Below are 57,671 nucleotides of genomic sequence, written 5' to 3'. Positions count from 1 at the left end.
GCTTAGGTTTGGCAATCAGTAAAGAACTCGTGGAACGCATGAACGGCAACATTGGTTTTGAAAGCGAAGCGGGGCGCGGTGCGGCGTTCTTTGCAGAATTCGCGCGCATAGATATAGATAAAGATTCAACGGGTGTCGTCTGCCAATGACGAAATAGATATTTAATAGCAAACAGATTTTTAATAGATAGAAAGGACACAAGTATGACTAGAAACCTCGATAAAATTTTGTACGTAGAGGATGACCCTGATATTCAGGCGATTGCGGTAATGGTGCTTGATGCAATTAGCGGATTTACGCTGCTCGCATGCTCGTCAGGAGCTGAGGCGGTGAGTAAAGCAGTTGCCTTTAATCCGGATTTGATTTTGCTCGATGTAATGATGCCCGGCATGGATGGCCCGGAAACCTTGCAAGCCCTGCGCAAGCTGCCGGAGTTCACGCACACTCCTGTTGTTTTTATGACAGCCAAAGTGCAGCCGCAAGAAGTTCAGGATTACCTTGCATTAGGCGCCGTAGGTGTAATTGCAAAGCCCTTTGATCCCATGACCTTGGCAGATCAGTTGCGCGAGATATGGGCTCGCATTCAAACAAATACCTAAGCTGAAAGTGCTTTGCTGTATTGGCTAACTATTAAAGGCCTGGCTCATGGATAAATGGTTTCAAAGTAAAAGTAGCGAACTGCTTACTGGCCTTTTGCTGTCTTTTTTGCTTGCGATCACATTCATTATTGCTTTGGCTATGCAGGGGCAGTCTTCGCGCTACGTACAATTAGCTTTTGATTCACAAGTCGAGCAATTGGTACAAAGCATTGAGCTGCGTATGCGCGATCATGAGCAGCTTTTATTGGGTGCTAAAGGTTTGTTTGATGCGAGCGATTCCGTTAGCCGAGAGGAATTTAACCGTTACTTAGCTCCGCTTGATTTAAAAAGAAATTATCCAGGCATTCAAATTGTTGGTTATACGCAGTGGATAAAACCGCAAGAGCTTGATCAGTTTACTCAGATGGTTCGCGCACAGGGTTTTCCGCAATTTAATGTTCGCCCCGCTGGTGAGCGCGATTATTACTCCGCAATTATCTACATGGAACCTTTCGCTGATCGAAATATGGCGGCGTTTGGTTTTGACATGTTTTCGGAATCTGTAAGGCGTCAGGCAATGAGTGCTGCGGTTATTGATAACCACACACGCTTGTCTGGCAAAGTGGTTCTTGTGCAAGAGAAGGCGGGCAACACCTATCCGGGAGCGTTGCTCTATTTGCCCGTATTCAAAAAGAATTTGCCCTTGGACACTGAAGCCCGGCGCTGGAGCGCGCTGCAAGGATTTGTGTACATAGGTTTTCGTATAGAAGATCTGATGAAAGGTATATTGCAACAAAATCGTTTGGATATGCGGTTCCGACTCTATGCGGGCAGTGTTAGTGCGGACCAACGCCTCTATGACTCCACACCAAGTGTAGAGCCTCGATTCACGCCGGCTTATAAAAATAGTCGACACATGGATTTATACGGTCAATCCTGGCTTTTGGAGAGCGTCAGCGACAAAGCATTTGAAACTGCGCGCACGTCCAATAGAGCCTTGATTGCGCTCTGCTTTGGTGTGGTAGTGAGCGTTTTGTTGTGTGCCATTTTTTACGTCATCGTAAACCAGCGTCAGCGTGCACTAGCCTTGGCGAGTGCTATTACCGCTGATATGCGCGTAAAAAATGTTGAGTTGAAACATAGTCAGGAACGTTTTGAACTTGCGTTGGAATCCTCTGCCATGGGTATTTGGAGTTTGCAATTTGCAGACAATGCCCTGCAATGGGATTCCTACATGTATGTTTTATTTGGTTTGTCTGGTGATAACACCAAGCTCACCTACGATCGCTTTTTTATGTGTGTTCACAGCGATGATCGCCAACGTGTATTTGAAGAAATTGCGCAGGCCATTGAAGGTAAAAAGGGCTACGACACCGAGTATCGTGTGGTTTGGCCGGATCACAGCATTCATTACGTGGCCTCGCGTGCAAAAATTATTTACGAGGCGAATGAAGCTGTCTCAATGATTGGTACCTGTTGGGATATTAGCGAGCGCAAACGCTTGGACAAAGTTAAAACTGAATTTGTATCCACAGTTAGCCATGAGTTGCGCACACCTTTAACGGCAATAACCGGTGCCTTGGGGCTGGCTGTGAGCGGTGCATTGTGCGTTTTACCTGACAACGCAAAACAGGTGTTGGATATCGCCTATAAAAATGCGCAGCGTTTAAAGTTATTGATTAACGATTTGCTGGATATGGATAAGTTGCTCGCTGGAAAACTCGAATTCCATTGCGAAGTTCAACTGATCATGCCGTTGATTGAGCGTGCGGTCACGGAGAACCGTGCTTACGCAGATCAAATGCAGGTTCGCTTTGTTATTGTGCCGACAGAATCTGATCCTCGTATCAATGTTGAAGATATTCGATTTTTACAAGTCATGGCCAATTTTTTATCCAACGCAGCAAAATTTTCTAAACCCGATTCTGATGTCTTGGTTAAGCTGGAGGTTATTGACCAATACGCGCGCGTGTCGGTAGTTGATACCGGCGTGGGTATGGATGATGAAAGTAAGAGCCATATGTTTGAAAAATTCTATCAGGCGGATTCGTCGGACACGCGTAAAAAAGGTGGCACAGGTTTGGGGTTGGCGATCACAAAAGAAATTGTGGAACGTATGAATGGCCGAATTGGTTTTTCGTCAGTCTTGGGTGAAGGAAGCACGTTTTACGCAGAATTTCCGATTGTGAATTGATCTAGCACTTATCACAATTTTTATTAAGTATTTAGGCCATCCACAATTCATCGAGATTGCGAAAACCCCAATCCTCGGGTGATTCGCGGCCAATAATTTTATCTTTACCAATCAGCATCGACAGATCCAGCGTTTCTTGCAGAATGGGTGTTTTCAATTTTGCGGAAAAAAATACTTTTACTTTAGGTGTGAGCAGCGAAGTCTCGCTCTGTTCGGTTACTACACCCAAGCGCCCACTCTCCAGTCGAACGAGTGAACCAGTCGGATAAATGCCTACTGTTTTAACAAATGCTTGGAAAACAGCCTCATCAAAATGACCTTTGCTCCACTCAGCCATTTTGCGAATAGATTCGGCGGGCGACCATCCTTTTTTGTAAGGACGATTCGATGTAATGGCATCATAGACATCGCACACGGCACCCATTTTGGCGAATAGACTAATAGTGTCTCCAGTGAGTCTGTGCGGGTAACCGCTACCATCCACTTTTTCGTGGTGATGTAAAACCACGTCCAACACCATTGGGCTTACCAGTGGATTGTCCATCAAAATATTTGCACCTATCTCCGGGTGAGATTTAATGGTGTTGAATTCTTCATCGGTCAACTTACCGGGTTTGTTTAAGATTTTGTTCGGAATTCCGATCTTGCCTAAATCGTGTAACAAACCGGCCAGCCCCGATTCGCGCACTAAATCTTCATCCAAATTTAATTGGCGAGCGAGTGCAATCATAAGTGCACATACGGCGACAGAATGCATGTAGGTATATTCATCGGCATTTTTTAATCGTGCAAGGCTGATGAGTGCGTGAGGTTGGCGTAGCACTGAATCTGATATTTCTTCTACAAGTTCTTTTGCTTGGGCCACTTCGACCGCTTTGCCCATGCGCGCATCATTGAACATGGAAATAACAGCGGCTTTTGATTTACTGCAAACCTTTTGGGCAAGGCGCACCTCCTCGTCCATGGTGGTTTTTTCGGTGCGCTTGGCGCGCATGGCCTCGCGCAACATTTGCTCGGTTTCGCGCTCAATATCAGACAGGGTTTTGCCCGGAACAATTTCGTCAGTGTCCAAGCCCTTGGTAGTGTTGATCCAAACTTCTTTAATACCGCTTTTTAACAAGCTGTTTAAATCTTCTTTGTCTTCCAACAAGAATTTGGTCTTGAAGAAGGGGTGTTCCATCCAAGAGCCGCAGAGTTCAGTAATGAACATTCCCATGCGGACATCTTTGACGGCAATACGTTTGAGCATTGAAACGGGCCTCGGGCACTCAGCAACTGATCAGATAATGGTTCGTTAGCTAAAAAATGAAATCTTATGGTGCAAGTATAGGTGAGCTTTGACGAGTCCTTAGAATATTTACCGATGTTTTCAGCGCCTGTTATCAAAACATGGGGTGTTGCTCGAACTGACGCGCATAAGCAAGAGCTTCATGCAGTGGCATGGGTTTGGCAAAATAAAACCCCTGTGCATCGCTGCAGCCGCAGTTGCGCAGAATTTCTGCTTCCACTTGGGATTCGATACCCTCTGCCGTAGTTTCCAGCATAAGTGCATCGGCAAGCTGAACAATGGCATTAATGATTGCCAGCGAGCCTGTATCTTTGGTCAGGGAGCTCACAAAGGAGCGGTCAATTTTAAGCTTGTTGAGAGGGAAGCTTCGCAGATAGGCGAGCGATGAGTAGCCCGTGCCGAAATCATCCAACGCAATTCGCACCCCCAATTTTCGTAGCGCGGCAAGTATATCTTGCGCGGCGAAATTGTCGTGAATGAGCAAAGACTCGGTGATTTCCAGTTCCAATCGTTCGGGTGCGAGTCGACTAATTCGCAATGCCCACCGAACTATGTCGACAATATTACTTTCGCGAAATTGCACAGCTGACAAGTTAACGGAAACGCGCCAGTTGTTGGGCCATTTAGCAGCGTATTTACAGGATTCCACGAGCACCCAAATACCTATGGGAATAATCAGATTGGATTCTTCTGCGAGTGGAATGAATTGTGCCGGTGAAATGAGCCCAAGCTCTGGGTGACGCCAGCGTATAAGTGCTTCAAAGCCGGAGATTTCTTGCGTTGTTAATTTTATTTGCGGTTGAAAAAGAATTTCGAACTGTCCGGTGATGGGTGTTTGAGGCCAAACAAGGTCTTCGCTGAAGGCTTTGTTCAGTAATTTATGGGTAGAGGCGTGTTCCTCAAGCGCCGCACGCATATCGTTGAGCAAATGTAATTTCTGTTGCGCAATTACTTCCATTCCCGGTTCGTAAAATTTATAAGTATTGCGTCCGGCGGACTTTGCGGCATAGAGTGCCATGTCGGCATTTTTTAATAAGGTTTCCGTGTCTTTGCCGTGTTGCGGCGCGAGCGCAATGCCAATGCTGCATCCAATTTTTAGGCTATTGCCATTTATGACGCAGGGCGCAATAAATGTGTTGAGTAACCGCTGCGCGAGCGTAGCGGCTTGTTCGGCCGAGTCTTCACCGTAACTGATGATCGCAAATTCATCGCCGCCCAATCGTGCCAAAATATCATGGCTGCGCACAGAGCTAAGTAAGCGCTGCGCAAACTCTTTGAGCACCAAATCGCCAACACCGTGGCCCAGTGAATCGTTTACATTTTTAAAGTTATCCAAATCCAAAAAAAGCAATACAAAGGATGGAAATTGATTTTGCTTTTTGAGTGCTTCTAACTGCATGTAAAAGTAATGTCTGTTGGCGAGGCTTGTCAGCGAATCTATATTGGCCAGACGCCGCATTTCCAATTCGGCGGCGTATTTATGGCTCACGTCCGAACCTACGCCTCGCCAGCCGACAAATTGTTCTTTGTGGTTAAACAACGGTTTTGCGGTTAATTGCCACCAGTGTCGCTCCCCGTGGATCAGGATAGGTAGCACCAACTCACGGAATGGGGTGTGCTCGCTCAAGTGCTGTTCTAGCTGTGCGATAGGGTTTTCATCACCAAATTCGTCGTGCGCGTATTTAGCGTCAAAAAGACTGGTGAATGTGGTGTTCGTAAGGCTCGCAAGATTGGTGCCCAGAAGTGCGACTAACTTTTTTGAAGGTGAGTGCAGTTGAGCTTTGCTATTAAGCTCCCATAACCAATCACTCGCGTGGGATTCAAAGTCGTGTAGCAGGAGGCTGATGAGCTGCTGTTGGTGTTCGGCAGCGGCTTCCGCCATTAAGCGCGCCCCAAAGGTTTTTGCTGAAGCGAACACAGCAAAGCAAATAATTGTTGCGTAGATAAGCAGCAGAATTGCCAAATCCCAGTGGGCCTCTATGCTATCTCGCCAAATGGCAATCATACATCCCAGCGCCATAGTACAAACGTAGCTGATGGCCGCTTGCGGCACTGTGGCCAGTGCGAATCCGCCAGCGCACATCATTCCGGTACAGATAGTTGTAAGCAACAACGTATTGTTCGCGTCTGCCTGGCTATCGAACGCGAGTATTGGAAGTACTCCCCAAATGGCCGCAAGCGCAGTGGCGTGATGTGTAGCGCGTTTAAGTGCTCGTTTAGAGACTTGGGTAGGAGCAGGACGGCGGCGTTGCAAAATCCACGCGCGCGTACCGAGCAATACAGCCACCACTAGGAAGATTGCCCATACCGCAACAGACCGAAAGGAATCTGTAGACCAGTAAATAACGAGCAAAATAACCATGTTCAGCGTATTGGCGAGCATGGTGAAAGGGGTTAAACGTAAAATCGCGCCAATTTGCTGGGCGCGAAATGTTGCTGCAACGGCAGGCTCAGCCTCATAAATACGGAGCTGAACCACCAATTTTCGAATGACATGGCGCCAATATTTAGCGAAATAGCTCATTAGATTTCACGCTGATTGTGCACAGGGCGCGCCGTTCAAGGTAAACGGGGGAACGTATTATTAGAGAGCCTTCACGAAACTGGTGCCAAGGCATAAAGCCCTAGCATTTGCTCAAATGTGCCACGTGCTTCCACTGTTACAAATTCAAAATACGTTCGCGCAAAAGTCTTTATCTATTTCAGACTAGTTCAGGCAGGGAGGGTGTCAAGCGGATGGGCGTTAGACCCACAATGGGTGTCAAAGTCAGGATTGCCCATCCTTGGGCTCGCGAAAAAACTATTTGGGTTGGTCAATGACCGGCTCAGGCTTCTTCTCAATATTGGTGGGCAAAGGAATATCGCGTCTCACGTTATCCAAGTATTTCTCTGACTTGTCTTCGCTCAACGGAGCTTTACCGGGCAAGTAGTCACCTTCGGTTTTGACTAGCTTGTCATTTTCAAAGTACACGGTGAACAAGTGTTTAACATATTCGCCCGTACGCCCAACTTTCACGCTGTAAAAATAATCCCAACGGTTGTCGTTAAAGGTATCGGGTAAAAGGGTGTTACCCAATACAAAGCGAACCTGACGTTTGCTCATGCCGAGCTTCAGCTGGTTAACCATATCGGCGGTTATAATGTGCCCCTGTTGAATGTTGAGTTTGTGCACGCTGGGGAAAAGGCTACAGCTCGTCAGCGATAATGCACAGAGAGTGACCAGTAAAATACGACTGGCTAATTTCATAAGAGGGCTTCCACTAAATTATTTGAACACGGATAATACCCGAACCACAGGAATACTGAGAAGGTTTTGGGGGAAAAATGGCAGACGAAAACCAAGAGTTGCGCAAAGTAGGCCTTAAGGTCACCCTCCCGCGGATCAAAATTTTGCAAATGCTGGAATCCGCTGAGCAACATCACATGAGCGCCGAGGATGTTTATAAATCCTTAATGGAGCAGGGCGATGATGTTGGCTTGGCAACGGTGTACCGTGTATTAACCCAATTTGAAACTGCAGGTTTGGTGGTAAGACACAACTTTGACGGCGGCCACTCAGTTTTTGAAGTTGCCCGTGGCGAGCATCACGACCACATGGTCGATATAGATAGCGGAACCGTCATAGAGTTCCACAATGATGAAATAGAAGCCTTACAGCGCCGAATCGCCCACGAACATGGTTATGAATTAACCGATCACAGCTTGGTTCTTTACGTTAAGCCGCTTAAGAAATCCTGATCAAAAAAAGCGCCTCACATGGAGGCGCTTTTCCTATCTACTTCAACTGCGCATTCACAAATTTCACCACTTCTTCTACCGCTTTGGTGCGCGTCGAACCCTTTTGAAGGTGATGGTCGTCCTCGTCCAGCTCCACTTTCTCAACTTGCTTGTTATTTTTCACTAAGGCTTTATACATATTTTCCGATTGCTCGGGCGAAACAATTTTGTCGTTAGCTGAGCTAATTAAAAGCGTATTCGCTTTAAATTGCTGCGCAAATTTTTCAGGTGATCTGCTCTCCAAATCCTTTTTATCGATCTCCCCATTGGCATTTGCCAATTGTTTTTCCCAATAAGCGGTTGCCTCACTCTTTTCTTTGTTGTTATAGCGATCTTAGGCCAGCATTTCATTCAAATCGCCAACACCATTAATGGACACTACGCATTTATATAAGTCTGGTGTAAATGCGCCACCTGCCAAGGCCGCATAGCCGCCGTAGCTTGCGCCGACGATGCACACTTTTGCAGGATCTATGTAACCTTTATCGGTAAAAAACTTCACGGTATCAGTAATATCGTCCTGCATTTTCCTGCCCCACTCGCCCAAGCCGGCGTTACTAAATTTTGCGCCGAAACCGGATGAACCGCGAAATTGTGGTTGAATGACCAAGTAACCTTGGCTGGCAAGTGCTTGCGCAAAATAGTCGAAACTGATTTCGTCGTAGGATGCCGGGCCACCGTGAGGATAAATAACAGCAGGCAATTTTTTAATCTCGGTCGACTTATCGCGCGGAATGGTAATGAGTGTCGGAATTTTCAATCCATCGCGCGCCGTCACCTTCACTTTCCCCAGAGGGTTAATATCAGCGGCTTGAATTTGTGGTCGACTCGCGGTTAAGAAAACGGGCGCTTGGTTTGGGCTTGAGAGGTAGTAATCGCCCGCATAGGCCGAACCTTGAACATTAAAAACAATATGTTTCCAATCAGGTGACCAATCGCTTAGGTATAGGGATTGCTCTGGAAATTGTGCTATTAAATCTTTCATTATTTGATCCACAGCAGCATCAAAGAATTTATAGCTGGGCGAGAAACCAGAGAAGCGAACACCTTGCACAACGCGATGCAAATCAACGAGTACTTCTTCTATGTCGGCATCCTCTCTACCCAAGACCGAGCCGGTGATAGCTCCGTCTGAAAGCTTCATTAAGCTATAAGTATCTCTGCCGGTATTTGCATCGCTTTCTACGAAAACAACAGATGCATAATCAGGTGTTAAGCCAACAAAATTCTTTTTACGAATAGTTGTTTTTTCGGTGAAGATTTCTGCCCATTTACCACCGTTAACTTTGGCGCGAATTTTGTGGAGGCTGTTGCGTTCATCGAATTCTTCAATGGCGATGGTTTCGCCTTCTTTATCCACAAAAAAATCTTTTACCCGTTGGCCGCCGCGTGTCCCGGGAATAACATTTTTTCGGGTTAAATCGACTTTGTAGAGATTGTATTCGGAGTCGGGAAAATGGTTATCAACTTGCGACCATGCAGGCATATAAGCAAAGTGACCATCGGGACTTAAACCCACTACACGTCCCAATCCAGTTTGTCCGGCTAAAATCAGGTCGCCGGGAATTAATAGTTGGCGAATTTTTTTGTCATTGAGATCCAAAACATAAGCGGTACTCAAATCAAAATAGCCGCGGAAACCATCCAAACGTCTAAATTCCGAAGCTATAAGCTCAAGCTTGTCGTCTGTGAAAAACTGGATGGTTTGTGGCTGAATTTTAGAAACATCGGCAACGAATACAGCTTTCTTTTCGCTGAGAGAATTTACGATGATGAGGTCTTTCCCATCGGCGACGCGGCGAAAAGCAATTAGATTTCCGTTGGGCGAAATGGCAACCATTTGCGTAACGGGAAGAGCTCCGTAATCGCTAGCGCTTGGGGCAGCAAAGGTAGTGGCACTTGTGGTGAATAAAAAAGAAATACAGATGAGGGCGCGCTTAATATCCATGTTCAAACTCCGTCTGGGTATTATTCTTGTTGTACAAGCAAGTGCTTGAGAAGCCCCTAGCAACTCCTTGCATGTTGAAAACGGGGTTAAGATGCCAGAGGGTTTTTCAAAAGAAAAGCCAGACTTGAGTTGCGTGGCTTCTTTTATCCATTTTTAGTGAAGCAGCTAACGGCTCTCCAATATCTCCCGCGCATGCGCCAAGGATTGCTCAGTCACTTTCGCGCCGCCAAGCATGCGGGCAATTTCATTGACTTTGTCTTCGCCCTCCAAAAGCACCAGCGTGGATTCAGCGCTGGTTTTGGTGGATTTTTTACTCACGAGTAAATGTTGGTGGCCTTTACTCGCAACTTGCGCGAGGTGGGTTACGCAAATCACTTGGCCTTTTTCACCGAGTTGCCGCAAGAGCTTGCCCACAACATCTGCAGTTGCGCCGCCGATGCCTACGTCCACTTCGTCGAACACTAATGTTGGTGTTGCGGATGTTTGCGCGGTGATGACTTGAATCGCCAAACTGATGCGCGATAACTCGCCGCCCGACGCAACTTTCGCGAGCGGTTTTGGCGCTTGGCCGGGGTTAGTACTGATTAAAAATTCCACCTCTTCCAAACCGCTCGCAGAAGGTTTGTCTTCCAGTGAATGCAAATTTACGGTGAGCTTTGCATTTTCCATCGCCAGATTTTTGAGTTGATCGTTCACCAATTTGGCCAGGCTGGTTGCCGATTTTTGTCGTTTGTTAGAGAGCTGGCCGGCGAGTTGTAAAAACGCGTTCTCGGCTGCGGCTACTTGTTTGGCGAGTTGGTCTAGTTTGGCGTCGCCGCCTTGTAATTGATCTAACTCTAAGCTTAAGCGCGCGGTAAATTCCGCTAACTCTTCCGGCCGAATACGATGTTTGCGTGCAATGTCGTAAATATCACTCAGGCGCGACTCAACAATTTGCAGGCGCTCAGGGTCGAGGTTAAAGGTGTCTATGTGATGATCAATTTCATGGCAGGCTTCTTCCACCTGAATTTGCGCGCTGGTGAGTAATTCTTCTGCCGCGATCAGTGCGGCAGATTTTTCTGGCATATCGCGCAAGATATGAAGCGCGCGATGCAAGTTGGTGTTTAAGCCTTGTTCGTCGTCATTGCACAGAGCGAGTAATTCGTGGCTGCCTTGTAAAATCTCGCCCGCGTTGGCGAGGCTGCGTTGCTCAGCCTCCAACTTATCTAATTCGCCGGGTTGCAGGCCCAACTGATCAAGCTCGTTGACTTGGTAGCTCAGTAATTGAAAGCGCGCGCTCACCTCGGCAGCGTTATCGCGCAGGTGAACGTAATGTTCGAGCCGGCTTTGCCATTCGCGGTAAGCGAGGCGAACTTGTTTGGCGAGTTCAGCGTGGCCGCCAAACTCATCTAACAGGCGGCGATGGGTGTCTTTTAACAAGAGCGATTGGTGTTCATGTTGACTGTGAATGTCGATCAGCATTTCGCCGAGGGTGCGCAGTTGCTGGAGGGTAACGGGCTGGCCGTTGATAGAGGATTTGGATTTCCCTTCGTTATTAATCAGGCGGCGCAAAAGGCATTCGTTGGGTGAATCGATTTGCTGCAAATCATTAGCGACCAGCCATTCCTGCGCGGTGGGAATGCGGCTGGTATCGAAACTGGCCGTAATGTCTGCGCGGGTTGCGCCTAGGCGTACACGGTCGGCCTCGGCGCGGTCGCCCAAGGTTTGGCCTAGGGCATCGAGCAGAATGGATTTACCCGCGCCGGTTTCTCCCGTTATCACCGTCATCCCCGGTTTCATGTCCAGGTCTAGTTTTTCTACCAAGGTAAAGTTTTGGATGCTGAGGTGAGTGAGCATTGGCGCGGCTCCGAACGAATAATTTCATCTGGCTGTTTATACAGTCTTTTTTGCTTTTTTGCAAAATCGAAAATCTTAATTATGACGAAGTAGAATAATTCAAATTCGATTTGCTTAATAATTGATCGTCCCTGAGTCGATATTATTTCCATGCTCTTGATTTTATAAATTGGGTTAATGACCTTTTTGTTTTTAAGTTTTTGTAATTTAAGGGTATTTATATTTTGGTTAAGTTTTTGCTAATCGACAGAGTGTCAACGCGGGGGATATGAATTCGCGCTAACATCAATTCACACTTAAGGACATCTTATGAAAAACTTTTCTCAATCTTCTCTAGTCAAATTTATGGCTGCTGGCGCTTTCGCCTTGGCTGCTTCTGTTGCAAACGCGGGCAATATCATATTGACTGGTCATGACACTGATGATCATGGTGCAACAGATTTTATGAACTGGGGTTTGAACCTATTAACCAATAATACAACAACCGCACGTGTGGGCTATATCGGTTCTTACTGGGCGGGAGGTCTGGATTCATACTTAGGGAACTACGACAACTTCCAGCAATACGATGTAAATGATGCAAGTTGGACCAATGCATTCACAGATGGAAACGATGTTCTCGTTATAGGTTCTGGCTGGGACTTCATTAGTCCCAGCAATTCTGCAGCCATGAACGCGGCTGCGTCTCAGTTTGCTTCATTTTTCAATGCGGGCGGTTCATTGTTCGTAAATACTCATCAGGGTTTGGGGCAGAGCTTTTATGATTTTCTTCCGCCTGTGGGTAATGTTGCAGCATCTGATTTGACCACTTGCTCAGCTGAATTTGGGGATGGTTCGTGCATGTCGCCAACAGCTGCGGGTACTGCAACAGGATTAACCTTGAGTACCATTGCAGGAGCGAGCATTACTCATAACCAATTTAGTAACTTTGGTCCTACCTTCACAGCCTACGAGACTTATGTGCCAACAGGTAACGCCATTACAATTGGTTTAATCGGTGGAAAAATTGACGATGGCGGTTTCCACACCGATGTACCAGAGCCTGCTCCATTAGCTTTAATGGGATTGGGTTTGCTTGGTTTGGCTCTGCGCAGACGCAAAGCTTAATTAGGTTGCCTGATGCTAAAAAGACCCGCCCTTCCCCGCGGGTCTTTTTTTGGGCGGAAATTAGTTATTAATCCCATGTAATCTCCATCTGACCTATATGAGCTAGGTAAAGCGTGGGCGAAATGATCAATTTATTCGCAATGCTGTAAAAAATCGTCAAGTAAATGCGCTTAATTCCGTCCTGTGGGCTATAAACATGGTTAGCAAACAGAATGTTTCGCGAAAGACCTCCTTCCGTTGGGGGCTAAGCATATAACCGGCGTCTTTGCAGGAGAAAACCATGTCATTACCATTCAGCCGCCGCTTTAGCCTAGCGCCATTAGCGCTATTAAGCGGCCTACTCTTATCCACGGTTGCGGTTCAGGCGGAAACTCCCGCGGCCTGCAAAAACACTAAGTGTAAATATTTGGAGACGACACTTTCCCCGCAAGAGCGTGCGGCAGATTTGGTCTCACGCATGACCTTGGAAGAAAAAGCGACCCAAGTGGGGCACATTGCGGTTGCGATTCCACGTTTGGGTATTCCTGAGTACAACTGGTGGAACGAAGGTTTGCACGGCGTTGCGCGCGCCGGTTTCGCGACTGTATTCCCACAGGCGATTGGTATGGCGGCATCTTGGGATGAACCCATGATGCAAAAAGTCGGCGATGTGGTGAGTACCGAGTTCCGTGCCAAGTACCTTGAAACCTTGCACCCTAACGGCGGCTCAGATTTCTACCGCGGCCTCACCGTTTGGTCGCCCAACATCAATATCTTCCGCGACCCACGCTGGGGGCGCGGCCAGGAAACCTACGGTGAAGATCCTTATCTGACCTCGCGCTTAGGTATCGGCTACATCAAAGGTTTGCAGGGCGACGACCCCAAGTTCTTTAAAACCATCGCCACCTCGAAACACTTTGCGGTCCACAGTGGCCCAGAATCCAATCGCCACAAAGAAAGCGTTTTCCCCACACCGCGCGATTTGGAAGATACCTATCTGCCAGCCTTCCGCGCGACTGTGACCGAGGCGAATGTGCAATCTGCTATGTGCGTGTACAACGCGGTTAACGGTGTGCCCGGCTGTGCGAACGAAGAGTTGATGGAGAACTACCTGCGTAAATCTTGGGGCTTTAAAGGATACGTAGTGTCTGACTGCGGCGCTGCGGCCAATATCTACCGCGAAGACAGCCTGCACTACAAAAAGACCGCCGAAGAGGGGGTTACCGCCGGGTTGAAAGCGGGTATGGATTTGATTTGCGGTGATTATCGCAACCATATGACCACCGAAGTTCAGCCCATTATCAACGCCGTTAAACAAGGCATGTTGCCGCAAGCTGTGTTGGATCAAGCCTTGGTTCGTCTGTTCGTTGGCCGTATCAAGCTTGGTATGTTCGAGCCTTCACTGCCATTCGCTGACATCAAAAAGACCGATTACAACACGCCTGCTAACCACGCCGTATCCTTGAAATGGCCAAGAAAGCCATGGTGTTGTTGAAGAACGATGGTTTGTTGCCATTGAAAAAAGCGCCCAAAACCATCGCCGTGATTGGCCCCAACGCCGACAGCTACGATGCGCTGGTCGGTAACTACTACGGCAAACCATCTGACCCCGTTACGGTGTTGGACGGTATTCGCGCGCGCTTCCCAGATTCAAAAATCATTCACGTAGAAGGTACTGGCTTGGTTGGCCCCGCTGAAACCCCAGTTCCTGATTCGGCCTATTGCCAAGATGCCGCCTGTAAGACCGCTGGTTTGAAAGTTGAGCATTTCGCAACACCTAAATTGGCTGGCGAGCCAACATCAGCTGCAACCGACACAGGTGCGCATTTCGCTTGGAAGGGTGAAGAGCGTGCATCTTCCATCCGTTGGACTGGCTTCTTGAAAGCACCTGCAACGGGTGAATACCAATTCCGCTTCGCCAGTGAAGGCGGTTACCGCGTGTGGGTTGGCGATAAGTTGGTGGTGGATGAATGGTGGGTGGGCGACGCACCTTCCATCCTCTCTGGCGCTACTAACCTGAAAGCTGGCGAGATCTATCCTGTTAAAGTGGAAGCCTTCCAAATTGGCCCCATCGGCGACCAAAAACTTGTGTGGAGCCTGCCGGGTGATTTGGGCAAAGAGGCGGTTGATGCCGCCAAGAAAGCCGATCTGGTTGTGTTCGTAGGCGGCTTGTCTGCCCGTGTTGAAGGCGAGGAAATGAAAGTGCAAGCCGAAGGCTTTACCGGCGGCGACCGCACCAGCCTTGATTTGCCTGCACCGCAACAAAAACTGTTGGAGCGCTTGAGTGCAACCAAAACCTATGGTTCTTGTGTTGATGAACGGCAGCGCCCTGTCAGTTAACTGGGCAGATCAAAAAGTCCCAGCGATTGTTGAAGCTTGGTACCCCGGCAGCGAAGGCGGTACTGCCGTTGCGCAACTGCTCGCCGGTGACTACAGCCCAGCCGGTCGCTTACCTGTGACTTTCTACAAGTCTGCCGATCAGTTACCAGCCTTTAGCGATTACAAAATGGATGGCCGCACCTACCGTTACTTTAAGGGCGATGTGCTTTATCCCTTCGGCCACGGTTTGAGTTACACCACCTTTAACTACGCCATCCCAAGCGTATCTGCCAAAACTATTAAGGCGGGTGATGCGGTGGATGTGACGGTTGATGTCACCAACGCCGGCAAAATGGACAGCGACGAAGTGGTGCAACTCTACATCGCCAAACCAAACGATACATCTAACCCCGTGTTGGCAGGTTTCGCGCGCGTAAACCTTAAAGCAGGCCAAACCAAGCCGGTTACCTTGAAGGTAGATGCTCGCGCTTTGTCCTTGGTGGATGAAAAAGGTATTCGCAAAGTACAAGCGGGCGATTACACCTTGCACCTTGGGGGTGGTCAGCCCAAATACGCGAAAACCGCTGCGGCGCGTTTAACCGTAACCGGGGAGGCGCTTCTGCCGAAGTAAGCCGGAAACCCGTTGAAAAGGCGATGCCCGAGAGGGTGTCGCCTTTTTTTATGCGCGGGCACTTTTTAGGCGTGAAAAACACCCGGAACAGTGGTGAAGCGGGCGGGCTTGAATCCTGTAATCCCAACCCCATATAGCGACCACTGATTTGTTTTGCGGTAAGCGAACCGCGTGAAAATATTAGGAGAAGGCTGTGTCCACTGAAGAATACGAAAACGTCCAAAACGCTGATGCCCAAGCCAATGCCCAAGCAGATACAGAAGCTAACGAAGCGCCTGAGGTAAGTATTGAAGGTTTGCAAGCTCAGCTGGCAACCTTGGCCGCTGCTTACGAATCGGCAAAAGAACAATCCTTGCGCTCACAAGCCGATGCACAAAATGCCCGCCGCCGCGCAGAGCAAGATATCGAAAAGCCCACAAGTTCGGCCAGGAAAAAATCGTTAATGATTTGTTGCCGGTAGTGGATAACCTTGAGCGCGCCCTAGGCACCATTGACGCATCAAACGAAGCCTTAAGTGCAATTGCCGAAGGCATTCAGCTCACGTTGAAATCCTTTATCGACGCCTTGGCGCGCCACCAAGTCATTGTGGTGAATCCCCACGGCGAGCCATTTGATCCCAATTTGCATCAAGCCGTTTCGGCTGTGCCCAACCCCGATGTAGAGCCTAATACCGTGATCAACGTTTTCCAAAAAGGTTACACGCTGCACGGTCGTTTGGTTCGCCCGGCTATGGTTGTGGTTTCCAAAGCGCCTTAAGCTTTTTTAAAAGTAATAAGTTTTGTAAGGAATTTTTTAGGGTTGACCTTGAATTACATTTGTCAGCTCCAATATAGATTCCAACGGTTGGAAAAAGCCGGTAACTCGCTGCAAATTGCAGGAGAAACTGCGCAAAACCACCATCTATTAACACAGTACTTATGTTCGCTTTTTTTGAAAGGTTCATAAGTCAGTATCAGAGAAATTCAGGAGCAATATTATGGGTAAAATTATCGGCATTGACTTGGGCACCACCAACTCTTGCGTATCAGTATTAGAAGGCGGCAAGCCAAAAGTTATCGAGAACGCCGAAGGCGATCGCACCACGCCATCCATTATTGCGTTCACTAACGACGATGAAATTCTTGTTGGCCAATCTGCAAAACGCCAATCAGTTACCAACCCGCACAATACTTTGTATGCTGTAAAACGTTTGATCGGCCGTAAATTTAAAGACGACGTTGTACAGAAAGATATCAAAATGGTTCCGTACAAAATCGTTGCTGCCGATAACGGCGACGCATGGGTAGAAGTGAAAGGCGACAAAAAAGCTCCGCCACAAATTTCTGCTGAAGTATTGAAGAAAATGAAAAAAACCGCTGAAGATTATCTCGGCGAAACCGTAACAGAAGCAGTAATTACTGTTCCTGCTTACTTCAATGACTCGCAACGTCAAGCAACCAAAGACGCAGGCCGTATTGCTGGCTTGGATGTAAAACGCATTATCAACGAACCAACTGCTGCCGCATTGGCTTATGGTTTGGATAAAGGTGTAGGCGACCGCACTATCGCTGTATACGACCTCGGTGGTGGTACCTTCGATATTTCTATTATCGAAATTGCAGACGTAGATGGCGAACACCAATTCGAAGTACTTTCAACCAACGGTGATACATTCCTTGGTGGTGAAGACTTTGACTTGCGCTTGATTGAATTCCTTGCGGACACTTTCAAGAAAGATACCGGCATTGATTTGCACAACGATCCACTCGCATTGCAACGCTTAAAAGAAGCGGCAGAAAAAGCGAAAATCGAATTGTCATCAAGCCAACAAACCGAAGTGAATTTGCCGTACATCACTGCTGATGCTACTGGTCCAAAACACTTGGTAACTAAATTGACTCGCGCAAAACTCGAATCTTTGGTTGAAGATTTGGTTACTCGCTCAATGGAGCCAGTAAAACAAGCGATTAAAGATTCAGGCGTTGATATCAAAAAAATCGACGACGTAATTTTGGTAGGCGGTCAAACCCGTATGCCATTGGTGCAAAAAGCCGTAGCAGATTTCTTCGGCAAAGAGCCACGTAAAGACGTAAACCCTGACGAAGCAGTTGCCATTGGTGCTGCAATTCAAGGTTCTGTGTTGTCTGGCGATACCACCAACGTATTGTTGTTGGACGTAACTCCGTTGACTCTTGGTATTGAAACCATGGGCGGCGTTGCCACTCCATTGATCGACAAGAACACCACGATTCCTACCAAGAAATCACAAGTGTTCTCAACCGCGGATGACAACCAATCTGCTGTAACGATTCATGTTGTTCAAGGTGAGCGTAAGCAAGCTGCGCAAAACAAATCGTTGGGCCGTTTCGATTTGAGCGACATTCCACCAGCACCACGTGGCATGCCGCAAATTGAAGTGACTTTCGACATCGACGCTAACGGTATTTTGAACGTAAGCGCGAAAGACAAAGCGACCGGCAAAGAGCAAAGCATTGTGATTAAAGCATCATCAGGTTTGAGCGATGCTGAAATCGAAAAAATGATTAAAGACGCAGAAGCAAACGCCGAAGCAGATCGCAAGTTTGCTGAAGTAGTCACTGCACGCAACACGCTCGATGGTTTGATTCACGCAACTGAAAAAACCGTGAAAGAAGCAGGCGATAAAGCAACTGCAGAAGAAAAATCTGCAATTGAAGCGGCTTTGACTGAAGCGCGCGATGTTGTGAAGAGCGATGATCTTGCGAAGATCGAAGCAGCAACTACCAAGTTGACTGAAGCCTCTGGCTCACTCGCCCAAAAACTTTACGCAGAACAGCAAGCAGCTGGCGCGCAAGGTGGTGCAGGTGCACAACAAGCTGGCGGCAAAGCAGAAGATGACGGCGTTGTAGATGCTGAGTTTGAAGAAGTAAAAGACAAGTAAGTTTAATGAGGGAATGGTGCAGCAAGAAAAACTCACCCTCTCCCCAGCCCTCTCCCATCAAGGGAGAGGGGGCTAAAAACAAATGCGGGCTTGCCCGCATTTGTCACGTAAGAAACAGAGAGAATTTTTTCAGTCTCGGTCTCCCCTCTCCCCTTGTGGGAGAGGGGTAGGGGGAGAGGGGAAAATTTAATTTCCCGATAAAAGCTACCGAATCCAATTGGTTAAATTATGGCAAAACGCGATTATTACGAAGTGCTCGGCGTCGAAAAAGGCGTAGACGCTGCTGATTTGAAAAAAGCCTATCGCCGCGTGGCGATGAAATATCACCCTGACAGAAATCCGGATGACCCAAAAGCCGAAGAGAAATTCAAAGAAGCGAATGAAGCTTATGAAGTTCTATCGGATGACCAAAAACGCGCAGCCTACGATCGCTTCGGTCACGCGGGTGTAGACGGTCAAGCAGGCGGTGGCGGCGGTGCGGGCTACAGCAACTTCAGCGATATTTTCGGCGATGTCTTCGGCGATATTTTTGGTGGCGGCGGTGGCCGTCGCGGCGGGCCGACTCGTGGCTCCGATTTGCGCTACAACCTCGAATTAAACTTGGAAGATGCTGTAAAAGGCACCACTACACAAATCAAAGTGCCCACATTGGTTTCCTGTAAAACCTGTGACGGCTCGGGTGCAAAAGCGGGCAGCAAACCTGTTACTTGTACTACCTGCGGCGGTCACGGCCAAGTGCGCATGCAACAAGGTTTCTTTTCTGTTCAACAAACCTGTCCTAACTGCCGTGGTCGCGGCACCATCATCGCCGACCCCTGCAAAACCTGTCACGGCCAAGGTCGCGTAGAAGAAACCAAAACACTGCAAGTAAAAGTGCCAGCGGGTGTAGATACAGGCGATCGCATTCGTTTAAGTGGCGAAGGTGAAGCGGGCGAAGCAGGCGGCCCACCGGGCGATTTGTACGTACAAGTTCACGTGCGCGAACACGCCATCTTCAAACGCGAAGGCGCAGATTTGTATTGCGAAGTACCGATTGATTTTGTGGATGCAGCACTTGGCGGTGAGCTCGAAGTTCCAACGCTGGATGGTCGCGTAAAATTAAAAGTCCCAGCAGAAACCCAAACCGGTAAATTGTTTAAGTTGCGCGGCAAAGGTGTAACGCCAGTGCGCGGTGGTGGAGTGGGAGATTTGCTCTGTCGCGTGGTGGTGGAAACTCCGGTGAATCTCACTAACAAGCAAAAAGAAATGCTGAGAGATTTCCAAGCGAGTATGAAAGGCGGGAAGTTCTCGCCCAAACAATCGAGTTGGTTGGATGGGGTTAAGAAGTTTTTTAATGATTAATTAATTGTTAAAACCGAAACGGGCTGATTGAGAAATCAGCCCGTTTTTTGTGGTTAGGCAACATGGTTTCTGTATACGGAAGGACGGCTGCATTAGGTAATAAACTGAATAAAGTGTAGGTTAAGCGAACCTACTTTTTTAGGTTTTAATTATAACTATTAAAGGAATTTAAAATGTTAAATAAATCTTTGGCTAGATCTATTTCTTTGCTATTACTTTTGTTTTTTTCAATAAATGCTCATTGTGTAGAATCGATAGATGATCGTCTGAGTCAGTTATTACGTTCTAAGGATTATCTTTTGTTAGATGCCGAATTAAATTTTCTTGTAAAAAAGTATCAAGAAGATTTTAAAGGGGAAAGGGAGTTGGATATTGCACTGGATTCATTTTATCGGGCAGATCCTTTGCTGCAAACATTTTATGATGAATGGATTAACAAGCAATCTAACTCTGCCGTTGCATATCTGGCCCGAGGCATTTATTTTACGAAAATGGGGTGGAGTTCAAGAGGAAGTAAGTACATTAGTGAGACGAAAAAAGAACAAGTTGATGGTATGAAATTTTATTTTGAAAAAGCTATCAATGACTTTGAAAAAGCAAAGATATTAAACAAAAATTTGGTGCATATATATTGTTATGAAATGGAAATATATATGGCCTTAGGTTCTAAGGCTAAAATAGCTCCTTTAAAAGAGTTGGCGCTAAAAATAAATCCCTATAGCCTCACTGCTCGTACATATTATCTCTCATCTCTTTTGCCGCGATGGGGTGGTTCTGTTATTGAAATGGAGAATGAAATTTCGTTGGCAAAGCCTTTTTATACGAAAAATAAGAAATTAGAAATTTTGAATGGTCGTGTTTTTTCTGAGCTGGGCGATCAGGAATTGCTAAAAGGCAATTATCAAGATTCGCTCAATTACTATAATCAAGCAGTTAAATCTGGGGATTATTGGTTTTATTATGGGATGAGGGGGGAGGCATATACCAATTTAAACAATATGCCAATGGCAATAAGCGATCTTGAAAATGCGGTTAAGCTTCGTCCCAATTATCCCCATGCAAATGCTCTCTTGGGATTTAACTATGCTAAAAAGCAAGACCTGCGAACCGCAATTTATTATTTGTCTCGAGCCCTCTCTGCAGAGCCAAATGATTCCTTTTCCTTAGATCTTCGCGGAGTTTGTAATATGAATATGGGTAATTATCAGGATGCGCTTGATGACTTTAGTAAAGCGTTAGAGCTAAATCCTGCTTCAATGACTTACATGCAGCATAGGGACTTAGCTAAAGAAGCAATCCGTAGTATGAAGTTTAACTGATTTTTCTCGTTTGTAGGTTGGGTAGAAATGCCCAACATTCTCTTTTAATTTAAATTCTATTTCGCCAGCAGGCGAAATAAAAACTATCTAAAAAACCCCCTATTTATATTCCTCAAAAATCTTCGCCAAGGTCGCCAATCCCTTTTTCATATCATCCGCATTAGCGTGACTGAAGTTTAAACGCATGGTGCCAAATGCGGGCTCTCCACTCGCAGGATAAAACGCTTCACCCGGCATAAACACCACATTATGTTCCAGCGCAATTTTTAACAGTGGTCGCGTATCTTTTCCGTTACGCAATTTCAGCCAAAAAAATAATCCACCCGCTGGCGTTTCCCAATCTGCTAAGTGACCGAAGGTTGTTGTCAGTGCGTCATTCATGGCGTCGCGTTTAGCCCGATAGGTGTTGCGTAGGTTCATTAAATCCTGATGTCGTTCATTGCATGCCAACCAATTCGCTACACGAATTTGACCGGGGCGGTTGGTGTGTAAATCGCCTGCTTGTTTTAAGCGCAACAAATGCGGAAATAAATCGGACGATGCCGCTAAAAATCCCACGCGCCAACCCGGCCACAATGTTTTGGAAAAGCTGCCTAAATAAATCCAAGGCGCGCGTTTGAGCAAGCTGCAAATAGGTGTGCGATCTACCTCGTCGTACATGAGTTCGCGGTATGGTTCGTCTTCAATTAAGGGCAGTGCGTAATGATCGAGCACTTCCGCAAGGGCGCGGCGATTCTCTGCGCTGTAACAATGGCCTGATGGATTTTGAAAAGTTGGAATTAAGTAAATCGCGCGCGGTTTATGGGTTTCAATCATCTGCGCTAGGAGTGCTGGGTCAATGCCATCATCGGTGAGCGGTAGGCCTAAACAATTCGCACCAAATAATTGAAAAGCTTGCAGCGCCGCCAAGTAGGTGGGTGCTTCGCACAGCATGGGCGTTCCCGGGTCTACAAAGAGTTTGGCGGCTAAGTCGATACCTTGTTGCGAGCCAGATAAAACCAGCGTTTGTTGCGGCGAAACCTGCATGCCGCATTCCGCTAACCAATCTGCCAAGCGCGCCCGTAAAATCGGCTCGCCTTCGCTTTGCCCGTATTGTTGGAACACGGGGCTCATCCAATCATGGGAGTGGGGCATGTCACGCAAAAGCGGCATGGCTTCTGCGCTGGGTAGGCCGCCCGCAAAGGAAATCATTCCCGGCGCTTGGGCGGCGGCCAGAATTTCGCGTACCAGTGATGAAGTTAGGCGAGTAATGCGTTCGGACAATTGGGGCGGCGGAAGTTGCGAAGAAGCCATGCTGGACTCGTTGTTTGAATAAATTTGGTCATGTATATTGACCTATAATTCGCCTGTTCGAGAGAAAAGTCAATATGGTTGACCAATCAAATATCATTCCACTGCTCGTGAAGATGAGCTTAACCGTGCGCTTGGAGTTGTTTCACTTTGCCTTCCGCGCCTTTACCGCCAAGCCAGATCAGCTTTTGGAAGCGCGCGGTCTGCAGCGCGTTCATCACCGCATCCTCTACTTTGTTGGCCGCAACCCAGAGATTCGCGTAAGCGGTTTGCTCGCCATCTTGGGCGTGACCAAGCAAGCGCTCCACGCGCCTTTGCGTCAGCTGATGGCGATGGGCTTGATTCAAGATTCACCGCACGCCAGCGATAAGCGCGGAAAATGTCTTAAGCTCACGCCGGAGGGCGAAAAGTTGGAAGCCGCGTTGAGCGGTGCTCAGCGCAAGCTGCATGCACCAGCCTTTTCGATCAGGCGGTGCATGAAGGTGAGCATTGGCTTGGCGTAGTCTTATGGGGCAACTTGCCGGGCATTTGCCCAAATAAGTGGTACGGGCTGCATGGTGGCCCTTTCTCTTATCCCTTCATATTTCGCGGGCCTGCAAGGGTCAATAAATGTAAACGTCACCCCGCTATTGACGTTGTTTTTCATTTGCAAGAACATGGTTGCGCTACCATGGCGCACGCGCTTTCAAATTATCAGCAATAAGTGCTTGTCGGCTTTACTTCTAACAGCAATGGTAGCGCAAACAAATATAAGATCTAAAAGCTCCGTTGCATAGGGAGCAGCATCAGGCAAAGAATGAAATCAGCCGGGATAGCAAATCAACCAATTGCTTAGTGCGTTCCTCGCCGGCCGATGTCGACAATAATCGTTAATCAGACAAGGGGTATTCACGTGAATCTTAAATTAATGACGGCATCATGGCTGCTGGGAGCGTCGCTATGTGCGCATGCGGCGACCAACTCTGTCTACGAAACCATACCAAACGACACCAAGGCTGTAATGGTAAAGGCTGTGGGCGATGGTCGCACCGATGATACGGCAGCGATTCAGCGCGCAATTGATGCGGCGGTAGTGGATAAATGGCGGGGCGGCGTTGTGTTTCTTCCGTCTGGCCGCTACCTCATCAGCCGCACTATCATCATGCCGCCAGCGGTGCGTCTCTACGGTGTTGGTAAAACGCGTCCAGTCGTTATCTTGGGCGATAACACGCCCGGTTTTGGCGAAGGCGTTGCGACCATGTTTACCTTTGTCGGCAACGACCAATATGGCAACAAGCAGCCACCATTCCCGCCCAAAACCGTAGTGCCCTTTAACGATAAGTTGTTTGATGCAAACTCAAGCACCTTCTATTCGGCCATGGCGAATATTGATATCGAAATCGGCAATGGCAATGCCGGTGCTGTGGCGGCGCGTTTCCACGTTGCGCAGCATGCTTTCTTGTCGCATATGGATTTCAAATTAGGCTCGGGCTTGGCGGGTGTTTATCTTGCAGGTAACGTTATGCAAGATGTTCATTTTCACGGCGGCCGCTACGGCATACTCACGGAAAAAACATCGCCTGCTTGGCAGTTCACACTTGTCGATAGCAGCTTCGACGGCCAGCGCGAAGCCGCTATTCGTGAGCATGAAGTTGACCTCACAATGGTGAATGTTTCCATTAGTGATGTTCCCGTGGGAATTGATATTGACGAAGGCTATTCAGATTCGCTGTGGGGCAAAGACGTTCGCTTCAATAATGTTTCCAAAGCCGCGGTTGTAATTAGCGCAGAAAATAGCGTGTTCACCCAAATTGGTTTTGAAAATGCATTAGCGACCAATGTGCCGACCTTTGCGCGTTTCCGTGATAGCGGTAAAACCATTGAAGGTGTTGGCAAAGGCTACCGCGTAAAAGAATTTAATTACGGCCTCACCATAAATGACCCGCGTGCGATGGGGCAAATCAAAACCAACTGGCAGGCAGAACCCTTGAGCGCAATGCCAGCAGCAAAACGCGCAATTCGTCCGTTACCCTCAACCACTGCATGGTTCAACGTGCACGATTCGGGCGCGACAGGTGACGGTAAAACAGACGATACAGCCGCAATTCAACGCGCTATAGATTCGCACAAAGTTGTTTACTTCCCGCAAGGTAACTACATCGTCAACGATACACTGAAATTGAAGAAAGATACGGTGTTAGTTGGCTTGCACCCCGCGCAAACACAATTGATTATTCCCGAAAATTCGCCCGCATTTGCTGGTCTCGGTACGCCCAAAGCTGTAGTGGAAAGCGCTAAAGGTGGCAACGCTATTGTGAGCGGCTTTGGTATTTACACCGGCGTTACCAATCCGCGCGCAATGGGTTTGTTGTGGAAGGCAGGCGTTGATTCCTTGGTTGATGACGTAAAAATTCAAGGTGGCGCAGGCACACCGCGCGATCAACGCGATCAGCCGGTTAAAGGGCGCGATGATGGACAGTACCCCAGTATTTGGATTACGGATGGCGGTGGCGGAACCTTCATTGATATTTGGACACCGCACGAGAGCGCCCATGCTGGTTTCTATGTGTCTAATACCAAAACGCCTGGGCATGTTTACGAGTTGTCTACCGAACACCATTTCCGCAATGAAATCGTTTTGGATGGTGTGGAGAACTGGGAGTTCCTTGCTCCTCAAACCGAGGAAGAAGTGCGTATTAGCTCCGACGCAAATAGCCTCGATGTGCGCAATTCACGCAACATTCTTTTTGCCAATTACCACGCGTACCGCGTGACTCGCTCGCCTAAGCCAAATGCGTTTGCAGTGCGGCTGCAAAATTCAACGGACATACGCTTCCGCAATCTCCATTCAAACGCGGAAAGTGGATTTGCAATGTGCGATGAAAATGGCTGCGCGCCTTATTTGCGCGCGAGCAAATTTCCTTTTGAAAACGCCATTCGCAATGTGACTGCGGGTTGGGATATACGTGAGCGCGAATTTGCGGTGTTCGACGTGACCGATAATATGCCGAAGACTGAACCTGTTGCGCCGCTCTACACCGCAGCGCCAATCCAGAAAATCGCAGATGACTTCTATTCGATTTCAGGTGCGGCTGTTGCGCCGGACGGAAATCTCTATTTTGTGGAGCGTTACTTCCAGCGCATCTATCGCTGGACGCCTGCCAAAGGCTTGGAAATTGTACGTGACAACACGCTGGACCCGGTTAACCTTGCCATCGACAAATCCGGCAACGTGATGGTGATGTCGCCACAAGGTTCTGAGATCACTGTGTACTCGTTCAAACCAGATACGCCGTTCGATAAGATCGATATCATTCAACCCACTGCTGCCGCAGCTCGACCCAATGTGCAGGTTGCATTACCAGGCAACATTTGGAAAAACGACGGCGAATTTCAGGATCAGCTTGATTACGTAACCTACCGTTATTCAACCTTGGCGGAGCAATTCATCAAAGGTATGGGTACGCCCAAAACGCGCGAATATGTGTCGCCCGATGGCAGCCTTGTATTGCCTGCGTTTCGCACATTCCGTCAGGGCGATTGGCGTTTCTCCGACACCATGGACACCATGGGTCTTGTCACCGCTAAAGTGGGTGAGCGCGTGTTCCTGAATAATTCATCAGAGAATCGCACTTATCACGGGTTGGTTGGTTCAAACGGCGTTGTAACTGACTTAAAAGTCTTTGCTGAGCGCGGCGGTGAAAGTGTTGCCGTTGGGCAAGATGGAAAAGTTTATGTGGCGAATGGACAAGTCTTTGTTTATGCACCGGATGGCAAAATGATTAATCAAATCACCGTGCCTGAGCGTCCTATCCAATTAGTAGTTGGCGGTAAGGATAAGAAAACGCTATTTATTCTTGCGCATCACGGGCTCTACGCAATAAATATTTAGTTGTACATCTTCAAGTTGCGAGTTGGCGAAGCCGCTCGCAACTTATTTTACCGCAACACACTCTTTCTTCTGCAAGACGTTTTATTTTTAACTTTTTATTTTTCCCTTCTCCTTTCATGTTCACCTATCCCTTGGTTAAGTAAATTTGCATGACATTTATCATGAATTACTAAAGCCTTTTTATCCTTAAGTGCGTTCAGTTTAAATTCATTCCTGGTTGTTAAAGTTCGCTTCAATACATTTATTTATGAATGTATTTCGAATCGTTAATTTACAGCAATTAAGGAATATTTTATGAAAAAGAAAATTTTATTGGCAATGTGTATTGGGCGCATTTACCTTGCCAGCATTGGCGGACAACTTTTATGTGTTTGGTGACGTGGGCCAAGGCAAAATGGAAATCGAGACGCCTCCGGTGATTTTACGCTCAGCAAAACAGACACAACTTTTTCATTGGGTGCTGGTTATAACGTCAATCAATTTTTTGCTGTTGAAGTTGCCTACCGTGACTTAGGTCAAATTAAAGACAGCGGTATGGATGTTGATGACTTGGGCGACTCTTATCTCTATTCAGAAAAACTAAGCGCAACTGCTCTGCAAGCTTCTGTTGTAGGTAAATTGCCAATTAGCGAAGACTTTAATATTTTCGGTCGCGTAGGTGTGGCATCAATTGATGCAGATTACAAAATCACGGCATCCTATCCGGACGGCAACAATCCTGCACCGATTAAAGATTCAGAATCCAAAACCAGAGCTTTGGTAGGTGTAGGTGCAAGCTACGCTTTGACGCCACAAATCGCCTTGCGTGCAGAATACAACCAATACGCAAAATGGGATGACACCAAGTTGTCTGCTTTAACAATTGGCGCAACTTATAATTTCTAATCGCTAGGCATTAAACTAAAAAAGCCCCGCTAGTATTCTGCTAGCGGGGCTTTTTTATTCATCAAGGATGCTGCACTAACAAGCCAGAATCCTAGCGCGACTAAACCAATCAAAACCATAATGCCCTGGTTAATTAAGCTGGTGAAACCATGAATAGATTTGGCATGGGTGATCGCCAGAACAACAAATGGAATGTAGGCAAGGAGCGTTAGATATTGCACTGTTTTTTTAACATTAATGTGTTGATCAAACCAAAAGCTTTCCTTGTTGGCGAGTTCAACAAAAATTAAACCTAGCGTTATGCCTATCGCAGCCCCCCGCACACATCTGCAGGCCAATGCGCTCCAACCGCCATGCGCGAAAGTGCAACCAATAGACCGTAAATAAACAGTAACAGCAGTTTCCATCCTTTCAATTGATGAGCAAAGATAATAAAAATAATTGCCATAAACGCGCTCGCTACATGGCCGGATGGCATGGCGTAATTATTCGATGCGAGTTTTGGTCCCAGTCTGACTATATGGTCTAAGCCCCCGTATTCGGGGCGAAGTATTGCAAAGCTATCTTTGGCGAACTTAACAATGTAGTGAATGGATATTCCGCATAGCACAGCGCAAGTCAATAATCGCTGATGTTTTCGTAAAGTAATAAATAAAAGGCATCCCACAAAAATAACATCAGCGCTATTGGTAATGGTTACCCACAGCGCTTTTGAGGGCAGGGCGGAATTAATCGCAGAAAAGATCGACATGTTTAGAGGCTTAATGGCGCTCAGCAATATTGCAACACCTATAAGCGTTATGCTGGTTAGACTTAGGAGTCTGGTCCGAGTAGTAGTCATTTTATCCTGTACGGCGTGCGCTGTTCACAAATACAAAGTTTGGGTTTTGTTTATTCACATAATATTCAAAAAATTTCGCTCGCGTAAACCTTAGTTTGCAGTGACCTAACGAACCAGGATGAGGCCTTTTTTATGCGTGCTTAAAAGCCATTCCGCATAAAACTTGCGCAAGTTTCTCAAGATTTGCAAAGTTCCCCGCAAAGCTCCAAGAGTTTATTTGCCTGACCGAGGCTGCGTGATATAACAGGCATCCTCGACTTTGAGCGCATATTCCAGCAACTAATCCTTCGCGCTCGGGTCTACCGTCTCACTTATCGCACCTCGGTTTGGCTGTGTTGTAAGCCGTGGTGCTTATGTTCATAATGACAGTTCATATTTATAAGATAAAAGGGTGAAACCATGAAAACTCTTAAGGGTCCAGCCATATTCCTGGCGCAATTTTTAAGCGATACGGCTCCATTCAACAGTCTCGACAGCATTGCCGGTTGGGTTGCCAGCCTTGGGTTTAAAGGCGTGCAGATTCCAACGTGGGATAAACGCGTTTTCGACCTCGAACAAGCTGCCAACAGCACCGAGTACTGCCAGCAGTTCCTAGCAACTTTGGCCAAGCACGGTTTGGTTCCCACCGAACTATCCACTCATTTACAGGGCCAATTGGTTGCTGTTCACCCCGCTTATGACGAAATGTTTGATGGTTTTGCCCCCGAATCTGTTCGTGGCAACCCAACCGCTCGCCAAGCTTGGGCAGTAGAACAAATGATGCTGGCTGCCAAAGCCAGTAAAAACTTGGGCTTGAAAGCCCATGCCACTTTCTCTGGCGCCTTGTTATGGCCTTACTTGTACCCCTGGCCACAGCGCCCCGCTGGTTTAGTGGATGCTGGTTTTGCTGAATTGGCAAAACGCTGGAAACCAATTCTCGATGCGTTTGATGCAGTTGGCGTTGACGTTTGCTATGAAATTCACCCCGGTGAAGATTTGCATGATGGCGCGACTTTCGAACGTTTCTTGAAAGCGGTAGATAATCACCCGCGCTGCAATATTTTGTTTGACCCATCGCACTTCGTATTGCAACAACTCGATTACCTTGCGTTTATCGATCGCTATCACGACCGCATCAAAATGTTCCATGTGAAAGACGCTGAATTTAATCCAACTGCACAACAAGGCGTGTACGGTGGTTATGAATCCTGGGTTGATCGTGCTGGTCGCTTCCGTTCACTCGGCGATGGCCAAGTGGACTTCAAACAAATTTTCTCAAAATTCGCTGCTTACAATTACGAAGGCTGGGCCGTATTGGAGTGGGAATGCTGCTTGAAACACCCAGAAGTTGGCGCGGCAGAAGGTGCTCCATTTATTGCGCAACACATTATTAAAGTGACTGAGCGCGCATTTGATGATTTTGCGAGTGGCGGTACAGACCACGCAGCAAATCGTCGTATTTTGGGTTTGAAATAAATAGTTTTTTTTGCTTTTGCTTTTGCTTTTGCTTTTGCTTTTGCTTTTGCTTTTGCTTTTGCTTTTGCTTTTGCTTTTGCTTTTGCTTTTGCGTTTGACGTTCACTCCCTTTTGGCTTTGCCGAGCACTGGAAGAAAATTGCCGGCTAACGCACAGGAAGTGCGTTTGAGTGACGATGCGACATGGATGTCGCACCGGAGCGACGACAATTTTCTGAAGCGCGCAGGAAAAAACAAAGCCATGGGTCGCCTTTCTTTTGACTCCTTTTCTTTGGCGAAGCAAAGAAAAGGAGTTCGCCAAGAGGCGAAATAAAATCTAAAAAATTAAAAGCTTAATGTGAATATTTATAGCGTTGTTTTTGCATAAAGGAATTCAGTTTTCTCTAGCGTGAAAAAGCTGGATCCCCGCTACGCGAGGATGACGACTCCCCGTAAAAATTAGAGTTGATGAAGAGTTTAATTATGACTACTCCAAGAATTCGTTATGCAATGGTTGGTGGTGGACGCGGTGCATTTATCGGTGCTGTGCATCGCATCGCTGCGCGTATGGACGACCGCTATGAATTGGTTGCTGGTGCGCTTTCATCTAACCCAGAGAACGCAAAAGCGTCTGCTGCTGATTTACATATCGCACCAGATCGCGCTTACACCTCTTTCGAAGAAATGTTGCGCGTCGAAAAAACACGTGCAGATGGTATTCAGGCTGTTGTGATCGTTACACCAAACCACATGCACTTTCCCGTTGCTAAAGCAGCGCTTGAAGCTGGTATTAATGTGATTTGCGACAAGCCAGTAACGCGCACGCTTGAAGAGGCGCTTGAGTTGCAACAAGTCGCTGCAAAAAGCAGTGCTTATTTTGCATTGACTCACAACTACAGCGCTTATCCGCTCGTGCGTTACGCGCGTGAATTAGTAGGTAAGGGCGCGCTCGGGAAAATTCGCGTTGTGCAAGTAGAGTACCCACAAGAATGGCTCACAGTTGCGGCCGATGCAGATAACAAACAAGCCTCATGGCGTACTGATCCAGCTCGTTCAGGCGCTGGTGGATGTCTTGGTGATATTGGTACGCACGCGTTTCAATTAGCGCGTTTTATTAGTCAGCAAAAAGTGACTGCAGTTAGCGCTGACTTGGCGAGCTTTGTTGATGGTCGTTTAGTGGATGACAACGTTCATGCACTTTTGCGTTTTGAAAACGGCGCGAAAGGTATGCTGTGGAGCAGCCAAGTTGCACCCGGTTGTGAAAATGGTTTGCGCATTCGCGTCTTCGGCGATAAAGCGAGTATTGAGTGGGCGCAAGAAACACCAAATGAATTGTGGTTTGCCGAATTAAACAAACCGCGCCAACGCGTGACTCGCCGCGGCGATATTGGTAGCGACATCGCGGCGCGTGGCATGCGTACACCGGGTGGCCATCCTGAGGGGTATCTTGAAGCCTTCGCCAACTTGTACAACGACATCGCCGATATTTTAATTGCGCATCAAGCGGGCGAGCGTCATTATTTGCAAGACTGGGTGCCTGGAATTGATACAGGTGTTGAAGGCATGAAGTTTATTCAAGCCATGATTGATTCATCAAAGGCTGATGGTAGTTGGAAATCGCTGTAATTGCTGTACAGCACAGCAGCGAGAGTTAAAGCTCTCGCTGCTTTAAATCACAGTAACAATTTTTAAACCGCAGTTAACAATAATTCTATCAACAATAAAAAGGGTACAACTATGTCTAATACGATTAACCCAAATCGCTTATTTACGGCGTGTTGCGTGGCCTTGATCGTCACCGCAATGACCTTTGCTATTCGCGCAGGCATTTTGACGCAACTCAGCGCAACCTTTCAGTTCACTGATGCGCAATTAGGTTGGATCAACAGCATGGCGTTTCTGGGCTTTCCGGTCGCTATGATGGTGGGTGGTTTGCTGTATAACGCTTTGGGCGCGCGTACGCTTTTGTATCTCGCGTTTGTTTGTCACTTGCTCGGTTTGATTCTCACGATTACTGCAGGCGGTTTCTGGGGCTTGTTGCTTTCGTCATTCTGCATTGGTTTTGCTAACGGTTCTGTTGAAGCAGCATGTAATCCATTGATTGTGGATATTTACCACACCAACAAAACTACCAAGCTGAATAAATTCCACATGTGGTTCCCAGGCGGTATCGTAATTGGTTCATTGATTTCAGCATTGATGACTAAATTGAACATGGGTTGGCAAGCGCAAATTGCGATTATGTTGGTGCCAACTGCGATTTACGGTTTCATGATTTTCGGCCAAACATTCCCTGTGCCCGTTAACACCGAAACATCAACCAAAAATAATATTCGTGCGCTCTTCTCGCCATTATTTATTTTCATGTTGTTGGTGATGACTGTAACTGCTGCGTCTGAATTCGGTACACAACAATGGGTTGATCGTATTTTCGGAGCATCAGGTGCTCACCCAATGTTGGTGTTGGCCTTAGTGACTGGTTTGATGGCATTAGGTCGTTACTTCGCAGGTCCAATCGTGGAAGCATTGAATCCTGTCGGTGTGTTGCTCATGTCAGCAATTGTGACCACCATCGGTATTTATTTATTGAGCATGGCGTCTGGCGCGTTGATTTATGTTTCAGCGATGGTGTTTGCTATAGGCGTAACTTACTTCTGGCCGTGCATGATTGGTTTCATCAGCGAATACCAACCAAAAACCGGTGCGCTCGGTATGTCGTTAATGGGCGGCGCTGGCATGTTCTCTCTCAGTATTTGGAATCCCGTGATTGGCGGTTGGTTAGATGCTGCTAAAGCAGAAGCGGCTGCAAAAGGCATAGCGCCCGAAGCTGTAGAGTTGGCAGCTGGTCAAGCAACCTTGCAAAACCTCGCGCTGTTCCCAGCAGTGTTGATTGTTGTTTTCACTGGCTTGTATATTTTCCGCAAAAAATTCGCGAACAAATAAATTAAGCTGAATAAAAAGCCCCGGTAGAGAAATCTGCCGGGGCTTTTTTTTTAAATTAACCTCTTTTAAGGGGTAGGTTAGGAGGGGGTTTAGGTTACGACAAATGTTGCGCGTGGTAACGTAAGTGGTCATCAATAAAGGTTGCGACAAAAAAGTAGCCGTGGTCGTAACCTTCTTGATAACGAAGCACAATGGGATGTTGGCGCTGGTGACAAATATGTTCCAGCAATTCCGGGCGCAATTGCTCTGTGAGGAAATTGTCGGCGGTGCCTTGGTCGATAAACAACGGTTGTTTTGACAGACCTTTTTTAATCAGTGCGCAGGCGTCATATTCTGCCCAAGTACTTTGATCGTCACCCAAATAACCACTAAAGGCTTTTTGGCCCCAAGGGCTTGTACTTGGGTTGACGATAGGCGCAAACGCAGAGACAGATGCAAAACGGCCCGGTTGACGCAATGCCAACACCAGCGCGCCGTGCCCTCCCATAGAATGGCCGCTAATACTTTCTTTTCCGTTGAGCGGAAAATTTGCTTGAACAAGTGCTGGCAATTCTTCCGCAATATAGTCGTACATGCGGTAATGTTTCGCCCAAGGTTCTTGCGTTGCGTTCACATAAAAACCTGCGCCAGAACCAAAATCATAAGTCTCGTCTTCGCCGGGAATGTTTACCCCGCGTGGGCTGGTGTCTGGGCAGATGATCGCTATGCCTAATTTCGCAGCGACTTGTTGCGCGCCAGCTTTCTGCATAAAGTTTTCGTCAGTGCATGTCAGGCCTGACAGCCACCACAAGAGTGGAACAGATGTCGTCTCCGCTTGCGGCGGTAAATAAATGGCAAACACCATATCGCAATTAAGCGTTGCTGAGCGGTGTTTGTATCGTTTGATCCAGCCACCAAAACTTTTGGTGGCAGAAATTAAAACTAAGCTCGATTCGTCGTCAGACATAAAAAGTCTCAAATTAAAACGCATTTAAAAATGCAAAACCGTTCGGATACTTTTTCCTTCGTGAAGTAAATCAAACGCGTCGTTGATTTTCTCGAAAGGCATTTCGTGAGTAATAAACTCGTCGATTTTGATTTCGCCTTTCATATAACGTTCAACGTAATTTGGAAGTTGTGTGCGCCCCTTAACACCGCCAAACGCCGAACCTTTCCAAACGCGGCCCGTCACCAGTTGAAATGGACGCGTAGAAATTTCTTGTCCCGCGCCAGCCACGCCAATGATGATCGATTCGCCCCAGCCTTTGTGGCAGGCTTCCAGCGCAGAGCGCATCACATTAACGTTGCCAATGCATTCAAACGAATAATCCACACCGCCGTCGGTCATATTCACAATGACCTGCTGAATTGGGTCTGAATATTCTTTTGGGTTAACGAAATCGGTGGCGCCGAATTGTCTCGCCAAATCGAATTTTTCTGGGTTGATATCGATAGCAATAATGCGTCCGGCTTTTGCCATTTGCGCACCTTGAATGACTGCTAAACCAATCGCGCCCAAACCAAACACGGCAACTGTTGAACCCGGTGTGACTTTGGCGGTGTTAAACACAGCGCCAATACCCGTGGTTACGCCGCAACCGAGCAGGCAAATTTTGTCGAGCGGAGCGTCTTTCGATACTTTTGCCAAAGATACTTCCGGCAAAACCGTGTACTCAGAAAATGTTGACGTGCCCATGTAATGAAACAGCGGCTGGCCGTCGAGCGAGAAACGAGAGGTTCCGTCCGGCATAACGCCTTTACCTTGGGTTGTTCGTACCGATCCGCACAAGTTGGTTTTGCCAGAAAGGCAGAACTTACATTGGCGACATTCTGCCGTGTAGAGCGGAATCACGTGATCGCCTACCTGCAAGCTCGTCACGCCTTCGCCAACAGCTTCAACAATACCTGCGCCTTCATGGCCTAGTACGGCTGGAAACAAGCCTTCCGGATCTGCGCCCGACAGGGTGTAAGCATCTGTATGGCAAACGCTGGTAGCGACTATACGCACCAGCACTTCGCCCGCTTTAGGGCCCTGAACATCAATTTCCACCAATTCCAAAGGTTTGCCCGCAGCAAAGGCAACAGCAGCGCGTGATTTCATAATCGATTCTCGATTCAAAATAGGAGATTCGCGGCAACCGCCGCAGACAGGGCTGAAGAGTGTAGACTAGTGCCTATCAGGTGGTAACCACCTTAAAAATCACTTAATTGTTGCCGAGGAGCAATAATGCAGCATTGGGATCGTGTGGAAGCTTTTGTAGAAGTGGTGCGCAATGGCAGCTTTGCGGGTGCCGCCCGTCAGCTACAAGTCTCCAACTCACACATCAGTCGTTTGGTGGGACAACTGGAGCAACAGCTCGGTACACAGCTGCTTTACCGAACGACGCGCCAAATCCGGCTCACAGACACGGGCACGCTTTACTATGACAGCTGCCGCCAATTGTTCGATGGCTTTAAAGAAGCCGAGCTACAGCTAAACCAGCACCAAGGCCAACCTGCAGGTTTACTCAAAATTACCGCCGCAACCACCTTTGGCGACCGCTACATAGCGCCGCTGGTAAACGACTTTGCACTTATGTACCCACAAATCAAAGTCAGCATGTACTTCAGTAACCGCCAAGTAGACCTGATTGATGAGGGATTTGATCTCGGCATTCGCATGGGTGTACTTAAAGAATCCACGCTCATTGCGCGGCGTTTGTGTGACCGAAAGGAATATCTGGTTGCGTCGCCCGCGTATTTTGCGAGCCATACCAAGCCTGAAAAGCTTGCAGATTTGGAGCAACACAACTGCCTCATCGGCTCTCGTGGCACCTGGCTACTCTCCCAAAACGGCGTGCGCAAAGATGTAGTCGTACGTGGAAACTGGCAAGCCAACTCCGGCCCCGGCCTGCTGGATGCCGCACTCAAAGGCATAGGCATCGCCCAATTACCCGACTATTACATAGACGAACACCTAACCAGCGGCCGCCTGCAATCCGTTCTCGATAACTACCGCTACACCGACACAGGTGTTTGGGTTGTCTACCCCCAACAGCGATACATTGCCCCTAAGGTGAGGTTCTTTATTGATTTCTTGGTTGAGCGATTTGAGAGGGGTATTGGGCGCTCTATTAAACCTTAAATACTCAATGTGCTATGGATGAGTGTTTAATACCTGATGGAATCATCAAATAGCCTTGTTGCTCTTACTATTTTAGGTGGAATAAGATGAATGCTGGTTTAACCGCCAATAACCTCGTTAAGGCCGAGGCCTGCAGGGGTACGTTAGAGCAGGACTAGTCTTAGCGTTTCCTCGTTGAAAATGTGAGAGTTAAGGAGTGATTTATGCGTTTTAAGTTATCTGCCGCGAGTTTTGCTGTCGTAAGCGCCCTGATCTTGAATTCTGAAGTTGCTTTGGCAAAATCAGACAAAAAACCTGAGAACAGCGGTCCTGCTGTTGCGGTGTTTACCAGTAGTACTGCTGCCTCTTTGAGTGCTAATAAGCGCGTTGCCATTACTGAAGTGGTGATTTCTTTTCAAACCTCTACCGGTCAAACAATCTCTACGGCAAGCCTCGGAAAAGATGTGGCCAAATACGGTTTGGGTGGTTTATTAAAGCACGATAAAACCAGTGAAACGGGATTTATGCGCTTGGAGCTTGATCCCGTTGTTGCACAAACTGTGGCCAACAATGTGTATAAAAAATTGCAGGAAGATTTGATTGCAATCGGTTTTGAGGTGGTTCCTGAGGCTGAGGTCACTGCAGCAGCATCTTACCAAGCCTTGTTAAAAGAATCCGGTTTTAGCAACCCTTCCAAATACTACAACTCGCAGGGTGATGTGCTCTTAGCCGGCCCCGACGCCTTAAAACCCTACATGCCCTATGCGATTGAGCTGGGTGACTTTTATGAAAATGGAAAAGTCACTACCTATATTCCGGGCTGGGTGAAACAAGTACCTTTTAATGGCGGTAGTTCGACTGAAGGTGGGCCTAAGTTTTCGCTGGGTGTTGGCGCGTGGAAGGTGCCAGATTTGGAAACCAAACTTGCAAAGGAATTAAATGCTCATGTGTTAAAGGCAAACTTTGTGCTGACCTTGGGTAAATTGGATTTGAGCGTTGCGCACGACTATTCGGTTGAGGGTGATCAATATCAGGGTACCAATAGCACCACGACAACGGAAACTACATCCGGTACGGCCAGTGCTGGTTTGGGCGTGCAGGAGTGGCAGAGTCGAATTGCGTTTAGAACTGCAGACGGTAAATCGCAAAAGCCAGGTAAGAATGATAAAGGCCAGTCAGCAAAAGATGGTGATGTTGTGGTTACTATCGATAAGCCAGTCGCAGCTATTTCAAACTTTTTTTCGCTGGCAAATGGCAAAGAGTTGGAAGCAGTGGTTTCCATTACAGACGCTGCACTGTTCAGTAAAGTCGCTGTTAATTTAATTGCGACTGAGCAGAAAAAAATGCTGGATTTGGTTAAACCGTAATAATCATTAGTGATCTGAGCGCTAAAAAGACCAGCCTCACGCGCTGGCCTTTTTATAGCTTGCGTGCCGCTGTTCGAATTGTTCAAGCGTGGGCCGAGATTTCTAAGGCTCCTTTTTGTCATTTGAAAACTTCCTTAAAGTCATTCGGGGCGCAGCAACAACTCCTTATGTTTGGTATGGCTTAGTCAGCCTGAATGGCTAGAAGTGCATTTTTGTGACGTGACTAAAGATCGGTTTTGATTGTGGGCTGCTACCTAATTTTTCACCTTGTTTAAAGATGATCGTAAAGAAATTTAACTAAATGGTGGGCTTATGTGTCGAATTATTTTACAAAAATAATTTTTCCAGGCTTGTGAAAAATTATAACCTTCTGATTTTAAATGATTTTTATCTTGGCGCGTAAAATGCAAACTAGTTCACATTATTTGTGTTTATTGGTTCGCATTTTTCATTAAAGGGATAAAAAATGAAAACTATACATTGGTTATTTCTGACGGGCTTGTTGGTTGCGTCTTTGAGTGTTCGGGCAGCAGTGATACCGCTGTCCAGTTTTGATGGTTCTGAGACGGTTGTTGATTTCGACAATGTGTCGGTAGGGGTTTTTAGCGGTACTTATAAAAACTCCGGGGTGATTTTTAGTACAGAGTCTGGCTCATACATCTTCCAAAATACCGGCTGGTTGCTGGGGACGAGCGGTTATGCATTTAACAGCTTTGGTCTGTATCCCGATGCAAAAAACGACATCGAGCTTGGTTTTGACAGTGCGATCACACGTTTTGGGATGAACTTTGGTAACGGTGCAGGCTCTCAATTATCTGCAGTAGTCAGTGCTTATGATGGCTCTGGGAATTTGGTTGAATCTCTCTCGTTTACCGATTTTGATAACGCGTTTGTGGGCTTTGATTTTTCATCAGCGGTTAGCAAAATCATTATCGATCGTACCGATGGCACCGATTATTTCACTTTTCTAGATGATGTTCGTTTTGCGCCATCAATATCTGTTGCCGTACCGGAGTCGTCCAGTTTGGTTTTGGCTTTGATAGGCTTAATCGGTCTGGTGGGTTTGCGCATGCGCAAATCGGCCTAAATCCAAAAAGGCCTTTTCAAAAGGCCTTTTCTCTCAAGTAAAAGCTTGAAATCCTGCTTTTTTCTTGACATCCCCGCCTTACCTGCGAAAATTGCGGCTTCCTCCAGATGGTTGCAAGATGACCGATAAGCTCGGAATCTCATCTGCGCCCAGCCAAGTCACCCTCTTGGCGACCCATCTGCGGCCTGCGTTCAAAAACCTTGGATGCAGCCAAGAAAGCCGCTGTTTACCTGCACGGTTTTCGCTGGTCCGATCCTGACCTTGCCGGGTTTTGATCGTGGATCATTCATATTGCGTTGGTAGACTTGAGTCTCAGCGTATTTTTTAGTGCTTCTATACGCCTTACAACTTGCAACTTTTTGCTGCTTCGCGTGTAGCGGTGCGTTTTATTGACATTCTAAAAGGGGAATGACTGTGGAAATGCTATCCGGTGGAGATATGCTCATCCGCGCCCTGAAAGACGAAGGTGTTGAATACATTTTCGGCTATCCAGGCGGCGCTGCACTGCATATTTACGATGCCATCTTTCGTCAAAAAGACGTTAAACATATTCTCGTTCGTCACGAACAAGCCGCTACCCACGCGGCGGACGGTTACTCCCGTTCTACCGGCAAAGTCGGTACTGTTCTCGTGACCTCAGGTCCAGGTGCGACCAATGCCATCACCGGCATTGCGACGGCTTACATGGATTCTATTCCGATGGTGGTCATTTCTGGTCAGGTGATGAGTCACTTGATTGGTGAAGATGCTTTCCAGGAAACGGACATGGTGGGGATTTCCCGCCCGATTGTGAAACACAGTTTCATGATCAAACATCAAAGCGAAATCGCCGAAACCGTGAAGAAGGCTTATTACATCGCGTCTACTGGTCGTCCTGGCCCAGTGGTTATTGATGTACCTAAAGACCTGACTCACCCGGCGTTTACCTTTCCGTACGAATATCCGGATAAGGTGAAGTTACGTTCCTATACGCCCGCAACGCGCGGTCACGCTGGCCAAATCAAGAAAGCGGTGCAGTTACTCTTGGCTGCCAAGCGCCCGATGATTTATACCGGTGGTGGTGTAGTGCAAGGCAATGCATCGCATTTGCTGACGCAATTGGTGGATACGCTGGATTACCCCGTAACCAACACGCTCATGGGCTTGGGTGCTTATCCGGGAACCGGTAAACGCTTCCTCGGCATGCTGGGTATGCACGGTACTTACGAAGCGAACACGGCGATGCACCACAGTGATGTCATCCTTGCAGTGGGTGCACGTTTTGATGACCGCGTAACTAACGCCGTTAGCAAGTTCTGCCCGAACGCAAAAATTATCCATGTGGATATAGACCCTGCGTCCATCTCCAAAACCGTGGTTGCCGATGTACCTATCGTAGGTTCGGTTGAAAGCGTGTTGACGGATATGTTGGCGCTGATTAAAGAATCTAACGAAAAGCCGGATGCAGAAGCCATCGCCGCGTGGTGGAAACAAATCAACGAATGGCGCGAGCGCCATGGTTTGTATACGAAGCCGCGTTACGACACCACCAGCGAATTGATTAAACCTCAAGACGTTATCAAAGCGGTTTGGGAAGTGACAAAAGGTGATGCGTTTATTACGTCCGACGTTGGTCAGCACCAAATGTTTGCGGCGCAATATTACCCATTTGATAAGCCACGCCGTTGGATCAACTCCGGTGGTCTGGCACCATGGGCTTTGGTCTGCCTGCGGCCATGGGCGTACAAATGGCGCATCGCGATGCAACTGTTGCGTGCATCACTGGCGAAGGTTCCATTCAAATGTGTATTCAAGAATTATCTTGCTGTACGCAATACCATTTGCCGGTGAAAATTATTTGCTTGAACAACCAAGCGCTCGGCATGGTTCGCCAATGGCAAGATATGCAGTACTCCAGTCGCTACGCCGAAAGTTTGTATGAAGATTCATTGCCGGACTTTATCAAGCTTGCAGAAGCTTACGGTCATGTGGGTATTCGTGTGACCAAGAAAGAAGAGCTCAAAGCGAAATTGGAAGAATGTTTTGCGTTGAAAGATCGCGTTGTGTTTATGGATATTATGGTTGATCAATCTGAGCACGTTTACCCCATGCAGATTGCGCAACACTCCATGCGCGACATGTTCTTGAACAAAGAGGAGCGTACATAATGAGACGTATTATTTCTGTTTTATTAGAAAACGCTCCCGGTGCATTGTCTCGCGTTGTAGGTTTGTTTTCACAACGCGGTTACAACATCGAAAGCTTGACCGTTGCTCCAACAGAAGATCCAACGCTGTCGCGTTTAACACTGACAACTATTGGCGATGATCATAAAATCGAACAAATCACCAAGCATCTTAATAAGCTTGTGGATGTTGTGAAATTAGTAGATCTCACCGAAGGTGCACACATTGAACGTGAATTGATGCTGATTAAAGTGAAAGCATCAGGCGCACAGCGTGCGGAAGTAAAACGTTGCGTTGATATTTTCCGTGGCCAAATCATCGATGTAACCAGCTCGCTCTACACCATTCAAATTACCGGCGCGAGCGAAAAGCTCGATGCCTTTTTGTTAGCAGTGGGCGACGCGGCGATTATCGAAGTCGTGCGTAGCGGTGTGAGTGGAATATCACGCGGTGAGAAAGTGTTGAGTTTGTAAAATACACGCTGCCAGAAAATCGGCATGAAAGTGAATCGGTTTTTAAGATTTCTCTTAAACAAATTAATTATCGAATTGTTCAGCCAACTAGATCTGGAGAGATAGATTAGTTTGCGTATGGGGTCGCGAAGGCGGGACCAAAGCAACTTCTCGCGGTGGCTGCTGAAAACGTTTAGCAGAGCCTGTAGATGGAACAGTCTGTTTTGGCAATTAGAAGTGAAGGTTGAAACCTTTCCTTCACAAAATATTCTCTTGAGTTTGGATTAAATCTCGACAGATGCAATCCAAAGGATGAAAAACTCGCTTTCAACGTGTAATTGCTGACTCATGTTCTCCTGAAAAAAAGTGAAATTTTTGTAGATGGTAACAACTTCAAATTATCACCCTGCATGGGCGTAACAGAGTAAAAGTGATTGAATAGAGTTGATCATTAAAAGTTGTCCACGGAAGGGCTCTTGATTGCCAAAGCCAGCGTTCTGTACCCAGATTGAAATAAACGAAAAATCTAAAATGAACTCCTAATAGAATTTTAGCGAATAACAATCCGATAAGCGGAAGTTGAAGCTGAGAGGTTATTGCCTTAATAAGGTCACATTGTACTGATAATTGCTCTCTCATCTAACATTTATGGGTATTTTAGGTTTAAGCAACTTCAAATTGTTCTGCTGAAGGCGGCCTTGAAAAAGTATGAACCCGCCGCAAAACAAAATGCTGGGGTGGTTAATAATTGCTTTCATTGAGAAATATCCTTTGTTGATGGGGTTGATTTGTTCGATATACCGATAAAAATGATGGGAAAAGTTACGATATTAAATATATTGGTGGTGATACAGGATGATGGTTCGTTATGAAAAATATAATATGGATGGATCAAATCCATCGATTAGATATTTATGGAAAAGTATTAATCAGCCATCGTGGCAAATGAAATCGCTTGAGAAGATATGGTGAATCAGATAAGTTTGGATGTAAAAGCTATTTGTTTTGGCGGAATATTACATGCATTTGCGATTATGACAAAAATTAAATAGGTCGATACTCTTTTGGATATGGGACAGAAATATATTGCTTTAATGATCCGGTATGGATTAAAATTCGCACAGCAATTTTGACAGGATGTTGATCGCGGATTTTATCGTCCGATGAAAATAAAATTTTTAGGTCACTAAAGGGCTCGTAGTGATTTAATTTTAGCCAGCTGGGATTTTGTGGTCAAAAACGAGGATTTACTTATCAAGAAAATCACCGATGCGCTCGTTCTGCGATGAAACCGGAAAAGGTATGCGCACTAATCCTGCATTTTTTGCAGAAGAAGATTTTCAATTTTATAAAGCCAGCGTTGGCAGGGGTTAGCCGTTAAACACAAATTGCACGCTGGTATTTCAGATGACAAACCGTTACATTTATTAATGCTCGCGATTTTACAGATGTAATTAATCGAATTTTGCAACACATTGGTCGCCAGTATGTTTGATTAATAAAACCTATAGCGCCTGATGGTGTTGTTGGGTAGAAGTGCGCGATCCGCAATGGTAGATGCTGAAAATTATTTGTTGGCGTGTTATCGAAACAAAATCTAAACTGGTTGCTTGGGGCTGCACGGGAAAATGCCGCCGATTGTTGAGCAATTATCCTTCGCAAATGGCCGGGCCCATTGTTTGATCAATTGGAATTTAAATCCTTCTCCGTATCCATGTAGAAATGCCCAACAACTCTATTCGTGAGTTATTTAGAACAATGGTTGATCCAGACTTGCATGCAAACGCGCGAATCACTTTCAGCTAATCAAGTTTTAGGATCCGGAAAATTTAAAGAACAGATTGAAGTTGCATTGGAAAGAAAGATTGGTTTTTTGAAGCGAGGCAGACCGGTGGCTGTGATTGGTTATAAATAAATCACTACGACCCCTTTAGTAAAAGCGATTCAAAGATAAAGCCGAATCCCTCGATCCGGCTACCATCAAATTATTTATAAATTAATCCTGCAAACATCCTTCACATCAAAACATTGAAATCCAAGGCTATTCGTTGCTGAATCATAGTCGAAGGGCTTTCCTGTATAGGGATTTCTGAATGCCGAGGATTTAACTGCTGCACCTGTATTTTCTGGGTGATTTATTTTTAATTCCAGCTGTAAGGCAATGAGCAAATAAATTCCTGCTAGGTCATGTGCTCGGCCGAGATAACTCACATACTGCCAATTTTTGGATAGGCTAAGTTTGCCGCCGAGGTTATAAGGATTGAATCGCGAAAATTCCAACGAAGGTGCTGAGGTTTGCGCACGCTCGTAAAACTCCATTGGCGATAATTGGTCAAGCGCGAATGCGGGCTTTAGGCTCTGGCGATAATGCCAGTTTGCGGTTGCCGTGGGTTGGCTTAACATCCATACCAATAGCATATCCTCTGGCGGCTTTTGAGGAGCAGTTTTTGCGTTTTCTACACCAAACCGCAATTCTCCCGTGAGTACATTTTTGCTACTTATTTCCGCTGGCTTGAGTGGAGCAAGAAGCGCTCGTAAATTGGTTTCTTGAGCTTGCGATAGATGAGGTTCTGAACCAAGTGCATAAGAAAGTGCCGATAGACTTCTGCGCAAGGATGCTATGGCGACCATTCTTCCAATTAGCGTTCGGCTATCTGATAGAGCCATTCGCCAAAACTGCATATCGGCTTGGCTGTTGGCAATCAATCCATCCAAACCATTATGTAGGTACGCATCGGCCTGACTAAGTTTTCCCATTTGCATCATCAAATAGAAATTGGGTACGGGTGATGTGTAATCCATCAGCTGGGTTTCTTCGATGAAGTGAGGAAGCTGGACGATCCTGTGGTAGCGTTCCAATTGTGTGAGTAAGCGAGGATGTGTGAGGGGTTTTTCTTTAACCTCCGCAAGCAAAAGCTCAAAACAATTTCCCCTTTCCCGAGGCTTACAGTTGGTGGCTGGATAGAGCGACGACCATTCCTCATCCCATTTTTTGTTGTCACCGTAGAGCGAAGTAGATTCATCTTCTGTCAAATGTGCAAACTTACCTTTGGGGTGTTTTGATTGCAGCATTTCTACAACCGCTTTGCCCACGGTGTGTGGGTCTTTATCTGAAGCAGCTGCAAAGCCATAAAGGGAATAAACGGCATTCCCTTCTATGTTTGCGTTGACGGGCTTGTTTAATATTTCGGTGATTTCGGGCAGCAAAGCCTCGTCAACAAGGGATAGGTTAGGAATAAAAACAATACCTATGCCCGCTCCGATCACCAACAGGCTTCGAGTAATTATTTTAAATAACAGGGATTTCGTGCGAATCATAGTGTGTTCCTCGGTGGTTAACACTTTAACTCTCGCACACAGGTGGTGAAAGCATCTGAGGAAAACATCCGCAAAAGCTCCGTAAATAAAAACCTCATGTTGACGCCCCCGTTAAATTGCTAAACTGCGTCTATGACAAAGAATAATCCTAATAAAACCCACCTCAGGTGCGCTGGGCTCGAGTTCGACCTCGAGCTAGGTGCTGTGAAAAATTCCCGTGGTGACGTTCAGCGGCTGAGCCCTGTTAATTTGAAGTTGCTTGCTTATTTGATGGAGCATGCCGGCGAAGTTATTAGTCGCGCTGATCTTTTTGATGCAGTTTGGCCAAATCAAATATTGAGCGATGATGTGTTGACGCGGGCTGTTTCGGATATACGTGCACAACTGGCTAAGCTTGATGATTCTTCCAAATTCATTGAAACGCTGCCCAAGCGTGGGTACAGATGGGTTCTTGAGATTACGCCGTATGCAGAACAGGCGTTAAGTATCCCAGTTGAGACAGTGGTGGGCTCAATCCCTTCCTCGTCGAATACATTTCCGCGCTGGTTAAGCAATCGTTTTATCAACGGCGGGCTTTATGTTTTGGCTTCGTTACTCGTTGCAGTGTCAATCATGTGTTGGGTTGGGCGATCTGCTGGCGATCAAATTAAGTTAGCCGTACTACCAACTTCGTTTGATCGTCCACAAACTGAAATTCTTGCGAACGACATAAGCCAAAATATAGTTCTGGTCGCGCGTAAAATTCCCCATGTGAAGCTGCTCTCCAATTCGGCCATTGCCTCGCGACCGCAAAATCCCTTTCCTTATTTCTTTAAAGAATTCGGCGCGAAATGGGTACTTGAAAGCCGGGTATCTGATTTGGACGGGATGGATAGTGTTGAATTAATCTTGGTTGATGCTCGTAGCGGCATTGAGCTTCGCAATATAAAAATTGAAGTGGCCAGTCGGTCAGATCTGATCCCTAAGATTGCGCAAAAATTGGAATTTGATTTACTGGTTGAACAACAGCCGTATTAGTTTACAAAACGCATTCGGCTAATCAACGCTTGGGCGAGAGGTATAACAGTATTGATGTCTGTGTCGGGCACTGTGGTTAGGCTTATCCAATACAGGCTTCGTTCGCCCTTCAGTAGAAAATAGGCTTGCAGATGTTTTTGTTGCTCGGATTCGTATTCGTAAATTTTATAGCTGACGGCGCCGTGAGGTGATGCTGTCAGAGTGTCTTCCATTCTTAATAGCGGTTCACTTGCGCCGCTCTGCTGACGAATACTGCTTTCAAGTCTTTTCCACAAAACGGGATCGCGCTCCCAAATGTTAATGAGCGTCGCCGCCATAAAATAACTTTGTGTTCCATTGACTTCACCCACTAGCGTCGGAAATTCGCGTTGATCTTGTTGTTCCAATTGGATTGAGAGTGCGCTGGGTAAATTAATTTCAAGCCCGGGTGCGAGTGTTGCTGTCTCTGCGTGGCAGGCTAAGGCACACAGCAAGAGCATGGCTTGGCTAAACAACACCAAACAAAATCTAAAGCTGCGTGAGTAAATGGTCGATATCACAGGCGATGTCCGAGAAAAACGTAACTCTTGGCTGAGTGTTCAATGCGTAGAGTTTTTATTGTTGTACGTTGGTCGGGTTGTGACCTTTGTGTTGCTATCTTAACAGATCAATCAACGTACAGAATGTTTAACTGGGACTAAATTCCATCTTTATTTAAATAGAAAGCTTTTAATGAAAAAAGGAGGTCGTTTGACCTCCCGGCTTAAAAGCTAGCCTAGTGATGTTGCTTTGGGAATAGCGATGGAGGCTTATCACTTAGCCATCCACAGAGTTGCAGCAATCCTTGCCTGATAACTTAGAGTGAGTAGCGAACGCCCACCAAGAGTTGTCTTCCGGTGTGATTGATTTCGCGGGTCATATCCATGGTGCCGTCACCGGTGCCATAAATACGTTCCTCTTCGTCGGTCATGTTAATCATTTCAACCGTGAGCTTTAGATTATCGTTCAGGTTATAAAATGAAGACATGTCGATGTGAGTTGGCCCTTGTTTCATTTCCGCAACGTGACCATTGCCGCCCGGCTTGCTGAGCAGGTAGCTATCGCGGTTGTTTGCAGACACGCGAATGCCATACTTATCTTGCTCATAATAAAGCGTGAAGTTGTATGAGTTTTTCGATAAGCCTGTCATATCGCCTGCTGAAACATGAGTGAAGTTAGTGACAACACCTGTATTGGCGAGGAAGCCCGGCAAGAAGCTAAAGGTTTGTTGATAAATAAGCTCGTAGCCTTTTACATCAAAACCTTTGTTGTCGTTGACAGGAATGTAATGTGTGTAGAGAGTTGTGCGAGGATCTGCATTGTATGCCGCGTCATATTGTGGATCTGCAAAAATTGCATCGTGATACTCGGAATCAATGAGCTTTTCAACAATGTCTGTTTTTAACGAGGTGGTTACGTTTTTATAAAAGTAATTCGCCGCTAATAAAGCTTCTTCTGCAAAATACCATTCCGCACCAAAATCTATATCGTTAGATTCATAGGGCTTCAGGCCTGGGTTTCCGAGGTTGCTAACGGTACGTGTTGTGTAACCGAAATTCGGCCCAGCAATGTTCAATGAGCCCATATCGGGGCGTGTCATTGTTTTACCGTACGACAGGCGAGTTACCAAAGTATCTGTTACATCCAACGAGAAGTTCATTGAAGGTAAGAAGTTTTTGTAACTACGTTCTACATCAACAGCTTTTGTATTCAACCAAGCTTGAGAGCTTACGTTGGTATCCACCGCGCGAACACCGAAGTTTGTGCGCAGCAGCATGGAGCCTAAATCAAATTTATTGTTGACTTCGACATAAGCGGCCAAGGTCTCTTCACCTACAATCCACGCAGCAGATAATTTATCGGTGTATTCTTTGGCAATGATATTCGCTTTATAAATTGCATCAAAATCGGCAACAGGGAAAGGTACCAGTGTGCCATCCAATCCTTTTCCAAAATCAGAAACGGGAAGTGCTTTGGTGTAACCAACGGCAGAAAACGCAGCAGGATATTTTCCAGTACCTTCACGTGATTCTACTTTGCGATCATTGTACGCAATGCCCGTATCAATAGAATAATTGTCTTGCGTAAATTTCAAATCAATTTTAGAGGTCAGGTTATCCTTTTTGACATAGTTGGAACGGTTGTTTGCCGTTGTCATGTTGTAATTGGCTGGATCGTTGTAGTTGTAACCGCTGCCCCAAGACACTTTTGGGATGTCTGCGTTATCACTGAAATCAAACGAATAAGTGTGTGATTTTGAAACCGCATAGAAACGAACTTCCTCACGGTCTGCTTCATTGGTTGCTTTACCAACCATAGCGTTTAGCGTGAGAGAATCGCTCAGGTTAAATTCACCAGATAATACATATTGATCAAATTTTGAATCTGAACTTTGATCGCGGCTTTCAATCCAGGATTCAACGTCCGCAAAAGTTCCGGCGAGAATTCGCTTACCGTCTGGATTTACGGTAATCGCTAAAGGCGTTACTTCGTTATGGGTTAAGAACCACTCCATTGAATTGTAATTCAGCCGCGTGTTTGAAAGTTCTGAATGCAAAATATCGAACGTCAGTTTTGCTGAATCTGAGGGTTTGTACTGGAGCGATGAGGTGATGCCCAATCTTTCTTGATCATTTCCGAAATAATCTGCACGCGGCAAGCGTGGTGACCACAAGCAATTTATCGCTGCGACTGAGCTGCCATTGAGCGCGCAATTGCTCTCGGCAATTTGACCCGTTACTACGGGTTTAGCGCTTGCAGGGTAGGTGTCATTCGTTGCAATAGGCGTTGTCCAACGAACAGTACCAAAACCTTCCTGACGCACAGTTCTGTCAGAGTAAGCAACCGAAAGAAGAGCGCCCAACTTATTATCCGCAAAGGTGTTACTTACCATGAGGGCAATGCGAGGATCGTTCTTTTTACTCAAATCGTTGTAGCTATCTTGCGCAGATGCCGCAAATTTAAAGCCATCGAAATCAAATGGTTTTGCAGAATACAAATCCACAGTGCCGGCAATGCCGCCTTCTTCCATTTTTGCGGTGGTTGTCTTTTGGATATCAACGCGATTGAACAGCTCAGACGCAAAAACGTGGAAGTCAAAAGCGCGCCCTGCGTTAATCGTAACGCCGCCAGAATCTAATCCATCACTGCCTGCAGGGACTTCCATTCCGTTTAGGGTGGTGCGTGTGAAAGATGGACTAAATCCACGCAAAGTAATGTTACGGCCTTCACCGCCTTCGCGGGAGATGGCAACGCCAGGTACACGTTGAATAGATTCGGCGATATTTAAATCGGGAAATTTACCGATGTCTTCCGCCATGATGGTTTCTTTGGAGTTGATGGCGTTGCGCTTTTCATCCAGACTTTTGAGTAACGAGCCGCGGTAGCCCGTTACAACAAGTTCTTCAACATCTTTTGCTTGCGCGTCTTCAGCAATTGCCTGACTCGCTGCCAGTGATGACATTGCAAGAACCACTGCAGTGGATAATTTATTTTTGTACAGCATGGAGTGTTTTCCCTCTAAATCGTTATAAGTTTGTATAAAGAGTTGACCACTGTTGCTCACGGATAAATACAGGCCCGAATCTTCAAGAAGAGTAATGGCGCCATCTATTACCGAGTAATTCCCCACTAATTCATGTGTTTTTGCCGATACAACTCTATCGTAGGGCACGATAATGGTGAGGTTGGATTGGCGTGCGAATTCAGTGAGAGCAATGTCAGCTCTATTTTCGGAGATGTTGAAATGAACAATTTGCGATAGATTATTTTTTTCTGCACGCGCTTGATAACTACACACTAAGCTGCAGGTAACCAACGCCAAAAATATTCTGTTCAATCCGGTTTTCTCCAACGCGGTTTTCACCGCTATACAAAAGACGATTTAACTTTTTTTTTCCTCCATACCATCATCACGATGTGTGATGATTTTTATTTTAACGAAAGATCAATAACTCCATCGTGTGATCGTGCATAAACGATATTGAAGTTTTCTTTCAGCGCGGAGAGCAAGCCGTCTACATCTCCCGCTTTATATAAACCCGCAATGCGCAGATCATTAATGCGCGGATCTGCAATTCGAAAACGCTCGGGCGTGTAGCGGCTCAATTCAAAAAGTGCATCTTCCAAACGCTCGCCTCTAAACACTAAGTTGCCATTGCGCCAAGACAAGCGATCATTGATAAGTGCGTCACCAATAACTTCTACCGGTGTGGTTTCGCTTTCGTGAACACTTAATTTTTCACCTTGACCAAGCTCTTGAATAATTTTTTGGCTATTTGAAAGCGTTGATGTGGCTGCATTAGCTACAGCAGGTTTAACTTTAACGCGACCCTCCGTCACAATTACATCAAAATCATTATTGTTTTTGAGGTAAACATTAAATGCAGTACCAACGGCTTCAACAATTCGTTCGCCCACTTTTACATGCAGTGGGCGCTGCTTGTTGTGTGCGACTTCAACCAATAATTCTCCTTTTGTTAAAACCAATAGCCGCTCTTTCTCCATGTAAGTTACCGACACTTGTGTATTGGTATTGAGAAACATTTTGGTTCCGTCGGGCAAGCTGACTGTGGAGTGAGCGCCTATACCCGTTTCGTACAATACGTTGGATGTTTTGCTAGCAGGTGTTTGCGCAACTTGCGGTGCCGTTTTAATTTGGGATGTGGCTGGCACAAAAAAATGGATGCCCACAAGCAATACGGCAACAGATGCAGCAATTGACCAAGCAGTGCGTAAAAATCTTTTTTTCTCCTGCCGCTGCGCTGCGGGTGCATCGAACAACTCTGAGAGCACCGAGAGATTATCCATGCGGTCCCAAAGCGAGGCCATTTCCATCAAGCATTCTTTATGGCGTGAGCTGGTATCCAGCCATTGGCGTAACGCTTTGGTTTCTTCTTCAGATAAGCCGCGGTCGAGGCGTGCTATCCAAAGACTCGCCTCGTCGAATATCTGATTTTCGGTTTGGAATTGATAAACATTGCCCATTACTGTATCTCTTGGCTCTTATCAGAGCCTGATTCTTCTGTGGAATTTGCTGCGGCGCGCATCATGAATTGGCGGCACCGGCTTAGACCCATTGCTATGTGTTTCTCTACTGTGTTTTCACTGATATTTAAATTGTCGGCAATTTCTTTTTGCGAGTAGCCGTACACTTTTTTCAAGACAAAGGCTCTTCTGCACTGCAAGGGTAAATGTCGTACAGCCTCACAAAAATGTTCGAACTCTTGTGCCGCGGAGACTTGGGAGTAGACCAGATCTACATCGTCTACATAGTCATCCAAGTCCAAACTTTCATCTGCCATGCTTACACTGGTTCGCGTTTCTGCACGCTTGAGATGATCAAGCGCCAAGTTGCGAGCCGTTCTGTATAGGAACGAACGCGGGTGTTGGATTTGCACGTTCTTTTTTACCGCACAAATACGCACGTAAGTCTCTTGAACAATATCTTCTATTTCTTTTGGTGGCACTAGCCTCGAAACAGCGCGGATTAGGCCGTTTCGAATAGCAAGGTAGGTGCTCTCCAAGCTCTCTTTTTCTCTCATAGTTATTTTTATGCCTTAATGGAGTCAAGCACCCCCGGTAAACTCCGGGGGTTTTGCATCTTGACGATTGAGAGCGGAATTTCCGCCAGTCAACCTCAAAAATTGTTTGGCGTTCTCCTTGAAGGATAGATGATGCCCCGTTGAACAGGGGCCGAAGTTAAGGGGAAGGCGCTAGGCTAGGGCCGGTAATGAAATTGCTCGTTCAAGAACTGGATAATTTCGGAGGCTGCCGGTTTTACCCAAGGCTCATAGAGCCAAAATGTGTGCGGCGTGTTCGGCAGTGTAACGACTTTGGAGGTTATGCCATAGATTTTCATCTTGGCGACCATCTCATCTCGGCCCACGTGGAAGCGCTCTTGCGCACTGTTCAAAAACAGAATGGGCGGGCTTGTTTCTCCTACATAATAAGTGGGGGATGCCTCATGCCAGAGGTCGCGCTTATCCAGGTAATTGCCGCCAAACCAAATGGCCGCAGCTGACTTTCCGGGCACATCTTCAAACTTGCGCGCTTGTTGCGATGTGAAGTCAGACAAACCATCAATATTTAAGATGAGCTGCGCTGCGCTGGAGACCTCGCTCTCGCTCGCTTGCGGGTCAAATCGATTGAGATCATTCGTCATGCCCGTCAGGCTAGCGATTTGCCCTCCCGCTGATGAGCCTCCAACGGCAATCATATAGGGATCAATGCCGTATTCAGCCGCGTGCGTGCGCATCCAACGAATAGCGGCTTTCACGTCATGAATTGCTGCAGGATATTGCGCTTCGTGCGCCAAGCGGTAAGTAATGGTTGCGGTTACGTAGCCTGCTTTCGCCAGTTCAATGGCGACAGGTGTTAGGTGAGTTCTGAAGCCGGAATTCCATCCCCCACAGTGGACGAACACAATTCCGGGCGCTGGTTTTCCAGTTTGTGCATTTGCGGGTCTGTATAAATCCAATTGCAGTTCGCGTTTTCCATAACGCACGTAGGTAATATCTTTCGTTTCAATAACATCTGGCGGAACGGATCTGCTGGCGACGCTGATGTTAGGAAAACTCTTAACATCCTGCGCAAAGCGATTTTCGGCGGTATAGGTGTTCTCATAATGTGGTGATTGGGAGTGTGGCGATGGCGTAGAGCAACCGCAAAGCCACGCCGATAATATAAATACAATGCGATGTGAATATTTCATGGCGTTCCCGTATTTCTTGTATGTAATGTGTGTGTTGCCTTATAGCTGCGGGTGCCAATCACCCAATATTTTAGCGACTGAATAGTTAGCAACTTCCTCTTTTGAAATTTGCGGCCGCTTTGCATTCACCGCTGCACCAGGGCCGGTGCTTTTATATTCGTAAAAGCGTGATTTATCCGGCGTAAAAATCAGGGTTTTGGTTCCATCGCGCGCCGTGCCCGGCATGCTAGACCAGCCGTCCTCGTTAATATGACGATCCATAAAAGTATTAATGAACACAGTCTTACCGATAGCCTTGGGGTCAGCGTAGCGGCCATCGGGAAAGGTCGTTGTTGGGTGCCAAGGTCTACCGAGTGTAATGCTGCGATCAGGTACGCCTTGTTCGCGCGTTAACACGCAATTGATAAAAGTGAGGCCGTGCGCGCTGGTTATATCGGTTGAAGGCGCTGTAACAAAACTTTGTATTTCCCCTGCGGAAAACGGGCTATTGCGTGGTCTGGTTACAATTTTTGATTTTTCAAATACCACCGTGCCTTTTCCAAAAATGAAATCGACATTGCCGCTGATGGTGCTTTCACGAAAATAAGCGCGGTAACCGTTAGCAAAAAACGTATCTTGATATCCATTCAAAACAACGCGGTTAAAGCTGACGCGATCGCTTGCTGTATCCAATAAAACAGCCACTGCCTGACTTTCTGAAATGGCGCTCGGATCTTTGCTCGCTTGCTTAGCGTCGTTTGTTAAATAATCGAAGGTGTTTTCAATGGTGATGTCGGAAATTGAAACGTCAGTCGCGTTTATCGAAAGCGTTGCAGATCCCGGCGTGCCCCACTTATCTGCACGATAGTGACGAGAGTTACCGGCGTAAGCATCAAAATAAAGAAGTGTATTGGTTGCTTTATCACCCTTAATGGTGACGTTTGAACGCAAGATATTAACCTTTTCTTTGTAGCGCCCCGGCTTTACCAGAATTCGGTAGTGCACGGTTTCATCTTTGGGGGCTGCATCTATTGCTGCCTGTAAGCTGGGAAATGCGTTGTGCCCATCTCCACCAACAACAGCATCATAGTCTGCTTCCGATTTCGTCAGGTGTTCAGATGTATTGCAAGCGCTTAACAATAGGGTCATTAAAACGATTATTAAAGGCATTCTCGCTCCGTTCATTAGTTTTATCTTGGCGATGTAAAGTATTAGGTGTATCAATGACGATTTAACACCGCAAATCCACCAATGCTATTTCTTGCTTGGTGCGAATATGTTGCTTCCGCGTGCCCAATCGTACCGAAAGGGAAGCAAATTGTTTGAAAAAATTAACCTATTTCTGTTTTCAACGGTTAGGCATCACAGGCGCAATGATTAATTTTTCTCAAGAGTCCCATAAGGTAGCGTACGAACTTATAGGTGCCACCTTCAGCCTAAATGGTGTTGGTGGAATTATTGTTGAGACAGAGGCTTACGATCAAAGCGAACCGGCTTCACATACTTTCGTTGGGCCTACTGCGCGCAATGCGTCTATGTTTGGCCCACCGGGCTGCGCTTATGTTTATCGTTCCTACGGCATTCATTGGTGTTTGAATTTTGTATGCGAAGCAGAAGGCCATGGCGCCGGTGTTTTAATTCGTGCGATTGAACCCGTGATTGGCTTGCTACAAATGCACGAGCGACGCGGCGTAAAAAATGTGCGTGAACTGTGTTCTGGCCCTGGCAAAGTGGGGCAGGCATTGGCCATTGTGCATGCTTACAACGGAATGCCGTTAAATGAGCCGCCTTTCGAATTAATTCCCGCCGCAAAATCCGTTGATGTTGTGTCTGGTTCTCGAATAGGAATTTCAAAAGCCGTTGATTTACCTTGGCGGTTTGGTTTGGCTAACTCACCTTTTTTAAGTAAACCGTTTAAATAATCCGAAATTTTATTTTGATTCGTGCGATACCTTTGCGGTGTTGATTTTTTCAAGCATCGCTGCGTCCCATTCTGAGACGGCGTTGTCGAATGCCCCAAGGTTTAACTGTTGGCGTTGGCTGGAAAGGTCATCAAATAAATTTTTTGCTTGTTCCCGAATTTCAATCAGCTCTGTTTCGGCAAATGTTTCCGGAATCATTTTTGCTCCTAAAAAGCTTGAAAATGTATCGCCACGCATTTTCTTAACTTCTGCCCAAGCTCGTGCATCTAAAGAGTATTTGTAAGCCAGTGCAGGGCTGCTTTCTTGGTAAACACTAGATAACTGAGCATCTAAGATGCTCAACTCGTCCAGCGCATAGGTTGACCCTTGAGCTGCCGCGCGATAATAAAGGGCTTTGGTTTTAATAAAGTCGAGCTTACCGTCGCGTTCTTTTTCGTATTGTCGTTTGGCTAGGGTTTGTGTTGCAAATATATCGTTTTGCTTCGTGAGCGAAACTAATATTTCGTCGCTGTAGGCATCGTAATTATTCTTTGTGTTCTCGTCTGCGTAACCGCGATCGTGCCTCCATGTTTGATATTCGGATCGTTTATTCTTGTCCATCAAAATTTTGTCAGCGGGGCTCAACACGGGTGGTGTTGTTTTCCGGGCAAACTGCGTTGTTGATTCATCGGGCGACTCGATCTTTTCGGCTGGCGATATATCTGATGTTGCGCTGCTGAGCCGAATGTCATCTTGTTCGTACCCGAAATAGATAAGGGTTGCGAACCCTATAAAAGTAAGCGCCACGATTATTTTGTTCCGCATCATAAATTCCTTTTTATTTTTCGGTCGTCAGCTGCGCCCAAAACGCATTCAATATCGGGCTTTTCAACCGCTTTTCCATCACACAAATTCCCATGGAGTATGGCCCCAAATCCGGTTGTTCTTTAAAAGGTTCAACACGGTCGGCGAGAGGGCTGTTGTCCACCACAATTTTGGGTAATACACCCACGCCGAACCCCAAACTCACCATGCTCACGATGGCTTCGTTGCCTTTTACTTCGGCGTAAATATTGGGTGTGATTTTTTGTTCTCTAAACCAATTGTCCAGCCGCTCGCGCGCCATGCCTTCCTCAGGAATGATGAGCGGAATCTGATTCCAGTTTTCCCAATCCACATTTTTTGCGGTGATAAAAACCAGCGGTGAATTAGTGATGGGTTTAAAGCTAATGCCGGCGGGCATTTTTTCTGGCTTTGCGGCAATTACAATATCTTCATAGCCTGATTGAACGCGCTCAATCGCTTGCGCCGGGTCGCCGGTGTGCAGCTTGATGGCGATGCCGGGATGCTTAACGCGAAACTCGGTGAGGATGTCATATAAGAAGCTGTAGCTCGCCGTCACCGAGCAGTAAATACTGAGTTGGCCGTGTAGCTGATCGGCTTTCGCTAGTAGGGATTCCTGATAAGCCTCCCATTGCTGTAACACTTCTTTGGCAAATTGCAGGTAGCTGTGGCCTTCATGGGTGAGGGCGACGGAGCGGTTATCGCGTTCGAACAAGCTCACGCCCAAGTCATCTTCCAATTGTTTGATGTTTCGACTCAAGGTCGATGGGCTAACGTGGCAAGCGCTGGCTGCGCGGCCAAAATGCAGGCTGCTGGCGAGGGCGCAAAAGAGTTTGAGTTTGGCGATATCCATGATCCTGACCTGCGCGCGTTGCATAAAACGCAACATTAACATGCAAATATATCATTTTACGTGATATTGGTTTTTTTCTACACTGCGCGCCTTTGTTAAAACCTGTCGATCTCGACATCATCATTAATGCAGGAGTCTGTCATGGCGTTAAACGTTTACTACGATAAAGATACCGATCTTTCTATCATCCAAGGCAAAAAAGTAGCCATCATTGGTTACGGTTCACAAGGCCACGCGCACGCGTGCAACCTGAAAGATTCAGGTGTTGATGTAGTTGTTGGTCTGCGCACTGGCTCGCCAACCGTTAAGAAAGCAGAAGCTCACGGTTTGAAAGTATTGGACGTTCCTGCTGCTGTTAAATCAGCTGACGTGGTAATGATCCTGACTCCAGACGAGTTCCAATCAAAACTCTATAAAGAAGAGATTGAGCCAAACATCAAACAAGGCGCTACCTTGGCCTTCGCCCACGGTTTTGCAATTCACTACAATCAAGTGGTTCCACGCAAAGATTTGGACGTAATCATGATTGCGCCAAAAGCACCAGGTCACACTGTACGTTCTGAATTCGTACGTGGCGGCGGTGTACCTGATCTGATCGCGATCTTCCAAGACGCATCTGGTAAGGCGAAAGATACTGCGCTTTCTTACGCATCAGGCGTAGGTGGTGGCCGTACCGGTATCATCGAAACCACTTTCAAAGACGAAACTGAAACCGACTTGTTTGGTGAGCAAGCGGTTCTTTGTGGTGGTGCTGTTGAACTCGTAAAAATGGGCTTCGAAACCTTGGTTGAAGCAGGCTACGCGCCAGAAATGGCTTATTTCGAGTGTTTGCACGAATTGAAGTTGATTGTGGATTTGATGTTCGAAGGCGGTATCGCCAACATGAACTACTCAATCTCTAACAACGCTGAATACGGTGAGTACGTAACTGGCCCACGCGTAATCAACGAAGAATCTCGCAAAGCAATGCGTCAAGCCTTGAAAGACATTCAAACTGGTGAATACGCCAAGCAATTCATCCTTGAAGGTGCAACCAACTACTCTTCAATGACCGCTGCTCGTCGTAACAACGCCGCTCACGGTATCGAAGTGGTAGGTGAGAAACTGCGCGCTATGATGCCTTGGATTGCAGCGAACAAAATCGTTGATAAATCCAAAAACTAATCCCCGGATTAGTCCTGAAAGCCCCGCTCTTGCGGGGCTTTTGCATTTTTGGCAATCCAATATGTTCACTTCTCAATTGGTGTGTACAATGGCCGCTCTTTTGAGGCGAGGTGATTATGAATAGCAATAACCCCGAACACCAAAAATCCACCGATCCAGAGTTGGACGTGTTTGATGACGTAGAAGAAGTTCAGGAAAGCGGGCGCAAAGTCCGTCATCGCGGCGTCTACCTGCTCCCCAATTTATTTACGACCGGCGCGCTCTTTTGTGGCTTCTATGCGGTGGTCTCGGGTATGGATGGCAATTTTGGCCATGCCGCCGTCGCTATCTTCATCGCCATGTTGCTCGACGGTATGGATGGTCGCGTCGCGCGCATGACCAACACTCAAAGCGCTTTTGGCGAACAATATGACAGTCTTGCGGACATGGTTTCCTTCGGTGTAGCGCCCGCGCTGGTTATGTTCAGCTGGATTTTGCACGACCTCGGGCGCTGGGGCTGGGCTGCCGCGTTCATCTACACGGCCTGTGCGGCCTTGCGTCTTGCACGCTTCAATACCCAAATTGGTGTGGTTGATAAGAAATATTTTATTGGGTTGGCGAGCCCAATGGCCGCCGCAGTCATCGCTGCGACCGTGCTCACAATGTCCAACTACCAACCGGAAACCCTGTGGGCTAAATCGGGTTTGGCCTTGCTGACCGCCTTTGTGGGTTTGTTGATGGTATCCAACTTCCGTTACACCAGTTTCAAAACCGTTAATTTTCGTGGTCGCGTACCCTTTGGTTTTATGTTGTTAGTCGTAATGGCCTTCGCGTTGCTAATTATTTATCGCGAAGAAGGGTTGCTGTTGCTTTCGGTTGTTTATGGTTTGTCCGCTCCTGCTATTTGGCTTTTGCAAAAAGCTGGTGTGCTTAAGCCTGAGTAATTGATCTTAAATTCCGCGTATTGGTCGCTTCGCGATACATCTGTTCAGGTGTTGAGCGGAGCGACAAAATCTCTTCAAAAATCTCACCGAAAAAGCTTGCAAGTGATGCGATGGGTGCCTATAGTTCGCGCCCTCGCTGAGCAGGCGGTTTTGTTCTTCGGAACAGAAGCGGTTTGGCGAACTTTGTAAAAACTGAATGAAAATAAGGGTTTACAAAGTAAAAAAATAGCGTAATATGCGCGCCTCGCTCAGGGGTGACCTGAAAGCGAGCGGTAAAACGAAGTAAGGCTGGGGCTTGAAACGAATTACCG

41 protein-coding genes and 5 pseudogenes (1 of these 46 running past the window's edge) are annotated in these 57,671 nt (G+C 46.8%); 28 read left to right on the top strand and 18 right to left on the bottom strand.

All coding sequences use genetic code 11. From position 1 onward, the window contains the following. The 3 genes in view from U1F02_RS14320 to U1F02_RS14310 are tightly spaced (at most 54 nt apart) and all read left to right on the top strand, a layout consistent with a single transcriptional unit that may run on beyond the window. Nucleotides 1-149, top strand: partial view of an ATP-binding protein gene (locus U1F02_RS14320; RefSeq protein ID WP_409991089.1) — the final stretch only. Its footprint begins 1,834 nt before the window's first position; 149 of the gene's 1,983 nt are visible here — the last part of the coding sequence; its start codon lies off the left edge, out of view; its stop codon occupies nt 147-149. A 54-nt stretch (nt 150-203) separates the two neighbouring features. Next, complete coding sequence (locus U1F02_RS14315; RefSeq protein ID WP_409991088.1) at nt 204-599, top strand: response regulator; 396 nt, start codon at nt 204-206, stop codon at nt 597-599. Nucleotides 600-645: 46 nt separating this feature from the next. Next, entirely contained in the window at nt 646-2,772 is a 2,127-nt protein-coding gene (locus U1F02_RS14310; RefSeq protein WP_409991087.1) for a CHASE domain-containing protein, read from the top strand. 31 nt (nt 2,773-2,803) lie between these two features. On the opposite strand, the gene U1F02_RS14305 is transcribed toward U1F02_RS14310, so the two are convergent. The 3 genes from U1F02_RS14305 to U1F02_RS14295 form a co-directional block, all read right to left on the bottom strand. Further along, complete coding sequence (locus tag U1F02_RS14305; RefSeq protein ID WP_409991086.1) at nt 2,804-4,021, bottom strand: HD-GYP domain-containing protein; 1,218 nt, start codon at nt 4,019-4,021, stop codon at nt 2,804-2,806. Between the two features lie 133 nt (nt 4,022-4,154). Further along, nucleotides 4,155-6,584: a putative bifunctional diguanylate cyclase/phosphodiesterase gene (locus U1F02_RS14300; protein WP_409991085.1), complete on the bottom strand. Its 2,430-nt coding sequence runs from the start codon at nt 6,582-6,584 to the stop codon at nt 4,155-4,157. 276 nt (nt 6,585-6,860) lie between these two features. Then, the gene (locus U1F02_RS14295) at nt 6,861-7,307 is read right to left on the bottom strand and encodes an outer membrane protein assembly factor BamE (protein ID WP_409991084.1); all 447 of its coding nucleotides are present in this window, start codon (nt 7,305-7,307) and stop codon (nt 6,861-6,863) included. 77 nt (nt 7,308-7,384) lie between these two features. On the opposite strand from U1F02_RS14295, the gene fur reads away from it, so the two are divergent. Further along, nucleotides 7,385-7,798: a ferric iron uptake transcriptional regulator gene (fur, locus tag U1F02_RS14290; protein WP_409991083.1), complete on the top strand. Its 414-nt coding sequence runs from the start codon at nt 7,385-7,387 to the stop codon at nt 7,796-7,798. A 37-nt stretch (nt 7,799-7,835) separates the two neighbouring features. Here fur and U1F02_RS14285 read toward each other — a convergent pair. Both U1F02_RS14285 and recN read right to left on the bottom strand, forming a co-directional pair. Further along, nucleotides 7,836-9,323: pseudogene (locus U1F02_RS14285) on the bottom strand (alpha/beta hydrolase family protein). A gap of 627 nt (nt 9,324-9,950) precedes the next feature. Beyond that, a complete protein-coding gene (recN, locus tag U1F02_RS14280) occupies nt 9,951-11,621 on the bottom strand; it encodes a DNA repair protein RecN (protein WP_409991082.1) in 1,671 nt (556 codons plus the stop codon). A gap of 309 nt (nt 11,622-11,930) precedes the next feature. Between recN and U1F02_RS14275 the strand changes: the two genes are divergently transcribed. The 8 genes and pseudogenes from U1F02_RS14275 to U1F02_RS14240 all read left to right on the top strand — a co-directional run bounded on the left by U1F02_RS14275 (nt 11,931) and on the right by U1F02_RS14240 (nt 21,216). Next, entirely contained in the window at nt 11,931-12,728 is a 798-nt protein-coding gene (locus U1F02_RS14275; RefSeq protein ID WP_409991081.1) for a PEP-CTERM sorting domain-containing protein, read from the top strand. 280 nt (nt 12,729-13,008) lie between these two features. Then, on the top strand, nt 13,009-14,202 hold the full coding sequence (locus U1F02_RS14270; RefSeq protein ID WP_409991080.1) for a glycoside hydrolase family 3 protein: 1,194 nt from the start codon (nt 13,009-13,011) through the stop codon (nt 14,200-14,202). Next, nucleotides 14,175-15,222, top strand: a pseudogene (locus U1F02_RS14265) (glycoside hydrolase family 3 C-terminal domain-containing protein); the annotation flags it as partial. The gene U1F02_RS14270 and the pseudogene U1F02_RS14265, both read left to right, overlap by 28 nt. Then, complete coding sequence (locus U1F02_RS14260) at nt 15,214-15,657, top strand: fibronectin type III-like domain-contianing protein (protein ID WP_409991124.1); 444 nt, start codon at nt 15,214-15,216, stop codon at nt 15,655-15,657. The pseudogene U1F02_RS14265 and the gene U1F02_RS14260, both read left to right, overlap by 9 nt. Before the next feature lie 193 nt (nt 15,658-15,850). Next, nucleotides 15,851-16,413 (top strand): annotated as a pseudogene (grpE, locus tag U1F02_RS14255) (nucleotide exchange factor GrpE). Nucleotides 16,414-16,633: 220 nt separating this feature from the next. Next, entirely contained in the window at nt 16,634-18,556 is a 1,923-nt protein-coding gene (dnaK, locus tag U1F02_RS14250) for a molecular chaperone DnaK (protein ID WP_409991079.1), read from the top strand. Nucleotides 18,557-18,784: 228 nt separating this feature from the next. Next, the gene (dnaJ, locus tag U1F02_RS14245; RefSeq protein WP_409991078.1) at nt 18,785-19,897 is read left to right on the top strand and encodes a molecular chaperone DnaJ; all 1,113 of its coding nucleotides are present in this window, start codon (nt 18,785-18,787) and stop codon (nt 19,895-19,897) included. Nucleotides 19,898-20,070: 173 nt separating this feature from the next. After that, complete coding sequence (locus U1F02_RS14240; RefSeq protein ID WP_409991077.1) at nt 20,071-21,216, top strand: tetratricopeptide repeat protein; 1,146 nt, start codon at nt 20,071-20,073, stop codon at nt 21,214-21,216. 99 nt (nt 21,217-21,315) lie between these two features. Here the strand turns inward: U1F02_RS14240 and U1F02_RS14235 are convergent, their stop codons facing one another. Continuing rightward, complete coding sequence (locus tag U1F02_RS14235) at nt 21,316-22,509, bottom strand: PLP-dependent aminotransferase family protein (protein WP_409991076.1); 1,194 nt, start codon at nt 22,507-22,509, stop codon at nt 21,316-21,318. Nucleotides 22,510-22,583: 74 nt separating this feature from the next. Between U1F02_RS14235 and U1F02_RS14230 the strand changes: the two genes are divergently transcribed. The 3 genes and pseudogenes from U1F02_RS14230 to U1F02_RS14220 form a co-directional block, all read left to right on the top strand. Beyond that, nucleotides 22,584-23,009, top strand: coding sequence for a MarR family winged helix-turn-helix transcriptional regulator (locus U1F02_RS14230; protein WP_409991075.1), 426 nt, complete (start codon nt 22,584-22,586; stop codon nt 23,007-23,009). Nucleotides 23,010-23,398: 389 nt separating this feature from the next. Beyond that, a complete protein-coding gene (locus U1F02_RS14225; RefSeq protein WP_409991074.1) occupies nt 23,399-26,377 on the top strand; it encodes a glycosyl hydrolase family 28-related protein in 2,979 nt (992 codons plus the stop codon). A gap of 405 nt (nt 26,378-26,782) precedes the next feature. Continuing rightward, nucleotides 26,783-27,262: pseudogene (locus tag U1F02_RS14220) on the top strand (porin); the annotation flags it as partial. 304 nt (nt 27,263-27,566) lie between these two features. Here the strand turns inward: U1F02_RS14220 and U1F02_RS14215 are convergent. Next, nucleotides 27,567-28,103 (bottom strand): phosphatase PAP2 family protein, encoded by a 537-nt coding sequence (locus U1F02_RS14215; RefSeq protein WP_409991073.1) that lies wholly within the window; start codon nt 28,101-28,103, stop codon nt 27,567-27,569. Between the two features lie 399 nt (nt 28,104-28,502). Here U1F02_RS14215 and U1F02_RS14210 point away from each other — a divergent pair, with 399 nt between their 5' ends. The 4 genes from U1F02_RS14210 (at nt 28,503) to U1F02_RS14195 (ending at nt 32,479) form a co-directional block, all read left to right on the top strand. Further along, a complete protein-coding gene (locus U1F02_RS14210) occupies nt 28,503-29,558 on the top strand; it encodes a sugar phosphate isomerase/epimerase family protein (RefSeq protein WP_409991072.1) in 1,056 nt (351 codons plus the stop codon). Between the two features lie 165 nt (nt 29,559-29,723). Continuing rightward, the gene (locus tag U1F02_RS14205) at nt 29,724-29,870 is read left to right on the top strand and encodes a hypothetical protein (protein WP_409991071.1); all 147 of its coding nucleotides are present in this window, start codon (nt 29,724-29,726) and stop codon (nt 29,868-29,870) included. Nucleotides 29,871-30,019: 149 nt separating this feature from the next. Then, nucleotides 30,020-31,162, top strand: a complete 1,143-nt coding sequence (locus U1F02_RS14200) for a Gfo/Idh/MocA family protein (RefSeq protein ID WP_409991070.1) — start codon at nt 30,020-30,022, stop codon at nt 31,160-31,162. Between the two features lie 111 nt (nt 31,163-31,273). Further along, a complete protein-coding gene (locus tag U1F02_RS14195) occupies nt 31,274-32,479 on the top strand; it encodes an MFS transporter (RefSeq protein ID WP_409991069.1) in 1,206 nt (401 codons plus the stop codon). Nucleotides 32,480-32,573: 94 nt separating this feature from the next. On the opposite strand, the gene fghA is transcribed toward U1F02_RS14195, so the two are convergent. Both fghA and U1F02_RS14185 read right to left on the bottom strand, forming a co-directional pair. After that, nucleotides 32,574-33,425 (bottom strand): S-formylglutathione hydrolase, encoded by an 852-nt coding sequence (fghA, locus tag U1F02_RS14190; RefSeq protein WP_409991068.1) that lies wholly within the window; start codon nt 33,423-33,425, stop codon nt 32,574-32,576. Between the two features lie 24 nt (nt 33,426-33,449). Further along, the gene (locus tag U1F02_RS14185) at nt 33,450-34,562 is read right to left on the bottom strand and encodes an S-(hydroxymethyl)glutathione dehydrogenase/class III alcohol dehydrogenase (RefSeq protein WP_409991123.1); all 1,113 of its coding nucleotides are present in this window, start codon (nt 34,560-34,562) and stop codon (nt 33,450-33,452) included. Between the two features lie 123 nt (nt 34,563-34,685). Between U1F02_RS14185 and U1F02_RS14180 the strand changes: the two genes are divergently transcribed. The 5 genes and pseudogenes from U1F02_RS14180 to ilvN all read left to right on the top strand — a co-directional run bounded on the left by U1F02_RS14180 (nt 34,686) and on the right by ilvN (nt 40,653). Continuing rightward, nucleotides 34,686-35,582 (top strand): LysR substrate-binding domain-containing protein, encoded by an 897-nt coding sequence (locus U1F02_RS14180; RefSeq protein ID WP_409991067.1) that lies wholly within the window; start codon nt 34,686-34,688, stop codon nt 35,580-35,582. Between the two features lie 203 nt (nt 35,583-35,785). After that, nucleotides 35,786-36,928, top strand: a complete 1,143-nt coding sequence (locus U1F02_RS14175) for a hypothetical protein (protein WP_409991066.1) — start codon at nt 35,786-35,788, stop codon at nt 36,926-36,928. A 466-nt stretch (nt 36,929-37,394) separates the two neighbouring features. After that, nucleotides 37,395-38,015: a hypothetical protein gene (locus U1F02_RS14170; RefSeq protein WP_409991065.1), complete on the top strand. Its 621-nt coding sequence runs from the start codon at nt 37,395-37,397 to the stop codon at nt 38,013-38,015. 414 nt (nt 38,016-38,429) lie between these two features. After that, nucleotides 38,430-40,162 (top strand): annotated as a pseudogene (locus tag U1F02_RS14165) (acetolactate synthase 3 large subunit). Beyond that, the gene (gene ilvN / locus U1F02_RS14160; protein WP_409991064.1) at nt 40,162-40,653 is read left to right on the top strand and encodes an acetolactate synthase small subunit; all 492 of its coding nucleotides are present in this window, start codon (nt 40,162-40,164) and stop codon (nt 40,651-40,653) included. Before U1F02_RS14165 ends, ilvN begins: the two are co-directional and overlap by 1 nt. A gap of 1,968 nt (nt 40,654-42,621) precedes the next feature. Here ilvN and U1F02_RS14155 read toward each other — a convergent pair. Beyond that, the gene (locus tag U1F02_RS14155) at nt 42,622-43,950 is read right to left on the bottom strand and encodes a hypothetical protein (protein WP_409991063.1); all 1,329 of its coding nucleotides are present in this window, start codon (nt 43,948-43,950) and stop codon (nt 42,622-42,624) included. Nucleotides 43,951-44,154: 204 nt separating this feature from the next. Here U1F02_RS14155 and U1F02_RS14150 point away from each other — a divergent pair, with 204 nt between their 5' ends. Next, complete coding sequence (locus U1F02_RS14150; RefSeq protein WP_409991062.1) at nt 44,155-44,967, top strand: transcriptional regulator; 813 nt, start codon at nt 44,155-44,157, stop codon at nt 44,965-44,967. Here U1F02_RS14150 and U1F02_RS14145 read toward each other — a convergent pair. The 6 genes from U1F02_RS14145 to U1F02_RS14120 all read right to left on the bottom strand — a co-directional run bounded on the left by U1F02_RS14145 (nt 44,964) and on the right by U1F02_RS14120 (nt 52,846). Next, nucleotides 44,964-45,506, bottom strand: a complete 543-nt coding sequence (locus U1F02_RS14145) for a hypothetical protein (RefSeq protein WP_409991061.1) — start codon at nt 45,504-45,506, stop codon at nt 44,964-44,966. The two genes, U1F02_RS14150 and U1F02_RS14145, sit on opposite strands and share 4 nt — an antisense overlap. A gap of 296 nt (nt 45,507-45,802) precedes the next feature. Continuing rightward, on the bottom strand, nt 45,803-48,823 hold the full coding sequence (locus U1F02_RS14140; protein ID WP_409991060.1) for a TonB-dependent receptor: 3,021 nt from the start codon (nt 48,821-48,823) through the stop codon (nt 45,803-45,805). A gap of 92 nt (nt 48,824-48,915) precedes the next feature. After that, a complete protein-coding gene (locus U1F02_RS14135; protein WP_409991059.1) occupies nt 48,916-49,971 on the bottom strand; it encodes a FecR family protein in 1,056 nt (351 codons plus the stop codon). After that, nucleotides 49,971-50,528, bottom strand: coding sequence for an RNA polymerase sigma factor (locus U1F02_RS14130; RefSeq protein ID WP_409991058.1), 558 nt, complete (start codon nt 50,526-50,528; stop codon nt 49,971-49,973). The genes U1F02_RS14135 and U1F02_RS14130 overlap by 1 nt, the downstream gene beginning before the upstream one ends. 176 nt (nt 50,529-50,704) lie before the next feature. After that, the gene (locus U1F02_RS14125; RefSeq protein WP_409991057.1) at nt 50,705-51,697 is read right to left on the bottom strand and encodes an alpha/beta hydrolase fold domain-containing protein; all 993 of its coding nucleotides are present in this window, start codon (nt 51,695-51,697) and stop codon (nt 50,705-50,707) included. Between the two features lie 39 nt (nt 51,698-51,736). Beyond that, the gene (locus U1F02_RS14120) at nt 51,737-52,846 is read right to left on the bottom strand and encodes a pectinesterase family protein (protein ID WP_409991056.1); all 1,110 of its coding nucleotides are present in this window, start codon (nt 52,844-52,846) and stop codon (nt 51,737-51,739) included. Nucleotides 52,847-53,049: 203 nt separating this feature from the next. Between U1F02_RS14120 and U1F02_RS14115 the strand changes: the two genes are divergently transcribed. After that, nucleotides 53,050-53,598 (top strand): DNA-3-methyladenine glycosylase, encoded by a 549-nt coding sequence (locus U1F02_RS14115; protein ID WP_409991055.1) that lies wholly within the window; start codon nt 53,050-53,052, stop codon nt 53,596-53,598. Between the two features lie 9 nt (nt 53,599-53,607). Here U1F02_RS14115 and U1F02_RS14110 read toward each other — a convergent pair whose 3' ends face one another. Further along, nucleotides 53,608-54,402 carry a hypothetical protein gene (locus U1F02_RS14110; protein ID WP_409991054.1) on the bottom strand — a complete coding sequence of 265 codons (795 nt, stop codon included), beginning with the start codon at nt 54,400-54,402 and terminating at the stop codon, nt 53,608-53,610. A 13-nt stretch (nt 54,403-54,415) separates the two neighbouring features. Next, nucleotides 54,416-55,273 carry an HTH-type transcriptional activator IlvY gene (gene ilvY / locus U1F02_RS14105; RefSeq protein ID WP_409991122.1) on the bottom strand — a complete coding sequence of 286 codons (858 nt, stop codon included), beginning with the start codon at nt 55,271-55,273 and terminating at the stop codon, nt 54,416-54,418. A gap of 141 nt (nt 55,274-55,414) precedes the next feature. Between ilvY and ilvC the strand changes: the two genes are divergently transcribed. Together ilvC and pssA are read left to right on the top strand one after the other, a co-directional pair. Further along, the gene (gene ilvC / locus U1F02_RS14100) at nt 55,415-56,437 is read left to right on the top strand and encodes a ketol-acid reductoisomerase (RefSeq protein WP_409991053.1); all 1,023 of its coding nucleotides are present in this window, start codon (nt 55,415-55,417) and stop codon (nt 56,435-56,437) included. Between the two features lie 116 nt (nt 56,438-56,553). Continuing rightward, nucleotides 56,554-57,360, top strand: a complete 807-nt coding sequence (gene pssA, locus U1F02_RS14095) for a CDP-diacylglycerol--serine O-phosphatidyltransferase (protein WP_409991052.1) — start codon at nt 56,554-56,556, stop codon at nt 57,358-57,360. The last annotated feature ends 311 nt before the right edge of the window (nt 57,361-57,671 follow it).

This window comes from Cellvibrio sp. (assembly GCF_046347455.1).
Taxonomy (GTDB): domain Bacteria; phylum Pseudomonadota; class Gammaproteobacteria; order Pseudomonadales; family Cellvibrionaceae; genus Cellvibrio.
This window is presented reverse-complemented; position numbering and strand designations above follow the sequence as displayed.

Bases quoted from the DNA above. Each gene is read 5' to 3' on its own strand.
- ilvN (WP_409991064.1), top strand. From the start codon at position 40,162: ATGAGACGTATTATTTCTGTTTTATTAGAAAACGCTCCCGGTGCATTG.
- U1F02_RS14270 (WP_409991080.1), top strand. From the start codon at position 13,009: ATGTCATTACCATTCAGCCGCCGCTTTAGCCTAGCGCCATTAGCGCTA.
- U1F02_RS14125 (WP_409991057.1), bottom strand. From the start codon at position 51,697: ATGAAATATTCACATCGCATTGTATTTATATTATCGGCGTGGCTTTGC.
- U1F02_RS14230 (WP_409991075.1), top strand. From the start codon at position 22,584: ATGGTTGACCAATCAAATATCATTCCACTGCTCGTGAAGATGAGCTTA.
- recN (WP_409991082.1), bottom strand. From the start codon at position 11,621: ATGCTCACTCACCTCAGCATCCAAAACTTTACCTTGGTAGAAAAACTA.
- U1F02_RS14115 (WP_409991055.1), top strand. From the start codon at position 53,050: ATGATTAATTTTTCTCAAGAGTCCCATAAGGTAGCGTACGAACTTATA.
- U1F02_RS14120 (WP_409991056.1), bottom strand. From the start codon at position 52,846: ATGCCTTTAATAATCGTTTTAATGACCCTATTGTTAAGCGCTTGCAAT.
- U1F02_RS14315 (WP_409991088.1), top strand. From the start codon at position 204: ATGACTAGAAACCTCGATAAAATTTTGTACGTAGAGGATGACCCTGAT.
- U1F02_RS14275 (WP_409991081.1), top strand. From the start codon at position 11,931: ATGAAAAACTTTTCTCAATCTTCTCTAGTCAAATTTATGGCTGCTGGC.
- U1F02_RS14235 (WP_409991076.1), bottom strand. From the start codon at position 22,509: ATGGCTTCTTCGCAACTTCCGCCGCCCCAATTGTCCGAACGCATTACT.
- U1F02_RS14195 (WP_409991069.1), top strand. From the start codon at position 31,274: ATGTCTAATACGATTAACCCAAATCGCTTATTTACGGCGTGTTGCGTG.
- U1F02_RS14305 (WP_409991086.1), bottom strand. From the start codon at position 4,021: ATGCTCAAACGTATTGCCGTCAAAGATGTCCGCATGGGAATGTTCATT.
- U1F02_RS14240 (WP_409991077.1), top strand. From the start codon at position 20,071: ATGTTAAATAAATCTTTGGCTAGATCTATTTCTTTGCTATTACTTTTG.
- fur (WP_409991083.1), top strand. From the start codon at position 7,385: ATGGCAGACGAAAACCAAGAGTTGCGCAAAGTAGGCCTTAAGGTCACC.
- U1F02_RS14180 (WP_409991067.1), top strand. From the start codon at position 34,686: ATGCAGCATTGGGATCGTGTGGAAGCTTTTGTAGAAGTGGTGCGCAAT.
- U1F02_RS14295 (WP_409991084.1), bottom strand. From the start codon at position 7,307: ATGAAATTAGCCAGTCGTATTTTACTGGTCACTCTCTGTGCATTATCG.
- dnaK (WP_409991079.1), top strand. From the start codon at position 16,634: ATGGGTAAAATTATCGGCATTGACTTGGGCACCACCAACTCTTGCGTA.
- ilvC (WP_409991053.1), top strand. From the start codon at position 55,415: ATGGCGTTAAACGTTTACTACGATAAAGATACCGATCTTTCTATCATC.
- U1F02_RS14215 (WP_409991073.1), bottom strand. From the start codon at position 28,103: ATGACTACTACTCGGACCAGACTCCTAAGTCTAACCAGCATAACGCTT.
- U1F02_RS14175 (WP_409991066.1), top strand. From the start codon at position 35,786: ATGCGTTTTAAGTTATCTGCCGCGAGTTTTGCTGTCGTAAGCGCCCTG.
- ilvY (WP_409991122.1), bottom strand. From the start codon at position 55,273: ATGGATATCGCCAAACTCAAACTCTTTTGCGCCCTCGCCAGCAGCCTG.
- U1F02_RS14130 (WP_409991058.1), bottom strand. From the start codon at position 50,528: ATGAGAGAAAAAGAGAGCTTGGAGAGCACCTACCTTGCTATTCGAAAC.
- dnaJ (WP_409991078.1), top strand. From the start codon at position 18,785: ATGGCAAAACGCGATTATTACGAAGTGCTCGGCGTCGAAAAAGGCGTA.
- fghA (WP_409991068.1), bottom strand. From the start codon at position 33,425: ATGTCTGACGACGAATCGAGCTTAGTTTTAATTTCTGCCACCAAAAGT.
- U1F02_RS14110 (WP_409991054.1), bottom strand. From the start codon at position 54,402: ATGCGGAACAAAATAATCGTGGCGCTTACTTTTATAGGGTTCGCAACC.
- U1F02_RS14170 (WP_409991065.1), top strand. From the start codon at position 37,395: ATGAAAACTATACATTGGTTATTTCTGACGGGCTTGTTGGTTGCGTCT.
- U1F02_RS14210 (WP_409991072.1), top strand. From the start codon at position 28,503: ATGAAAACTCTTAAGGGTCCAGCCATATTCCTGGCGCAATTTTTAAGC.
- U1F02_RS14200 (WP_409991070.1), top strand. From the start codon at position 30,020: ATGACTACTCCAAGAATTCGTTATGCAATGGTTGGTGGTGGACGCGGT.
- U1F02_RS14310 (WP_409991087.1), top strand. From the start codon at position 646: ATGGATAAATGGTTTCAAAGTAAAAGTAGCGAACTGCTTACTGGCCTT.
- pssA (WP_409991052.1), top strand. From the start codon at position 56,554: ATGAATAGCAATAACCCCGAACACCAAAAATCCACCGATCCAGAGTTG.
- U1F02_RS14155 (WP_409991063.1), bottom strand. From the start codon at position 43,950: ATGATTCGCACGAAATCCCTGTTATTTAAAATAATTACTCGAAGCCTG.
- U1F02_RS14260 (WP_409991124.1), top strand. From the start codon at position 15,214: ATGGATGGCCGCACCTACCGTTACTTTAAGGGCGATGTGCTTTATCCC.
- U1F02_RS14300 (WP_409991085.1), bottom strand. From the start codon at position 6,584: ATGAGCTATTTCGCTAAATATTGGCGCCATGTCATTCGAAAATTGGTG.
- U1F02_RS14135 (WP_409991059.1), bottom strand. From the start codon at position 49,971: ATGGGCAATGTTTATCAATTCCAAACCGAAAATCAGATATTCGACGAG.